The sequence below is a fragment of the Sphingobium scionense genome (assembly GCF_014197035.1).
GTDB lineage: Bacteria > Pseudomonadota > Alphaproteobacteria > Sphingomonadales > Sphingomonadaceae > Sphingobium > Sphingobium scionense.
This window is the reverse complement of record NZ_JACIEU010000003.1, coordinates 114393-169845: the sequence shown is the minus strand read 5'-3', so window position 1 is coordinate 169845 and position 55453 is coordinate 114393. Positions and strand designations below refer to the sequence as shown.

Sequence of the window (55453 nt, the reverse complement as noted above, 5' to 3'; positions counted from 1 at the left end):
CGGCGACAAGATGCTGGTATCGACCGGCCTGCTCGCCGATTATCGCTGCACCTATGGCTATGTGCAGGAGGGCGAGGATGGCAGCATCTCGCTCGACGCGGCCAGCGCAGCGCTGCTGCAACTGGACGTGGGGCAGGCATTCACCATGGCGGGGCGGGCATGAGCGTGCGCGAGATCAATTTCGATGGGCTGATCGGCCCCAGCCATAATTATGCCGGCCTCAGCCTTGGCAATCTGGCGTCATCCCGCAATGCCGGCGCCGTGTCGCATCCTCGCGCCGCAGCGTTGCAGGGGATAGAGAAGATGCGCGGCAACCTGCGCCTCGGCCTTGCCCAGGGCATTTTCCTGCCGCAATGGCGCCCTGACGGCGCCTGGCTCGCGACCCTGGGCACCGACATCAGCAATGCCGATCCGCATATCCGCGCAGCCGCCATGTCGGCCTCGTCCATGTGGGCCGCCAATGCCGCGACCGTCTCGCCGGCCGCCGACACCGCCGATGGCCGCACCCACCTGACCGTCGCCAATCTCGTCACCATGGCGCATCGCAGCCATGAATGGCCCCAGACTTTGGCGCAACTGCGCCTCGCCTTTTCCGACACCCGCGCCTTCGCTGTGCATGGCCCGATCCCCGCCCCCTTTGGCGACGAAGGCGCGGCCAACCATATGCGCCTGTGCGACAGCCATGGCGCACCGGGCGTCGAAGTCTTCGTCTATGGCCAGTCGGGCGGCCCCTTCCCCGCCCGCCAGCATGTCGAGGCGAGCAAAGCGGTGGCTCGCATCCATGGCCTCGATCCCGCGCGCACCCTGTTCGTGCAGCAGTCGCAGGAGGCGATTGCCGCCGGCGCCTTCCACAATGACGTCGTCGCGGTTGCCAATGAGCGCGTCCTCTTCACCCATGAACAGGCCTTTGCCGACAAACAGGCTTTCTATGCGTCGCTGCGCACGCTCATGCCATCAGTCGAAATCGTCGAAGTGCCCGCCAGCGCCGTCAGCCTGGCCGACGCGATCAAAAGCTATTTGTTCAACGCGCAGCTCGTCACCCTGCCCGATGGCACCATGGCGCTGATCCTGCCAAGCGAAGCACAGGCGGTCCCGGCCGTGTGGACCTGGCTGGAACGGATGATCGCCGGCAATGGCCCGATCCGTCACCTTGTTCCCGTCGATGTGCGTCAGTCCATGGCCAATGGCGGCGGCCCCGCCTGCCTGCGCCTGCGCGTAGTCGCGGATCCAAACGACATCGATCCGCGTTTCCTGGTCGATGAGCCACGTTTGGATGAAATCGCCCGCATCGTTTCGGACTATTGGCCCGAAGCCATTGCGCCTGATGATCTGTCCGACACGCGCCTTATTGCCCGGATCGAACAATCATGGTTAAGCCTTGTTGACCATTTGCAACTTTCGGGCGACTTAATGCCTTAGAAGATGCACGAAAACCTCGGATGAGTCTGATGGAACGGATCAAACGCCTCTTCACGATCAAGACCAAGTTCGAGGCTTTCCTCGTGATCTACGCGCTTGCGCTGGGCGCCAGCGAGCGCGGGGTCGTCTATATGCACCAATATCCCGGTGTTGGCGGCCAGTTGCTTGCGCTAGCCTGTTCTGGCGCAGTCTTCATGGCGGGCGGAAAAATGCTCGACGCCTTGGAACTCCAGCGCAGTTATGGCTCTTGATACTGCCTGAACACCATTGCTCGCAAAGCAACACCGGTTCGCCGCACATAAGGGATATTGCGTAGCCGACGCCCGTTGGTCAGCGTCTGTTTCCCTGCAACCCAGATTTGGGAGAGGGTCAAACCATGCCGGATGACATAAGCGATCGAAGTGTCACAGCTGCGGAACTGGTCCGAAACTTTGCCCATTGGCGCGAGATCGGTGCACGCCATCCGCTTCTGATCACCCACCATGGCCGAGAGACCCATGTTTTCATGGGCTTGGATCGTTTTCGAGCGCTGGCTGGCCAGGACGAACCCGATCAGAATCCCGATCGGTTGCGTGAACTGGCGGTGCGCATGGCTCAGGGTCTTATCCTGTGCCGCGCAGACTTTCGCATCGACTTGATCAATCCGGTCGCCCTGGCCATGGCACGCCGCTGGGATCGCCGATTGGAAGGGCAAATGCTTTGGGACGCCCTGCCGGAACTGGTCGGCACCCTCACCGAAGCCCATGCCCGTCACAGCCAGATCTCCGGCGAAATCAGCGCCGCAGACATCCCTTCGCCCTTCCGCGACGATAGCTGGCTCCATGTCGAGGCCTTTCCTTTCGAGGACGGGATCGGCCTGCTGTTGCGCGACATCACCTCTGACGTGCAACGCCACCGGCTGGCAGACGTCAAATCAGCCATTCTCAAGGCGATGGGCATCCACGGCGGCGTCGGCTATGCGCGCCTCTCCAACCGCGGTTTCATCGAATATGTCGATGCCACCATCTGCACGTTGGTAGGCCTGCCGGAATCCCGCCTGATCAACGCCTATATGACCGACCTGATCGCCCTGCCGCAACGCCCGCATTTCCGCCAGGAACTGGAGGCGGTACTGCGCGGCGAGGGCGATCGCCGGGTCCAGGCCCACCTGCTCACCAATGGCGGCGCGTTGCTGCCGATGGAGGGCGCGCTCGTCCAGTTGCGGGGCACCTATGGGACGGAGGGCGTAGTGATGGTGATGACCCCACCCGCCTCCGCCGAAAATGGGGAATCAGCGCGCCAATGATGTAAAATCCTGCGGCCATGGTGGGTTTGCCCGCGCGGACCGTTTATTCTTGCCCGAAAATGTCCAAAAAGCCCCGAAAACGGTACTTTTGATTTACGCAATTCGCACATAATGTGCGCGCAGTTTGCGAACCGCTTTTTGAATGTTGCGCCTTTAATGGAGTGGTATGCGGAACCATCCCCTCCATGCGGCGCTCCGCCTCGCCCGACTGGGCCGGGCCATTTACCCTCATGAGCGTGGCAGCGTGCTTGTCGAAGCCGCTTTCGCTCTTCCTTTGATGATTATCCTTTTGCTTGGCATCCTGCTCTATGGCGGCTGGCTGATGACGGCCCACAGCCTGCAGCAGGCCGCCAATGATGCGGCCCGAGCCGCCGTGGCCGGCATGACGACGACCGAACGCCGCGCGCTGGTCGACGAAAGCGTCAACGCCAGCCGCCCATCCTTCCCGTTGCCCGGCGCGCAGACGATCGGCGTCGCGGTTAATGCCAACAGCGGCTATTATACGGTTACCCTGACCTATAATCTCAGCAACGCCCCCTTCTTTTCCGCTGCCATCTTCCCGCTGCCCGCCACCCAGATCCAGCGAAGCGCCGTCGTTCGGATCGCGTCATGACCCGGACGCGCAACCGCATGGGCGGCCTGCTTGCCGACAAGCGCGGCGGCATCAGTGTCCTGCTGGCGGGATCACTGTTCATGCTCGCCGGCGCCGCCACGGTCGCCGTCGACCTGGGTTCGGTCTATCTTGCCAAGCGCCAGTTGCAGGGCGTGGCCGATGCCGCCGCGCTGGCGGCGAGCAGCGGCGGGCGATCGGCCGCCGAAGCGCTGCTGACCAAGAGCGGCGTTTCCGGCGTGTCGCTGGTCGCCGTGCAGACCGGCTTTTACGACCAGAATACATCCGTCGCTGTCAGCAATCGCTTCGTATCGGGCGACCCCCGTGCCAGCGCGATCCAGGTCCAGGTTCAACGACGGGCGCCCCTGTTCTTTGGTCGACTGCTGGTCGGCCGCGATGGTGTCGACGTTCGCGCGCACGCCACCGCCGCGCGCTCCGACGCCGCGGCCTTCTCCATCGGCACCGGCCTTGCCTCACTCAGCGGCGGCCTTCCCAACATGCTGCTGTCGGCCCTTGCCGGGACGGAGCTTAATCTGTCGGTCATGGACTATCAGGGCCTGGCCAATCTGAACGTCGACCTGCTCCATTTCGCCGACGCCCTTAAGGTCCGCACCGGACGCAATGACGCTGCCTATGGCGAGTTGTTCGGTGCCAATATTCCATTGTCCGATGTCATCGGCGCGATCGCCGATACCGCGGACAATAGTGGCACGGCCGCCTTGCTCCGCAATATCGGCGCCAAGGTGCCGGGCAAGAGCGTGAAGCTGAGCGACGTCATCGACCTGGGACCAATGAAGGGAACCGGCAGCTCGACCGGCCAGCCCAGCCTGCTGCTCGACTCCTTCTCGATGCTGCGCATGGTGTTGAGCCCGCCATCGTCGACCGCCGTGCCGATCGACCTGACGCTGAACGTGCCCGGCCTAACCAGTACGCGGCTGAAAATGATCACCGGCACCGGCCAGGCGAGCACGCCCTTGATCAGCATTACCAACGACAAGAATTTCATTCTGCGCACGGCGCAGACGCGCATCTTCCTGGAAAGCCGTGTCGCCACCTTGCTGACCGGGATCGCGACGATCCGCATCCCCCTCTATGTCGAACTGGCGTCGGCGGAAGCGCAATTGTCCAATATCGTCTGCGATCAGGGGGCCATCAACAATGGCGTGACCTTGGGGGTAAAGCCGTCGATCGGCACGGCGGTGATCGGCGACGTCGATGAAGCGGCGCTCACCAATTTCTCGGCTCCTGCCAATCCGCGTACCGCGACCCTGGCCTCGGTCCTCGGATCGCTGACCCAGGTCCACGCCTATGCCAATATCGCGCTGGGCGGCGTGACCCAGCAGAATGTGCTGTTCACGCCCAGCGACATTTCCGGGCAGCAGAGCAAGACCGTCAGCACCCAGGACCTGACCCAGGGATTGGCCTCCAGCCTGGCAAACCAGACCAAGGTCACGGTGACGCTTGCGGGTCTGCAACTACCGCTCAGCCCGCTTCTCTCCCCCGTCTTAAGCCTCTTGGGTGACACGGCGCCCATTCTCGACGGCCTGCTGAGCAACCTCACCGCGATCCTGGGCGTGAAACTGGGTACCGCGACGGTCAAGGTCCACCAGATGCGATGCGGGATGCCGACGCTGGTCGCCTGATACGCTAAGAACCTGTTTGGAAAATGCGCGGAAGAGCGCATTTTCGATGCGGCATGCGCCAGAGGCGCATTTCCAAACAGACTCTAAGCGCTTGCCATCATTGCTTCCGACTTGCAGGAACATGCCATGGGCGCAATCATGCTGCAGGGAACCGGATCGGACGTCGGCAAATCGGTGCTGGTGGCGGGGCTATGCCGCGCTCTCCTCCGCCGGGGCTATCGCGTCCAGCCATTCAAGCCACAAAATATGTCGAACAATGCCGCCGTCACCGTGGACGGCGGCGAGATCGGACGCGCACAGGCGCTACAGGCGATCGCCTGCGGGGTCGAGGCGCATACGGACATGAACCCGGTGCTGATGAAGCCGCAGGCCGACCGGACATCCCAGTTGATCGTCCATGGCCAGGTGCGCGGCACATTGGGCAGCGGCAATTTCCGCAGTGCGCGCGGGCAGTTATTGGGCGCCGTGCTGGAAAGCTATGAACGACTGAAGGCGCGATGCGACATCGTCGTCGTCGAAGGCGCCGGCTCGCCAGCCGAAATCAACCTCCGCGCCGGCGACATCGCCAATATGGGCTTTGCCCGCGCGGCCGAGGTACCGGTGCTGCTGGTCGGCGATATCGACCGGGGCGGTGTGATAGCCGCCATCGTCGGCACCAGGGCGGTGATCGATCCGGATGATGCCGCGATGATCCGCGGCTTCCTGATCAACAAATTCCGGGGCGATCCGGCGCTGTTCGAGGATGGCTATCGCCAGATCGAGACGCTGTCGGGCTGGCGCGGCTTTGGCGTCGTGCCCTGGCTGGATGCTACGGCCCGTTTGCCCAGCGAGGATGCCGTCGTGCTGGAACGGACGGCGCAGACGGAAACCGAGCGAACGGTCATTGCCTGCCCGATCCTGCCGCGCATTTCCAATTTCGACGATCTCGACCCGTTCAAGCTCGATCCCGGCGTGGAATTGCGCATGGTGCCGCCCGGTCAGCCAATCCCGGCCGAGGCCGCGCTGATCGTCCTGCCCGGCTCCAAGGCGACGATCGCCGACATGGTGGCCATGCGCGCGCAGGGCTGGGACATCGACATATTGGCGCACCATCGGCGCGGCGGCGCGATCATGGGCATTTGCGGCGGCTACCAGATGCTCGGGCGCCACATCGCCGATCCTGACGGAATCGAAGGGCAGATTGGCACGATCCAAGGCCTTGGCCTGCTCAATGTCGAGACGCGGCTATCGGCCGGCAAACGGCTGGAGCGAGTAGAGGGCGTGGCGCTGGATGCCGCTTTTGGCGGCTATGAGATGCATATCGGCGAAACGGCTGGCCCCGACTGCGACCGCCCATTTGCCAGCCTTGCCGGCTATCGTGATGGCGCGATCAGCGCCGACGGCCGGGTGATGGGCACTTATGTCCATGGACTGCTTGCCAGCAGCCCACTGCGCGCAGCCCTGCTTGCCCGACTGGGCGTCAATGGCGGCGTGGCGGATTATGATCGGTCAGTCGACATGGCGTTGGATGCGATCGCCGCCCGGCTCGAAGAGCATCTGGATATCGACGCGATCGTCGCCTTGGCGCTCGGCTGAGCGCCCCGCTCCAGAACGCCAAATGGGCCGAAAACCCTACGGTTTTCGGCCCATTTTATTCCTGAGAAGGAATGGTGCACCCGGAACGATTCGAACGTCCGACCCTCAGATTCGTAGTCTGATGCTCTATCCAGCTGAGCTACGGGTGCGTTGTGGAGGCGCAGATATAAGGGCCGGACTGATCTGGCAAGCCCTTAAAAGCATGGATGTGAAATTTATGCGAAAATAGCCGATAAAAGACCGTATTTCCAGAGCTTGCACTCTAAGCCCTATCGCGTCCGCCGCGGCCAGGGATGAAGAATAGGGATGTAGATGGCGGCAATGATACCCAGTGCCAGAAATGTGAGGCCGATCGCCAGGGCAATCAGCCAATAGCGCGGATCTTCCTGCGACACGAACCATCCCGCAATCAGCGACGGGATGAACAGAAGGAGGCGTGCGATCCAGACCATGGATATTCCCCGCATGTCGAACGATGCGGTGATCCTAGCATGCTGACTTCGGCAGGGAAATATTCTGGAAGCCTTTCTGTTTCCTGCCGGTCATTCCCGATAGGGTGCCCGCAGTCGCATGCCCTTGGTCCGACTGGTCAGATGATAGTGGCGACAAAGGGCGCAGCGATAAGGGCGCAGGACGATATCGGCCCGATGGACGACAGCCCAGGCTTCATCCTCCGTGACATAGCGTGCCTTGCGGTTGCAGATGCCCAATGTGGTGCGCATGACAGGATTTTTCTTCAGATCGCGATCATCGTCAATGTCGATGAATGCAACAAAATCCCACGCAACTACAGCATGTTGCGTTCGATCGTTCAGCGATGAAGGAAAATGGTGCACCCGGAACGATTCGAACGTCCGACCCTCAGATTCGTAGTCTGATGCTCTATCCAGCTGAGCTACGGGTGCGTTGGAGTGGCGCTGTTAGAAGCGTCCGGTGGCACTGGCAAGCACTTTCTTTCACTTTTTTCGACAATGCCCGAACCATGGGCGTTTTCGGCAACTTCCGGGCGGGCCGATCGTTTCGACACTGGAAAGGATGCCGATATGATCTTCACACCCAATGAGATTGCGCTGCTGCTGGTGGCGCTGCTGGCCGGGTTGGTACTGGGCCTGATGATGAGCGGCAGGGGCAAATATAAGCGCCTGTGGCGCGAGGAACAGAGCGCCCACCACCATGCCATCCGAGATCGCGATGCGCGGCTGAAGGCCGCCAATGAGCGCATTGGCGAACTGGAGCGGCAATCCGCGCCGATCGCCCCCGGCACCGCAACGGCAGTAGCGGGCGGCGTGCATGGCCGTGATGACCTCAGCCGGATCAACGGCATTAGTCAGACACAGGAGATCGCGCTCAACGAGGCAGGCTATCACCGCTATGGCCAGATCGCGGCGCTGAATGGCGAGCAGGAGGCGACGCTGGAGGCGCGGCTCGGCCTCAAACCCGGCACGATCGCGCATGAAGACTGGCGTGGCCAGGCCAGCGCACTGGAACGGGGCGAGAAGCCCGGCCTGCTGAGCCGCCTGACTGGTCAGGCCTGAAATGAAGAAGGGCGGGAGTTTGCCTCCCGCCCGTTCCTCTTACTTGTTCGCCAGAGCCGCCTGCGCGGCGGCCAGGCGGGCGATCGGCACGCGATAGGGCGAGGCCGAGACATAATCGAGGCCGGTAGCCTCGCAGAAGGCGATCGACGCCGGATCGCCGCCATGTTCCCCGCAGATGCCCAGCTTGATGCCAGGGCGGGCAGCCCGGCCGCGTTCGGCCGCCAGTTCGATGAGCTGGCCCACGCCCTCCACATCGATGCTGACGAACGGATCGCGAGCGAAGATGCCCTTGTCGACATATTGCGTCAGGAAGCGACCGGCATCGTCACGGCTGATACCGATCGTGGTCTGCGTCAGGTCGTTGGTGCCGAAGGAGAAGAATTCGCCGACTTCGGCGATCTCGCCGGCCTTGAGCGCCGCGCGGGGCAGTTCGATCATCGTGCCGACCAGATAGTCGACCGACGCGCCCTGCTCGGCGAAGACATCCTTGGCGACCTGATCGACGATCGCCTTCATCAGTTCCAGTTCCTTGCGGGTCGCAACGAGCGGGATCATGACTTCGGGGATCGGCGCTTCGCCGCTGCGCTGCTTCACGATCAGCGCGGCTTCGAAGATGGCGCGGGCCTGCATCTCGTAGATTTCGGGATAGGTCACGCCCAGACGGCAACCGCGATGGCCCAGCATCGGGTTGAATTCATGCAGTTCGGCCGCGCGGCGCTTGAGCGTTTCGACGCTGACGCCAGCACCCTTGGCCACTTCCTCGAATTCCGCTTCGCCATGCGGCAGGAATTCGTGCAGCGGCGGGTCGAGCAGGCGGATGGTCACGGGCAGGCCGGCCATCACCATGAAAATCTGGGCGAAATCGTCGCGCTGTTCGGGCAACAGCTTGTCGAGTGCAGCGCGGCGACCCTTCTCGCTGTCGGCCAGGATCATCTCGCGCACGGCGGTGATGCGGGCTGCGTCGAAGAACATATGCTCTGTCCGGCACAGGCCCACGCCCTCGGCACCGAAATCGCGCGCGGTCTGGCAGTCGAGCGGCGTTTCGGCATTGGCGCGCACCTTGAGGCGACGGACCTTGTCGGCCCATTCCATCAGGATGCCGAAGTCACCGGCCAGTTCGGGCTGCACGGTCGGCACTTCGCCCGCCATGACTTCGCCGGTGGCGCCGTCGATGGTCAGGATGTCGCCTTCCTTCAGCTCCCGGTTGCCGATCCGCAGGATCTTGGCCTTGCTGTCAATCGACAGGCTGCCCGCGCCCGAGACGCAGGGACGGCCCATACCGCGCGCCACCACGGCGGCGTGGCTGGTCATGCCCCCGCGCGCGGTCAGGATGCCCTTGGCCGCGTGCATGCCATGGATGTCTTCAGGACTGGTTTCGACGCGGACCAGGATGACCGCATCGCCCAGTTCGTTGCGACGCTCGGCGGTGTCGGCATCGAAGACGATAAGGCCGCTGGCCGCGCCCGGCGAAGCCGGCAGCCCCTTGGTCAGCACATCGCGCGGCGCCTTGGGATCAAGCGTGGGGTGCAGAAGCTGGTCGAGCGCGGCGGGATCGACGCGGGCGACGGCTTCTTCCTCGGTGATCAGGCCCTCATTAGCCATATCGACGGCGATCTTGAGCGCGGCCTTGGCCGTGCGCTTGCCCGAGCGTGTCTGGAGCATCCAGAGCTTGCCCTGCTGCACCGTGAATTCGATGTCCTGCATGTCGCGATAATGGGTTTCGAGGATGTCGAACACCCGTGCCAGTTCGGCATAGGTTTCCGGCATCGCCTCTTCCATCGACAGCGGCTTGGCCCCTGCCCGCTCGCGCGCCTGAAGGGTCAGATATTGCGGGGTGCGGATGCCGGCGACGACATCCTCGCCCTGGGCGTTGATCAGATATTCGCCATAATAGGCATTCTCGCCGGTGGCCGGGTCGCGGGTGAAGGCAACGCCGGTGGCCGAGGTGTCGCCCATATTGCCGAACACCATCGCCTGCACATTGACGGCGGTGCCCCAGTCGCCCGGAATCGAGTTCAGGCGGCGATAGACCTTGGCACGGTCGGCCTGCCACGATCCGAACACAGCCGAGATCGCGCCCCAGAGCTGGTCATGCACGCCCTGCGGGAAAGGCTTGTTCCAGAGCTTTTGGACGAGTGCCTTATATTCGGCAACCAGCGCCTTCCAGTCGTCGGCAGTCAGTTCGGTGTCGAGCGTGTAGCCCTGATCTTCCTTGGCGATTTCAAGGGCTTCCTCGAACGCGCCATGATCGAGTTCGAGCACCACGTCCGAATACATCTGGATGAAGCGGCGATAGCTGTCCCAGGCGAAACGCTCGTCGCCCGATGCCGCGGCCAGGCCCAGAACGGTCTCGTCATTGAGGCCGAGGTTGAGGACGGTGTCCATCATGCCCGGCATCGAGATGCGCGCGCCCGAGCGGACCGAGACCAACAGCGGATCGGCGGCGTCGCCGAATTTCTTGCCGGTGACAGCCTCGATATGGGCGATGCCATTGGCGACTTCCGCCTTCAGGCTTTCGGGATAGACGCCACAGTCGGTATAATAGCGGGTGCACATTTCGGTGGTGATGGTGAAGCCCGGGGGCACCGGCAGGCCGATCGCGGCCATGCCGTCAAGGTTGGCGCCCTTGCCGCCCAGCAGATTCTTGTCGCCCTTACCACCGTCGTTCACGCCGCCGCCAAAACGATAGACATAGCGCGTCGAAGTGATGCTCATCTGGGCCTCTTCCGTCATAACCATAGTTCCGGCTCTCCCTGCACTGATTGCCGAGTTGTGCGATGCAATAATAATGCCGCAATTAGCGGCTTAGACCATTAGGGGATAGGACTTATCCCGCTTAACTTCGCATATTTCCCGCAGATTTTGGAATTTCGTTTCCTTATCCTGTAATCTTCGAAAAGTCGGCGACATTGTGCACTGCATCACGGACCCGCGCCAGCAGCGCGAGGCGAGTCGTGCGCTTCGCCGGATCAGCATCATTCACCGTCACGGTCTCAAAGAAGGCGTCGATCGGCGCACGGAGCGTCGCGAGCGCAGCCATGGCGCCTTCAAACTCCTCGGCCGCGACAGCCTGTGCCGCCTGCGGTTCCGCCGCGTCGAGCGCAGCGATCAGATCAGCTTCCGCCTTTTCGGGTTGATAGGAAAGTCCCAAATTCGTCATGCCAGCGGAAGCTGGCATCTCAGGCGTCGGCGCACCATCGCCCGAGACCCCAGCCTTCGCTGGGGTGACGGTCAGATCGGGCGCTTCCTTCTTGAGGATATTGGCAGCGCGCTTGTAACCCGCGAGCAGATTGGCACCGTCATCGGTCGCGACGAAGGATTGAAGCGCCTTCACGCGAGCGAGCAGGCGAACAAGGTCGTCCTCGCCGCCCAGCGCGAACACCGCGTCGATCAGGTCGTGACGAACGCCGGCTTCCTTCTGCTGGACCTTGAGGCGATCAGCGAAGAAGTCGAGGAAGGGCACGTCCGATGCAGCGAAAGCGCCGACAAAGGACTTGATTTCCGGTCGTGCAAGATTGGCCGCCTGCCATTCGACATCGGTCACCTTCCCGGGATCGAAACCGAACTTGGCCAACGTCTGTGCATCGACATCCGCCAACGCCTTGGTGTTCAGGAACACGTGGCGATAGACATGATCGCTCAGCGCCTCGGCATGGACCTTCTTCAAGTTCAGGCGCAGGTTGCTCTGTTCCAGCAGGCGCAGGATCGACAACGCCGCACGGCGGAGAGCGAAAGGATCCTTCGACCCAGTCGGCCCCTGTTCGATGCCGAAGAATCCGACCAACGTATCCAGCTTGTCCGCCAGGCTGACCGCCACCGTGACCGGCGCGGTGGGGACGTCATCGCCCTGCCCGACCGGCTTATAATGATCGCGGATCGCGTCGGCGACAACATCCGGCAGACCTTCGGCACGGGCATAATAGCCACCCATCACGCCCTGCAGTTCGGGGAATTCGCCGACCATTTCGGTGACGAGGTCCGCCTTGCACAGTTCCGCCGCCTGACGCGCCAGCGCCGGGTCGCAGTTCGGCACGATGCCTTCGCTCGCCAGCCATTCGGCCAGCTTGGCGACGCGCTCGACCTTGTCGGCGACGGTGCCCAGCTTCTCATGGAAGGTGATGCGGCCAAGCTTCTTCGCCTGATCGGCGAGCGGGGTCTTGCGGTCCTGTTGCCAGAAGAAACGGGCGTCGCTGAGGCGCGCGGCCAGCACCTTGCGGTTGCCGGCGACAATCGCCACGCCGCCATCCTTCGCCTCGATATTGGCGGTGCAGATGAAGGCCGGGGCCAGCTTCCCAGCAGCGTCACGCAGGACGAAATATTTCTGGTTGATCCGCAGGGTTAGCTGAATGACTTCAGGCGGAACCTCAAGAAATTCCGGATCGAAATCGCCCAGCAAGGGCACCGGCCATTCGGTCAGGCCGGCATTTTCCGCGACCAGGCCCTTGTCCTCGATCACGCTATAGCCCTTGGCCGCGGCAGCTTCGCCGGCCTTCGCCTCGATGATCGCCTGACGCTCCTGATGCGAGACGATGACATGGGCCGCTCGCAGCTTGTCGGCATAGTCATCGGCGCCGTCGATGCGGATCGCGCCGGTCGAATGGAAGCGATGCCCCACCGTCTCGCGGCCAGCCTCGATCCCTTCGATCGACAACGGCACCATTTCGCCACCCAGCAGCGCGATGATGCCCTGCAGCGGGCGGACCCAGCGCAGGCTTTCGGTGGTGGCGCTGGCCGCGCCCCAGCGCATCGACTTGGGCCAGGGGAAGGCGCGGATCACCGCCGGTACGGCTTCGGCCAGCACGTCGGTGGTGGCGCGGCCGGGCTTGTTCACCACGGCGAACCAGACGCCGTCGCGATCCTCAAGCTGATCCTGGGCCAGGCCGGTCTTGCGCAGAAAGCCTTCAAGCGCCTGCGCCGGAGCACTGGTGCGGGGGCCTTTGAACTCCTCGCTGACCGCCGCGGTTTCCAGCGGCAGGTCGCGGGCGATCAGCGCCAGGCGGCGCGGCGTGACGAAACTGTCGATCGACGCGGGCTTGAGCCCGGCCTTGGCCAGTTCCTCGGTGAAGAGGCGGGCCAGATCGTCGGACGCCTTCAATTGCATGCGCGCGGGAATTTCCTCGCAGCGCAGTTCGAGGAGGAAATCGGTCATGCGATTTCCTCCGAAGCCCCAGCGCAGGCTGGGGCCGCGAGCGAATGCAGTGCCACATGGCCCGAGATCCCAGCCTTCGCTGGGATGACGATATTATTCATGGTCATCAGGCGGTCCATCCGTTGGTCTTCATCCACGCTTCGCAGCTACCCTTCGCCATGTCGCGGACCTGGCCCATATAGCTGGCGCGTTCCTGCACGGAGATCACGCCGCGCGCCTGCAGCAGATTGAAGGTGTGACTGGCCTTGATCGCCTGCTCGAAGGCCGCGAGCGGCACATCATTGGCGATGCACTGGTCATATTCGGCCTTGCAGTCCTTGAACCAGCGGAACAGCTTTTCGGTGTCGGCGACCTCGAAATTCCACTTCGACATCTGCCGCTCATTTTCCAGGAACACGTCGCCATAGGTGACGCCCTGGTCGTTGAACTTCAGGTCATAGACGCTGTCCACGCCCTGAATATACATGGCAAGGCGTTCCAGGCCGTAGGTCAGCTCGCCCGCGACCGGCTTGCAGTCATAGCCGCCCATCTGCTGGAAATAGGTGAACTGGGTGACTTCCATGCCGTCGCACCAGACTTCCCAGCCCAGGCCCCAGGCGCCGAGCGTCGGACTTTCCCAGTCATCCTCGACAAAGCGGATGTCATGGACCAGCGGATCAATGCCGATTTCCCTGAGGCTGCCCAGATACAGCTCCTGCAGGTTCGCAGGGCTGGGCTTCATGATCACCTGATATTGGTAATAATGCTGCAGCCGGTTCGGGTTCTCGCCATAACGGCCGTCGGTCGGACGGCGGCTGGGCTGGACATAGGCCGCGTTCCAGGGCTTTGGCCCCAGGCTGCGCAGCGTGGTTGCCGGGTGGAAGGTGCCCGCGCCCACTTCCATGTCATAGGGTTGCAGGATGACGCAGCCCTGCTTGCCCCAATAAGCGTGCAGGGTCAGGATCAGGTCCTGGAAGGAAAGCGCCTTGCCTTCAGCCACGGATGGTCCTCGTAAAATAGCGTTCTTCAGATGTCGCGCGCCTTGGCGCAGGCCGGGCCAAGGGTCAAGGAAAAGCGGCGTCGAACAGGGTTAAGCCGCTTGCCCTGCGCGCCCGGCGCCCGCATGGAAGGGATATGAGACTGACCGCTTTCCCGTCCCGCTGGCTTTCCGCGGGACTTTTGCTGCTCGGCGCCTGGGGCCAGACCCAGCCCGTCGCCGCCCGCGAACCCGTCAACATCGCCGTCAACGTCGCCCCTGCCCTGTGGCAGGTGAAGGATGACGACACGACCATCTATCTGTTCGGCACGGTCCATGTGCTGAAACCGGGGATCGACTGGTTCAAGGGCGGGGTTAAGCAGGCGTTCGACGCGTCGGACGAACTGGTGCTGGAAATCATCGAACCCGACAATCCCGGCGAGATGGCGCAGATGATGGCGGGCAAGGCGATGGCGACCGATCGGGTCGCCCTGTCCACCCGCCTCTCCCCCGAGGCCGCGCAGAAATATCGCGCGGCGATGGTAGGTGCCGGCGTGCCCTGGCAGTCGTTCGAGGCGTTCAATCCGTGGATGGCGGGCATGATCCTGTCCGTCGCGCCGCTGCAGAAGCTGGGCTATCAGTCCGACATCGGTGCGGAGAAGATATTGCGCGCCGCCGCACAGAAGGCCAGCAAGAAGGTCGGCGCGCTGGAAACGGTGGAGCAGCAGCTCAATTTCTTCGCCGACCTGCCGATGGCGCAGCAGGTCCAGTTTCTAAATGCCACGGTCGAGGGCATGGACGGGATGGAAGGCGAGTTCGCCGCCCTGCTCAACCACTGGCAGACCGGCCAGCCGGAAAAGCTGGCGGACGAGATGAATGATTCGCTCAAAGCCACGCCGGAACTGGCGCAGGTGCTGCTGATCAACCGCAACGCCAATTGGGCCAAGTGGATCAAGGCGCGGCTGGACCAGCCGGGCACCATATTCGTCGCCGTCGGCGCGGGCCATCTGGCCGGCAAGGGCAGCGTGCAGGATCAGTTGAAGGCGCTCGGCATCGCCAGCACCCGCGTAAAGCAAGGAAAGTAAGTTGATGAACCGCTGGATGATCCGCTTCCTGGCGCTCTGCGGCCTGACCCTGCTGGCCGCCTGTGGCAGCGAGCAGCAGAAGGCCCCTGCCCCCAAGGTCGAGGCAGGACAGGGACCGGCGCTATGGCGGGTCGAACGAGCGGGCCTGGACGGCTGGATCTTCGGCACCATCCATGTCCTGCCCGAAGGGGTCGACTGGCAGACGCCGACGATCAAGCAGGCGTGGAAGGATGCCGACCAACTGGTGCTGGAGGCCGCCGACCTGCAGGACCAGCAGAAGACGCTTGGCCTGTTCGAAAGCATGGGCCGCAGCCCCAACCTGCCCGCGCTCGACGCGCGCGTGCCGGCGGGAGAGCGCCCCGAACTCGACCGGATCGTCAAGGAAGGCGGCACCAGCGCGCAGGCGCTGTCGGGCTATGAAAGCTGGGCGGCGGCGATGCTGCTGTCGGCCGCGTCCCAGCAAAGCCTGAATGTCAGCCAGGAAAATGGTGTCGAACCCGCCCTGATCGCCGCCTTCAAGGGCCGGCCGATCGGCGGCCTGGAAACCATAGAGCGCCAGTTCGGCGCCTTTGACGGCCTGCCCGAAGCGGCGCAGCGCAAGCTGCTGATCCAGACCGTTCATGAAGCCAAGGACATGAAGGCGCTCTATAATCGCATCCTGACCGCCTGGGCCAAGGGCGACATGGAGGCGATCGCGAAAGAGGACCAGAATGGCGAGCAGCCCGACCCGGTGGTCGAGGATGCGATCCTGACCGCGCGCAACCGCGACTGGGTCGGCGCGGTCGACAAGTTGAAGGGCCGCCCCTTCATCGCGGTGGGTGCCGGGCACCTGACCGGCAAGGACAATCTGATCGATCTGCTCAAGGCCAAGGGCTACAAGGTCACGCGCGTGCAATAGACCAACGCTAAACTTGCTTTATCGCCGCTTTCTGCTAAAGGGCCGCCTTCCCGCGATGGTCATCCCTGGAGGCGTGGCGGGAAAATGTATCAAATTTGCTTTTGGAGACACGCAATGAGCGAGCAGCTTACGCTGTCGGCCGAGGCACGCGATCGGGCAGGCAAGGGAGCCTCCCGCGCCCTCCGCCGTGAGGGCCGCGTACCCGCCGTCATCTATGGAATGAACGAAGAACCCCTGTCGATCCACGTCGAGGAAAAGCTCCTCAACAAGCAGCTCGGCACCGGTCACTTCTTCAATTCGGTCATCATGGTCGAAGTCGGCGGCAAGACCGTCCGCACCCTCGCCAAGGATGTGGCCTTCCACCCCGTGACCGATCGTCCGCTGCACGCCGACTTCCTGCGCGTTTCGGAACATGCCACCGTGACCGTCGCTGTCCCGGTGCGCTTCGAGAATGAAGACGCCTCGCCCGGCCTCAAGAAGGGTGGCGTGCTCAACGTCGTCCGTCACGACGTCGAACTGGTCGTCGATGCCGCCGAGATCCCCGATGACGTCGTCGTCGACCTCAAGGGCTTCGAAATCGGCGATTCGATCCACATCAGCGCCGTGACCCTGCCCAAGGGCGCGAAGGCTGCGATCGAAGACCGCGACTTCACCATCGCCACCATCGTCGCTCCCTCGGCTCTCAAGAGCGCCGAAGGCGAAGCCGCCGAGGGCGAAGGCGAGTAATCGCCTTACAGCTTGCTTGCAGGCTGGAAATTCCGATCCCGTCCGCCTATCGGCGGGCGGGATTTTTCTTTGGAGCCGTGAAAAATGCAGATCTGGGCCGGCCTCGGCAATCCGGGGCAGCAATATGCGATGCACCGGCACAATGTCGGCTTCATGGCCGCGGACCTGATCGCCGACATGTATCGCTTCTCGCCGCCCAGGAAGCAGTTCCAGGGCTGGGTGCAGGAAGGGCGGATCGGCCCGGAGAAGATCATCCTGCTGAAACCCGCCACCTTCATGAACGAAAGCGGCCGCGCGATCGGCGAGGCGATGCGCTTCTACAAGCTGACGCCGCAGGACGTGACCGTCTTCCACGACGAACTCGACCTTGCACCGATGAAGGTCAAGGTGAAGCGCGGCGGCGGCAATGCCGGCCATAATGGCCTGCGTTCGACAGACGCCCATATCGGAAATGATTTCCGCCGCGTGCGCCTGGGCATCGGCCATCCCGGCCACAAGGACAAGGTCCATGGCTATGTGCTGGGCAATTACCACAAGAGCGAGATGGACGCGCTGGCCGCCATGCTGGGCGCGGTCGGCGCCGAGGCGGAATGGCTGGCCAAGAATGACGACGCCCGCTTCATGAACGAAGTGGCGCTGCGACTGGCCGACTGAACCGGTTCAGAGGCCCAGAAACTTGAAGGCCGGCGCATCCTGGAACTGGCCGCTGACCTCGCCCGAATAGGTTTTCGTCTGGTTCGGGCCAAGATCGAGCTTCCTCACCTTAGCAGAAGGCGTAAAGTCTATCGCCTTCAGGTCGACCCAGAAGCTGTTGGGCGTCATCGCGGATTCGAAGAAATAGAGCTTGCGCTTGTGGTCCGCGACCGTGCGCCAGCGGGTCGAGGAGATGTTAGGTTGGTCCGGGGTCGAGATGCCGAGCGGCACCGAGACATTGCGGATCACGCTGAACACGCTGGCCAGCGCCGTCACCGGGTCTTCGCTCTTGGGAATGGCGTTCACATAGAAGGAGGCGCGGGCGAAGCGATCGGCCGAGCGGTTGGTGCCCGGCAACATGGTCGTTCCGCCAATATCCTTCCAATAGGCGTTGAGCGCCAGTTGCTCGTCGAAGATCGGCGAATTGGTCATCACCGGATATTGCGGGCCGTGATGGATCACCAGCTTGCCCTTGATATATTCGAAGATGGCGCTGTCGCCCGACGCATCCGAGATTGCGAGGTGGAGCGTGCCGAGCCGCTCCTCGCCGGGAATATTGTCGGTGACCACGACGAAGCTTTCCTTGCCCAGTTCATCGACCGCAGCCTTCACGGTGGCAAAATTGTCGAGCACATATTGGGTCCAGATGGCGATGCTCATGCCCGGCTGCTTGCCATCATAATGGGGATATTCGGACTCGACCAGCCACAGGAGATTGGCGGCCAGCCCCGCTTCGTTCATGCCGTCGGTGGTGGAAATGTCGTAGCCGGTGGCGATCACGCTGCCATAGCGCGACGTCCATTTGACCGAATTGGGTCCGGCCTCCCCACTGCGCGCCATGCCGCGCGGGAATATCCAGAGATGCGTGCCGACATCGACCTTCCAGTCCATCGACCGGGCGGTGATCACATCGTCATTGGCACCATGATAGACAAGGCGGGTACACGCATCAGCCGACATCGAAGGCAGTTGCCCCGCCAGCAGCGCAAGACCGGACAGGACAGCGGGCAGACGAGACATGAAACCTCCCGTTATGGTCGAAATACTGCCCCTAAAAATGCCGATTTTCTGGATGCTTGCCATGGGTGATAACCCGCATGACGGCTTTGACCAACCCGTCTCTTGCATAGTAATTGCCCCCGATCACGGCCGCCCGCACCTACGGCACGACAAAGCGCATTGCGCAGTGCAGCATGAACAAGCCATAGAGGCGTAACGACTTATTAGGCAAAGCAGGGGACAGAGGTGATCCAGACCATCGCGACCACGCCTTTCGACGACCAGAAGCCCGGCACATCGGGCCTGCGCAAGAAGGTCCGGGTCTTCCAGCAGCCCCATTATGCGGAAAATTTCATCCAGTCGGTGTTCGACAGCCTGGATGGCTATGCCGGCCAGACGCTGGTGATCGGCGGCGATGGCCGCTATCTCAACCGTGAGGTGATCCAGATCGCGCTCCGGATGGCCGCCGCTAACGGCTTTGGCCGGGTCCTTGTCGGCCAGGGTGGCATATTGTCGACCCCGGCCGCCTCGCACCTGATCCGATCATCCGGTGCCTTTGGCGGGCTGGTGCTGTCAGCCAGCCATAATCCGGGCGGACCGGACGAGGATTTCGGCATCAAATATAATGTGTCGAACGGCGGTCCGGCGCCCGAGAAGGTGACCGATGCCATTCATGCGCGCAGCCTGACCATCGACCAGTATCGTATCCTCGACGCCGCCGATGTCGATATCGACACGCTGGGCACCAGCCAGCTCGGCGCCATGGCGGTCGAAGTGGTCGATCCGGTCGCCGGCTATGCCGCGCTGATGGAAAGCCTGTTCGATTTCCCCGCGATCAAGGCGATGATTGCGGGCGGCTTCACCCTCGCCTTCGACTCGATGAGCGCGGTGACCGGCCCCTACGCGACCGAGATTTTCGAAAGGCGACTGGGCGCGCCGGCGGGCACGGTGATGAACGGCACCCCCCTGCCCGATTTCGGCCATCACCATCCCGACCCCAACCTCGTCCATGCCAAGGCGCTCTATGACCGGATGATGGCCGCTGATGCGCCCGATTTCGGCGCGGCATCGGACGGCGACGGCGATCGCAACCTCATCATCGGCCGCCATTGCTATGTGACACCCTCGGACTCGCTCGCGGTGCTGGCCGCCAACGCCCATCTGGCGCCAGGCTACGCCGCCGGCCTCAAGGGCATTGCCCGCTCCATGCCGACCAGCGGCGCGGCCGATCGGGTGGCTCAGAAGCTCGGCATCCCGCTCTACGAGACGCCGACCGGCTGGAAATTCTTCGGCAACCTGCTCGACGCCGGCATGGCGACGATCTGCGGCGAGGAAAGCGCCGGCACCGGATCCGACCATGTGCGCGAGAAGGACGGTATCTGGGCGGTGCTACTATGGTTCAACATCCTGGCCGCGCGCCAGCAGAGCGTGGCGGACATCATGGCCGATCATTGGGCGACCTATGGCCGCAATTATTATGCCCGCCATGACTATGAAGCGATCGCCAAGGACAAGGCCGATGCGCTGATGGCGGCCCTGCGCGACACGCTCGCCAGCCTGCCCGGCACCGGCAACAGCGGCGGCACGGTGAAGGCGGCGGACGATTTCGCCTATACCGACCCGACCGACCAGTCGATGAGCAAGAACCAGGGCGTGCGCATATTGTTCGAGGATGGATCGCGCGTCGTCTTCCGCCTGTCGGGCACCGGCACCGAGGGCGCGACCTTGCGCGTCTATATCGAACGCTATGTCGAGCCGGACGGCGATCTGGCGCTTGCAACCGGCGATGCGCTGGCGCCGCTGGTTGCGGCAGCGCAGGAACTGGCCGACATCACCGGCTATACCGGGATGGACCAGCCCAGCGTCATCACCTGAGCCAGTTCACCATCGCTTACCCCGCAGCAACGGGGCAGCAATGACAGCAACCTAAAGGCGGAGGGAATGTCGCTTTCCACCGCCAGAGGTTTCATGCGTTTCCCGTCGCTTGCTGTCGCCCTGTCCCTTGCCGCCATGTCCCTCGCTGCCTCATCCCTGCCGGCCCAGGCCGCAACAAGCCAGGACGAGCAGCTATGGGTCAATCTGACGGCGATGGGGTCGATCAAGGACGAACTGGTCTATTTCGCCGAAATCCAGCCGCGCGTCGGCGACGGCGTGTCGCGCATCGACCAGGCGCTGTTCCGTGGCGCGCTGGGCATCAAATTGTCGCGCGACATCACCCTCTATCAGGGATACGCCCATGTCGTCGTGCCGATCGAAGGCGGCAAGGACGCCAATGAGGAACGCAGTTTCCAGCAACTGAGCTGGACGCTGGCGCGGCCAAAGGATGCCGAGATTTCCTCGCGCACCCGGCTTGAGCAGCGCTGGCGCTCCAACGGCAACGACATGGGCTGGCGCCTGCGCGAGATGCTGCGGGTGGAACATGCGCTCAAGCCCGGCAGCGACGTGGTCAATGCGCTCGTCTATGGCGAGGTCTTCTTTGCCCTCAACGACACCGACTGGGGCGCCCGCAAGGGCTTCGACCAGTTGCGCAGCTTCGCCGGCGTCGAAATCGGCCTGCCCGGCGCATCGACCATGGAGGTCGGCTATCTCAACCAGTTTATCGACCAGGGCGGCAGCCGCCAGCGGGTCAACCATGTCGCATCGGTGACGCTGTTCTTCCGCCACTGATCCTCCAGATCAGACAAATTCGTTGGTGGCGGCGGCGTAACGTTTCCGTCCCAATCGTCCATCTGCAATGGCCGCATCCACAGCCTTGCGCAGTCGGTTATTGCGGCCGCTCCAGGCGGCGTCATTGACCTTGAGCAACGCCTGGACGGGATCGGGGCGCCCCAATAAATCCTTCACGACGGCGAAGGTCGACCGACCCTGGTGGAAAATATCGGCAACGATCGCGCAGATCGTGTCAGACTTGCCGTCGATCGGCAGTTTGCGCGCGTAACGAGCAGTCATCTTCTTCTGCAATATTTCCGCTGCGGTGCGGACCTGCGCCAGGCGCATGGCCGGATCATGCTCGTTCCAATGGATCAGGCGGGCGGCCTGCAACACCTCCTGCTGGTCGATCGGCACCCGCTGGGGGTTGAGATAGTTCATGAACAGCATGATCTGCTGCTCACCATTGCTGGCGGTGAATTCCTGCTCCAAGTCGGTGGCCGCCCCGGCCGTATCGACCCGGAACAGGCGTCCACCACGCATCTCCAGTTCGGGGAAATAATCCTTGAAGGCCGGCAAGCTTGCCAGCCGATGGAAGAACAGGATCAGATTGTCGCGCGGCGTGTGCGCCGCCAACTGGTAGAAGCCAAAGGTGAATTTCGCGCGATCATAGGTATTGATCAGGTTGAAGTGATTTTCGCTCTCACAAGCGCCCGTCACCTCCAGCAGCGTCGCCCAGCTGCCAATGCTGGGCAGATAATCCGCCGCGCGGAATTGCTGGCCCCAATATTGGCTGCCCGGCATGAAGATGCCGTGATATTTCTTCCGCGCATCATCCACTTCCTTGCCGACGCGGAAAAAATCGCTGTCGCCAACCAGTCGCGCCTTCCACCAGCCATCATCGGCCCGTTGCAGTTCGAACTTCTTGGCCGCACTGACACCCGCTCCATCGGGCTGGACGTGCAGCCGCAGATCCTCTCCGGGTATCCAGCCGAAGAACAAGCCCTGATTGCCGGCATAAAGCGCCTGGAACTTGGCAAAGAAGCTGTCGGGCGATTCCGATGTCACCTGATCGGCGGTATTGCTGTAATGATAGACCTTCCCACCATGATAGACGCCGATATGCTTTTGCGGGATGTTGACCATCTCCTTGCGGGCCAGATCGACATTGCTGGCCAGTGTCACGAAAATCAGCTGGGTCTTGGCGAGATCGGCATCGGCCCAGCGCCCCACGCGCGGGCATTGCGCGAACACCTCATGCACACGGACATTGGCGCCAGGCTTGTTTCCGCCGGCGAACTGTTTGCAGTTAAAGGAAAATGCCAGATCACATATATGCGAAACAAAATGCGCACAGTGATTCGCGGCCGGATCGTGAAATTTATTTTCACATATCTTGTTGATATTCTTGCCAAGAGCAGCATCAAGCCTTGTCGCGATGGTCATAATCGTCTCCCGATTGCCAGCGCGACCCGCTTATTTTTCGGCCATATTAGAAAAAGGCCAGCTCCCCACAATAGGGGGCAACCCGGAGGAACCCTCGAAACAGCGGCTACAACCACTGTTTTCGCCCCCCGTATCGCGGAAATGCTGGCCTTGCAGGCGGGAAGGCGCTAGCGGGCAGAGCATCAATTCGCGTCTTCAAAGGTTTCGGAAATGGGTTTTCGTTGCGGTATCGTCGGGCTTCCCAATGTGGGCAAGTCCACCCTGTTCAATGCGCTGACCGAGACGCAGGCAGCGCAGGCGGCGAATTATCCCTTCTGCACGATCGAGCCCAATGAGGGCCGCGTCGCCGTGCCCGATGACCGGCTGCAGAGCATCGCCAGGATCGGCGGCAGCGCCAAGATCATCGAGACGCAGCTCGCCTTCGTCGACATTGCCGGCCTGGTGCGCGGTGCGTCCAAGGGCGAAGGGCTGGGCAACCAGTTCCTGGCGAACATCCGCGAGACAGACGCCATCGTCCACGTGCTGCGCTGCTTCGAGGATGACGACATCACCCATGTCGAGGGCAAGGTCGATCCGATCGCCGACGCCGAGACGGTCGAGACCGAACTGATGCTCGCCGACCTCGAAAGCCTGGAAAAGCGCGTTCCCAACCTGCTCAAGAAGGGCGCGCAGGGCGACAAGGAAGCCAAGGCCGCCGCGTCGGTGCTGGGCCAGACGCTGGAACTGCTGCGTGACGGCAAGCCCGCTCGCCTGACCCAGCCGCGCGACGAGGAAGAAGCCCGCCTGTTCGCCCAGGCGCAGCTGCTGACCGCCAAGCCGGTCCTCTATGTCTGCAATGTCGAGGAAGGCGCAGCGGCCGAAGGCAATGCATTTTCCGCCCGCGTGTTCGAGAAGGCGGCGGCCGAAAATGCCAGCGCGGTCATCGTGTCGGCGGCGATCGAGGCCGAACTCATCACCATGCCGGTCGAGGAACGCGGCGAATATCTCGAAGCGCTGGGCCTGACCGAAGCCGGCCTCGCCCGCATCATCCGCGCCGGCTATGAACTGCTGGGCCTCATCACCTTCTTCACCGTCGGCCCCAAGGAAGCCCGCGCCTGGACCGTGGCCAAGGGCAGCAAGGCCCCCCAGGCCGCCGGCGCGATCCACTCGGATTTCGAGAAGGGCTTCATCCGCGCCGAAACCATGGCCTATGCCGACTATGTCCAGTTCAATGGCGAAGCCGGCGCCAAGGAAGCGGGCAAGTGGCGTTCGGAAGGCAAGGATTATGTGACGCAGGACGGCGACATCATGCTGTTCCGCTTCAACGTCTGATCCGATGGCGCTGCGCATCGGCCAGATGCCCGCGCAGCGCAAGGCCGCCTTCCCGCCCAGCGTGGACGCGGGAACGCGGCTGCTGATCCTGGGCAGCCTGCCCGGTGACGCATCGATCCGCCAAGGCGAATATTATGCCCATCGCGGCAACGCCTTCTGGGCGCTGGTCGGCGATGTGCTGGGTGAGGATCTGCGCAGCGCCCCCTATGCGATGAAGCTCAAGCGGCTGCGCGCACGGGGCATCGGCCTGTGGGACGTGATCGAAAGCGCGGATCGCGACGGCAGCCTGGACAGCAGCATCCGGGGTGCGGAACTGCGCGACCTCAGCGCCTTCATATCCCGCCTGCCCAATCTCCGCGCGATCGCCTTCAACGGCAAGACCGCCGCCCTACATGGCCGTCGCCAATTGGGAGAAAGGTCCGATCTGGTGATGATCGACCTCCCCTCCTCCAGCGGCGCCTATGCCAGCCTTTCGCGCGACGCCAAGCGACAGGCGTGGAGCGCGCTGGCGCCCTATATCGATCCGACATGAACCATTCGTCACTTTACCGACTTGGTTGGACTGCTAAGCAGCGGTCAAATCTTCCTTTTTAGAGAGGCAATCATGTCCGCCCGTCGCCTGTCGCTTGCGCTTGCCCTGTCCGTTTCCACCCTGCTCGTCGGCGCCTGCGCACCGGTGCAGCAGCATCCAGCGAGCGTCGCCGCCGCCCCGGCCGAACAGCGCGCACCGGTGACGATCCTGGTGTCGATCGACGGCTTCCGCCCTGATTATCTGACACGTGGCGTCTCGCCCAATCTCAATGCATTGGCGACCGGCGGCACCGAAGCGTCGATGCGCCCGTCCTTCCCCACCAAGACCTTCCCCAATCATTGGGCGATCGTGACCGGCGACCGGCCGGACCGCAGCGGCATCGTCGCCAATAATATGGAAGATGACAGCCGGCCCAAGGACAAGTTCACCATGGCCAGCGACGATCCCTATTGGTGGAACGAGGCCGAACCGATCTGGATCACCGCCGAAAGGCAGGGCGTGCGCACCGCGACCATGTTCTGGCCCGGCTCCAACGTCGCCTGGGGCGGCAACAAGGCGGCCGAATGGCCCTACAGGATCAGCGGCGGATCGCGCCCGAGCGACTGGGCGCAGTTCAACGAGGCGATCAGCCCGACCCAGCGCGTCAACGGCGTGCTGGACGTGCTGCGCCGTCCGGCCGACATCCGCCCCCGCTTCGTCACCCTCTATTTCGATGAGGTCGATACCGCTGGCCATGTAAACGGCCCGGCCGCACCAGAGACCACCCAGGCGGTGGCCGATGTCGACGCCCATATCGGCGAACTGCTCGCCGGCCTCAAGGCACTGGGCCAGCCGGCCAATATCGTGATCGTCTCCGACCACGGCATGGCCGCCAAGGCGAATGACCGCGTGCTGCCGATCGACAAGATCGCCGACCCGGCCGACTATCGCGTGGTGGAGGCCGGCCCCTATGCCAGCCTGGTCGCCAATCCCGGCCGCGAGACGGCGCTGGAGGCCGCACTGTTCAAGCCGCGCGACCATATGCAATGCTGGCGCAAGAGCGAAATCCCGGCGCGCTTCCATTATGGCACGCATCGCCGCATCCCGCCCTATTTCTGCCTGGCCGAAACCGGCTGGGTGTTCCAGAACACGACCCCGACCAAGCCGGTGACCGGCGGCGACCATGGCTGGGACGATCGCGCGCCCGACATGCAGGCTTTGTTCATTGCCAACGGCCCGGCCTTCGTCAGCGGCTTCCGCCCTTCGGCCGATTTCACCAATGTCGATGTCTATCCGCTGCTCGCCCGCCTGCTGGGCGTGACGCCCGTGGCGAGCGACGGCAATCCGGCGGTGCTGCAGGGGCTGGTGAAGCCCTGATCGGGCGACATGCGCTTGTCATAAAGCGGTTCTAGGCGGCGCGTCATGTTCACGCGCCGCTCGCTCCTCTCCGCCGCCGCCATCGCCCCGATCGCCGGTGCCCCCGCCATCCTCCACGCCCAGAGCTGGTTCGCGGGCTATCCCTTCGCCCTGGGCGTGACCTCGGGCGATCCGGCCTCCGATGGCTTCGTCATCTGGACCAAGCTGGCACCGCGCCCGTTCGAGCCGCATGGCGGCATGCCGATGACGCCGATCCCGGTGAAATGGGAGGTCGCGGCCGATGATCGCTTCAAGACCATCGTTGCCGGTGGCGAGGCGATCGCCCGGCCGGAACTGGGCCACAGCGTCCATGTCGAGGTGAGCGGCCTTCAGCCCGACCGGCCCTATTGGTATCGCTTTGTGCTGGGCAATGACCAGTCGACGCGTGGCCGCGCCCGCACCCTGCCGCTGGCGTCGGCGAGTCCCAAGCTGCTGAAATTCGGCGTCGCCGGCTGCCAGAATTATCAGGACGGCCTGTTCACTGCCTTCCGCCATCTGGCGCGCGAGGACGATCTCGCCTTCGTCTATCATTATGGCGACTTCATCTATGAATATAGCCAGCGTGGCCCGGACTATGACAAGGACGGCCTGCCCGGACCGCAGGTGCGCGACCATATCGGCCAGGATTGCTACGACCTTGCCGACTATCGGCTGCGCTACGCCCAATATCTGAGCGATTATGACCTGCAGGCGGCGCGTTGCCGCCACACATGGTTCCCGACCTTCGACGATCATGAGGTCGCCAACAACTGGGTCGGCGACATCGATGCCAGGGGGGCGCCGGCCGACGCCTTCCGCATGCGCCGCGCCGCCGGCATGCAGGCCTGGTATGAATATATGCCGGTGCGCGCGGCGATGGCACCACGCAGTGAGATGATCGGCACCATGTATCGTCAGGCGCGCTTCGGCGACCTGCTGTCGATCGACTTCCTGGACACCCGCACCTTCCGAACCGACCAGCCCTGTGGCGACAATTTCAAGCCGGCCTGCGCCGAAATGGCAGCCACCCAGGCACAGGTCATTTCCGCCGAGGAGGAAAGCTGGCTGACCCGCAACCTTGCCCGCCGTGACGCCAAATGGAACTGTCTGGCGCAGCAAGTGATGATGATGGCGCTCGACCGCCGCAACAGCGTGGGAACGGCGGAGCCGATCTACAATATGGACACCTGGGCCGGCTACAAGGTGCAGCGCCAGCGGCTGCTCGGCCGGATGAAGGGGCTGGACAATGTCGTGGTCCTGACCGGCGACGAGCATCAGAATTTCGCCGGCCTGCTGGATGACGGCACCAAGCCCGTGGCGGTCGAGTTCGTGTCCACATCCATCTCCTCGGGCGGCGACGGATCGGACCTGCGGCCGGGCAGCGACATCATCCTTAAGAACAACCCGCAGCTCAAATTCATCAACGACCAGCGCGGCTATCTGACCTGCGAGGTGACGCCGGACGCCTGGACGACGCGGGCGATGGTGATGGATCAGGTATCGGCGCCCGGCGGCCAGATCCGCGCCCGTGCTACCATGACCGTGCCACGCGGCACGCCGGGGCTGAGCATCGCCTGACAGTTGACGTAAACGGAAAGCGCCCATACACCGTCTCCGTTGCAATAGGAGACGGACAACATGGACGAGATTCTCTATTTCGAGGATATCGAGATAGGCGACAGCGTGGCGTTCGGGCCGCTGACCCTGTCGCGCGAGGAAACGATCGCCTTTGCCGCGGAATTCGATCCCCAGCCCTTCCATCTGTCGGACGAGGCGGCGGCCACGACCCATTTCCGCACCATCTCGGCCAGCGGCTGGCACACCACAGCCCTGTTCATGAAGATGTTCGTCGCCGAGATGCAGAAGCAACCGGGTCATCAGGCGGCCAGCCTGGGCGCGATGGGCGTCGATGAACTGCGCTGGCTGCGCCCGGTCCGCCCCGGCGACACGCTGCGCGGCACCAACGAGGTGATCAACAAGAAAATTTCGCAGAGCCGCCCGGAAATGGGCATCGTCCGCAACAAGGTGACGCTCTACAACCAGAAGGACGAACCCGTGCTGACCATGTGCCCGATCGCCATGTGGCGCACCCGCCCGGCCTGACCTGCGTCCATATCCGGGGGTGGCCAATTGCTGTCCCCCGGACCTGTCGGCGCTGATCGTGCATCCCTAGACGAAGCCGAACGCTCATCCGGGGAACCCAGCCATGCCCAGCGCCGCGCATCTTGCCGCCTTCGCCCTCATCTCGCTCGGCATGGTGCTGACGCCGGGGCCGAACATGATCTACCTGATCTCGCGATCGATCAGCCAGGGGCGCGCCGCCGGCATGGTCTCGCTGCTCGGCGTCGCCTGCGGCTTCCTCTTCTACATGGTGGCCGCCGCCTTCGGCATCACCGCGCTGCTGATGGCGGTCCCGTTCGCCTATGACGTGCTGCGACTGGGCGGCGCGCTCTATCTGCTGTGGCTCGCCTGGAATGCCGTGCGCCCCGGCGGCCGTTCGCCCTTTCAAGTGAAGCAATTGCCACTTGATGGCCCGCGCAAGCTGTTTGCCATGGGGCTGCTCACCAACCTGCTCAATCCCAAGGTGGCGATGATCTATCTCTCGCTGCTGCCCCAGTTCGTCGATCCGGCGCGCGGCCATGTGCTGGGTCAGTCGCTGATCCTGGGCGCGACCCAGATCGTCATCAGCCTGTCGGTTAACGCCATCATCGCCTGCCTTGCCGGATCGATCGTCGGTTTCCTCGGCACCCGGCCGCGCTGGTTGACGATCCAGCGCTGGTTCATGGGCACGGTGCTGGGTGGCCTCGCCGTGCGGATGGCGGTGGAACGCTAGAGGTCCGCATCCTTATAGGCGGGCAGGCCCAGCCCGCGCCGGATCGCCAGCGCCCGCAGGCCAAAGCCCAGCAGCGCCGCGATCACGCCGGCGACCGGCACATCCAGCCCGGCCAGCCGCAAAAGCACGAACAGGCCGGAGGCGAACGCCGCCGCCGTAACGTATAGTTCGGGGCGCAGCAGGATCGACGGCTCGCCTGCCAGCGTGTCACGCATGATCCCGCCGACGCAGCCGGTGACCACGCCCATCATGCCGGCAACGAAGGGCGGCACGCCAAAGCTCATCGCCTTGGCCGCGCCGAAGACCGCGAAGGCAGCCAGACCAATCGCATCGAGCCAGTCGAGCGCATGATCGCTCCACCAGCGCCGCGGCGTGATCCAGACCGTGACCGCCGCCGCCATGCAGACGATGGAGGGCGCCGGATCGTGGATCCAGAAGACCGGCGCGTCGATCAGCAGGTCGCGGACCGTGCCCCCACCCACCCCTGTCAACAGGGCGAAGAAGGCGAAGGTCACCAATGTCTGCCGCAGTCGCGCCGCGGCAAGCGCCCCCGACGCACCGAAGACGAAGGTGCCGATCAGGCTCAACGCCTCCAGCACGGGTCCGATATGGGTGGCGAGGGCGGGCGCGGGCGGCAGCATGGCTTCCTCTAGCCGCTATCGGGCGCCGGCGAAAGCGGGCGCCCCAAGGTCGATCATTTCCGGCCCTTCTCGGCCGACAGCCGGGTCATCAGCATCGCCGCCCGCTTGGCCTGGCGCGGCATGGTGGACAGGTCCGCCTTTTCCGCCGGACTATGGTCGCCGGTCGAAGCGAGGCCCAGCCCCACCAGTCCGTCGACATCCTGCGCGACGAAGCTGATATCGCCCGCGCCGCGCTTGAGCGGATCAAGCTCGGGCATGTCGGGCAGGCCCAGATCCTTGTTGATGCCATTCAATTTGGCGAGCAGCGCGCGGTTGCCCGCCGTTGGCGCCATGGAGGGATAGCCGAGGTCAAAGGCGATGCCGGCGCCGGTGCCGGGCAGATGGCCGCTATCGACGATCGCCTGCATCTTCGCCCGCACCCGCTCGGTCTGATCCTGGCTGAGGGTGCGGAAATCGCCCTTGGCCACCGCGATCGGCGGGATGATGTTGGTCTTGCCGGTCACCGCAATGCGCACGCCATCCTTGTCGACATCGGCGCTCTGGCCGCCACCGATCAGGCCGACATTGAAGGTCAGGTTCGGCTCCGGCAATTCCTTGCGGAAAGCGGTGATGATCCGCGCCATTTCATAGACGGCGCCGTCGCCGGCGGCCGCCGAGAAGATGCCCGAGCTGTGCGCCGACTTGCCGCTGGTGGTCAGCGTCCAGCTGTTGGAGGAACGGCGCGCGATCGAGCCCATATCCTTGCCGTCCTCGCGGCTCAGCCCCTCGAAATCGAGCGCCACGTCGGCACGCTTGCCGGCCGCGATCAGATCGGCGCGCGAGATCGAGACCGGATCGCCCGAATCCTCCTCGTCACCGGTCAGCACCACTTCGATATTGGCGTTCTTGAGCGTGTCGGCCGCCTGCATCGCCTTCAGGGCCAGCAGCATCGTCACCACCCCACCCTTGTCGTCGCCGACACCCGGTCCGGCGGCCCAGTCGCCATCGCGCTTGAAGGTCTGGAACGGCGAGTCCGGCTCGAACACGGTGTCGAGATGGCCGATCAGCAGCATCTTCGTCGTGCCGGCCTTGCCCTTATGCACGGCGATGAAATGGCCAGCCCGCTTCACTTGATCCATCGGTTTCCAGGTGACGGCAAAGCCCAGCGCCTCGAACTCGGGACGCAGCATGTCGGCCACCGCCTTGACGCCGGCGATGTTCATCGACCCGCTATTCTGGTTCACGATCTTTTCGAGGAGAGCGATCGCCGGCTCATGGCCCGCATCGACGCTGGCGCCGATCTTCTGCTCGGCCGGGCTCAGCGCCGCCTGTGCCGTGGTCGCCAGCAGCATCGCGCCGCACAGCGCCGCCTTCACGATAGTCTGTCGCATGGGTTCGTAACTTCACCGAATCAAAGGGAAAACGCGCCACCTTGCGGGCGGCTACCGGATAAAACGGGTGGCGCACGCAGACACGCCACCCGTCGCACGCTTATTTCGCCAGTTCGGCTTCGATCGCGGCCACCAGCGCCGGATCGTCGGGCGCCGTCGTCGGCGCGAAACGGGCCGCGACGCTGCCATCCTTGGCAATCACGAACTTCTCGAAATTCCACAGTATCTCCGGCACCGGATTGGGCGTCATGCCATAGCCCTTGAGCCGCTCGCGGAAGCTGTCACCATCGCCCTGCGCCTCGGGCAGTGCGCTCGTCAGCGCGGCGTAGAGCGGATGCTTGTCCGGCCCGCTGACCACGATCTTCTCGAACATCGGGAAATCGACGCCGAAATTGGTGGTGCAGAAGGTGGCGATCTCGTCATTGCTGCCCGGCTCCTGTGCACCGAAATCATTGGCCGGGAAGCCCGCAACCACCAGCCCCTTGTCCCGATAATCGGCATAGAGCTTTTCCAGCCCCTCATATTGCGGCGTCAGCCCACATTTGGAGGCGACATTGACCGCGAGCACCACCTTGCCGGCATAATCGGCGAGGGTCGCGTCGGCGCCCTTGATGGTCTTGAGCTGTATCTGCTGAATGTCGGTCATGCATCATCTCCCTTGGATATCAGGCGGCGGACCTTGCCATCATATCGCAGCGCCGAAAAGATGGCCTGCCGCGGCCGTCACTGCCATCGCCAGCGCGCCCCAGAAGACAGTGCGCAGCATCGACCGGCCCGGCCGTGCCCCGCCCAGCCGCGCCCCGACATAGCCCAGCAGCAACAGGCAGAGCAGCGAGACCGGCACGACGCTGATCCCGGCGAGCGACGGCGCAATCGCGGCCGCCAGCACCGGCGGCGCGGCGCCGCAGGCAAAGCTTGCCGCCGAGGCCAGCCCCGCCTGCACGGGGCGCGGCGTGCTCAGGTCGGAAATGCCAAGCTCGTCGCGGGCATGGGCACCCAAGGGATCAGCCTCCATCAACTGGTGCGCGACCTGCGCGGCCAGATCAACGGTCAGGCCACGCTCGACATAGATGTCGCGCAACTCCTCCCATTCGGCATGAGGTTGCGTCGCCAGCGCCTTCTTTTCCTTGGCAAGATCGGCACGTTCAGTATCCGACTGCGCGCTCACCGACACATATTCGCCCGCTGCCATCGACATCGCGCCCGCCACCAGCGCGGCAATCCCCGACAATAATATGGACTCACCCGTCGCGCCCGATGCGGCGATGCCGGTCATCAGGCTGGCGGTCGACACGATGCCGTCATTGGCCCCCAATACGGCGGCGCGCAACCAGCCGACCCGGTTGACATAATGAACGGCATGATGCGGCCGGGGTGGCTCGACGCGCGGCGTGGTCATGGCAGAATCTCCGTCGGGCTGATCCGTCGCGCCGCGATATGCATGGTCAGGAAACGGCCATGCCGCTCCACATCGACCAGCGCCTGGCCAAAGCCGCGCAGGTGCATCATCGCGAAGATGGCGGACACCGGATATTCGTTCATCTGCATCATCGGCTCGCTCGGCTTCTTGCCGCGCAGCCGATGGACCAGCCGCTGCAGCCCGGGAATATGGGTGCGCGCTCGATAGAAGGCGGCACGAACCGGCGTATCACCGCGCCGGATCGCCACATGGATACTGGCCATTCCGCCGATCGCCACATGATCGAGCAGGCGCCCGATCAGCGGCAGGCCGCGCTCGACCGCGATATGCTGGAACACGATATAGCTATGGACGAAGTCGAACTCGCCGACTGCCGTGCTCAGCCGGTCGTCGGACTGGCGAAAATGGGCATTGCCGATGCCGCGCTCCAGCCGCAGCCGCTCGGCCTCCTTGAGCATGCCCGGCGCGACATCCAGCCCGACCACCTCGTCGAACAATCCCGCCAGCGGCAGCGCGACGCGGCCAACGCCGCACCCGAAATCCAGTGCCCGACGACGCGGGAGCGTCCCCAGTTGCCGTTCCAGCCGGCCAAGCCGTTCCTGGATATAGGCGTCGCCGGTCTGGAAAAATGCGTCGAGATCGACCTGTTCGCGTCGGAACTGAGGCGCGGAGACCACGCCATAATAGGGGTCGGTCTCACCCCATATCCGCCAGTCCCTGTCGGTATCGATCATGCAACCATCCTGAAGTCTCGACGCCGTCTGGCTATCAGATGCAGGGGGCAGCGCAAGGGGCTCAGCCTAGCCCCTCGGCCTTCTCCGCCAGTTCCAGCCAGCGTTCCTCGGCCGCGTCCTTCTCCGCCCGCGCCTTCTCGATCGCAGCGGTCAGCGCGGCGAATTTCTTGGGATCGCGGGTATAGAGTGCCGGGTCGGCCAGAGCCTCTTCGTCGCGGGCGATCGCCGCTTCCAGTTCCTCGATCTTCTGGGGTAGCAGGTCGAGGTCGCGCTGGTCCTTGTAGGTCAGCTTGGTCGAGGCGGGCTTGGGCGGCGTCGGGGCCGCAGCCTCCTTCTTCTCCGCCTTTGGCGCACGGCGCGGATCGCGCTTGGCGATCCAGTCGGCATAGCCGCCGACGATCACGTCAACCTTGCCCGATCCGTCGAGGCCCAGGGTCACGGTAACGGTGCGATCGAGGAAATCGCGGTCATGGCTGACGATCAGCACCGTGCCGTCATAATCCGCGATGACTTCCTGCAACAGGTCTAGCGTTTCGAGGTCAAGGTCGTTGGTCGGTTCGTCCAGCACCAGAAGGTTGGATTCGCGGGCAAATTCGCGCGCGAACAACAGGCGCGATCGCTCGCCGCCCGACAGGGTGCCGACCTTCGCCTCGGCCAGAGAGGGATCGAACAGAAAGTCCTTGAGATAGCCATGGACATGCTTGCGGATGCCGCGCACGTCGATCCAGTCGCCGCCTTCGGCCAGCACGTCGCGCACGCTCTTGTCGCCCTGCATCAGGCTGCGCTGCTGGTCGATGAAGATCATGTCCAGCGTCTTGGCCAGCGTCACCGCGCCGCTGTCGGGCGCCAATTCACCGGTCAGCAGCTTGAGCAGGGTCGACTTGCCCGCGCCATTACCGCCGACGATGCCGATCCGGTCGCCGCGCTGCACCCGCAGGGAAAAGTCGTTGATGATGGTGCGGTCACCGAAGGTCTTGGTGACATGCTCGGCCTTGATGACGCTCTTGGTCTTGCTGTCGTCGCTCGCCACCGCGATCTTGGCGGTCCCCTGCGGCCCCTGCATCGCGGCGCGCTGGGCGCGCATCTCCCACAGCTTGGCCAGCCGCCCCTGGTTGCGCTTGCGCCGGGCGGTAACACCGCGCTCCAGCCAGTGCGCCTCGATCTTGAGCTTGGCGTCCAGCTTCTCGGCAGCACGCGCCTCCTCGGCATAGACCGCTTCCATCCAGTCCTCGAAGCCGCCGAAGCCGATCTCGTTGCGGCGCATCTGGCCACGATCGAGCCACAGCGTCTGGCGGGTCAGGCGGGTGAGGAAAGCGCGGTCATGGCTGATGACGATGAAGGCACCATTGTAACGCGCCAGCCAGCTTTCCAGCCAGTCGATCGCGGCGATGTCCAGATGGTTGGTCGGCTCGTCCAGCAGCAGCAGGTCGGGTTCGCTCGCCAGCGCGCGGGCAATGGCGGCGCGGCGACGCTCACCACCGCTGGCGGTTGCAGCCTCGCGCGACAGGTCGATGCCGAGCTGGTCGGCGATCGCCTCCACCTCATGGGCGGGTGGCGCAAAATCCCCCGCCAGCGCGAAATCATGCAGCGTCTTGAAGGCGCTGACGTCCGGATCCTGTTCCAGCGTTATAACCCGCGCGCCCGGCTGCACCGACCTTATGCCCTCGTCCGCCTCGATCTGGCCACCGATCAGCTTCAGCAGCGTCGTCTTGCCCGCGCCGTTGCGCCCGATCAATGCCAGCCGGTCGCGCTGGCCGACATGAATGTCGATATGGCGGAACAGCCAATGGCTGCCCTGCGAGAGGCCGAGATTTTCGAACGAGAGAATGGGTGCTGCCATGGCGGTGCAGCTAGGGCCTATCGAGCGCCGGGGCAAGAGTGGAACCGGAAAGCTGTCGGACGGCTTTCAACGCATGTCAGCGTCCATTCATCGCACCCGGGCCAAAACGGGTGCAGGACTTACAGAGGAGACAATGTCCATGAAATCCGCCCTCGCCCTGATGGCGCTCGGCGCCGCCGCGCTTCCGATTGCGGCTGTTGCCCAAACCAGCGTCACCATCGCCGAGACCGCGCCGGTGGTGACGTTGAACGTCAGCGAAAGCGTCGAGGCCGCGCCCGATGTCGCGACCATCGGCACCGGCGTCCAGACCAAGGCACAGACCGCGGCCCAGGCGATGAAGGACAATGCCGTCAAGATGGACGGGCTGATCATCGCACTGGCCAAGGCGGGCATTGCCAAGGCCGACATCCAGACCAGCGGCATCAACCTCAACGCCCAATATGATTACAGCAACCGCGACGGCCAGCCGTCCGGTCCGCGCTTCCTGGGCTATGAGGCGTCGAACCAGTTGAGCGTCAAGGTCCGCGACGTGAAGAAGGTCGGCGCGCTGCTCGACACGCTGGTGCAAGCCGGTGCGACCAACATCAACGGACCGAGCTTCTCGATCGAGGATTCGAGCCCGCTTCAGGCCCAGGCCCGCGCCACCGCGCTCAAGACCGCCAAGGCCCAGGCCGATTTCTATGCCCAGGCGGCCGGCTATCGATCGGCCCGGCTGGTCTCGATCTCGGAAAGCAGCAGCGGCGGCAATGCGCCGATGCCGATGATGGCCGCCCGCTTCAAGGCCGACGCTGCACCCACCCCGGTCGAACCGGGCCAGGTCAGCGCCTCGATCAGCCTGACGGTCCAGTACGCGCTGGAACGCTGATCTTGGCGCAGGGGATGTCGGCCGGGCTATGCCGGCCGACATCCCATCGATAATCCTGCCGTCATTCACCACCTGTTCAATGCGCCTCACCTATGCCATGCCCATGACAATGATCGCCAAGAGCCTGACTGCCGGACTGGGCGCCCTACTGGCCCTGTCCCTGATGACACCGGTCGCAGAGGCCGGTGGCCGCCGTGATGAACAGGACGCCGCACGCCGCGCGATGCTGGATGGTCAGGTGATGCCCTTTTCGATGATCAAGCGCCGGGTCGACGCTCAGGTCGGCGGCGCCACCTATGTCGGCAGCGAGTTCAATCCCTCCACCAATCGCTATCGTCTGAAATATGTGAAGGACGGCAAGGTGATGTGGGTTGATGCGGACGGCCGGACAGGCGATATCATCGGCTGGGCGCGCTGACCGCGTGCCGGCCACAGTCTTTGCATCGATAACAAGAAACGGAACCCTATGCGCCTGCTGATCGTCGAGGATGAACCGAGCCTGGGCCAGCAGCTCAGGAACACGCTGGAAGGGGCCGGCTATGCCGTCGACCTCGCCACCGATGGTGAGGATGGCCATTTCCTGGGCTCGACCGAAAATTATGACGCGGTGGTCCTGGACCTGGGCCTGCCGACGATTGACGGCCTGACCGTGCTCGACCGCTGGCGCAAGGAAGGCCGCAGCTTCCCCGTGCTGGTACTGACCGCGCGTGATAGCTGGTCGGACAAGGTCGCGGGCCTCGATGCCGGCGCCGACGATTATCTGGCCAAGCCCTTCCAGAGCGAGGAACTGATCGCCCGCCTGCGTGCGCTCATCCGTCGTGCGAGCGGCAATGCGTCGAGCGAACTGATCGCCGGCGACGTCCGCCTCGACACCCGGTCGGGCAAGGTGACGCTGAAGGGCGATCCGGTGAAGCTGACCGCGCAGGAATATAAGCTCCTGTCCTACCTGCTCCACCACAAGGGCAAGGTGGTCAGCCGCACCGAGTTGATCGAACATATCTACGATCAGGATTTCGATCGCGATTCCAACACGATCGAAGTGTTCGTGACGCGCATCCGCAAGAAGCTGGGTGCCGACGTCATCACCACCATCCGGGGCCTTGGCTACAGCCTGGACGAGCCGGGGCGGTAATCCGCAAGGCATCAACCTTCGTTCGCTTCGAGCGATGGCGAGAAGCGAATTGGCCCTTATCGTGATTGGCCGCGCTCTGTTTCTCGCCCGCGTTCGGAACGAAGCGGTGTAAGCTCGATTCGCATGGCCAGCCAGCCCCCTCCCCCCGTCCGCTCCACCGGATCGATCAGCCGCCGCATGATCGGCATCGCGGCGCTGTGGATCAGCGTGCTGCTGTTGGGTGGCGGGCTGGCGCTCGACCGGGTGTTGTCGGATGCGGTGACGCGCAACTTCGACGATGGCATGAACTATGTGCTGACGGCGATGATCGCGGCTGCCGAAATCGGCCCGGACGGCGAAGTGCTGTTCAACCGCCCGCTCGCCGACCAGCGCTTTCTGGAGCCAAATAGCGGCCTCTATTATCAGATCAGTGCCAAAGGGCATGAGGACTGGCGATCGCGATCGCTGTGGGACCGGGCGCTCAAGGTGCCAGGCGACCATGCCGACCGCAATTTCCATGTCTATGACAGCAAGCAATTTCCCGGCGAGGATTTGCGCGTCATGGAACGGACCGTGATCCTGCCGGGGGCCGACGTGCGCTGGATGTTCATGGTAGCGCAGGCCCGTCAGGGGCTCGATGCGCAAATCAAGACATTGCGCTCCACCCTGTTCAAGAGCTTCGCCCTGCTGGCGCTGGGCCTGATCGTGCTGGCCACCTTGCAGACCATCTATGGCCTGCGGCCGCTCCGCAAGGTGCGGCTGGAAATCATCAAGATGCGCGATGGCGACAAGAGCCGCGTGACCGAGCCGATGCCCGCCGAAGTGCTGCCTATGGTCGAGGAACTCAATGCCCTGCTCGCCCATAATGAGCGGCAGGCGGAGGAGGCGCGCACCCATGCCGGCAACCTGGCCCACGCGCTCAAGACCCCGCTGACCGTGATCATGAACGCCGCAACCGCCCATGCCCCCGACCTGGGCGATACGGTGGTGCGCGAGGCGACGACGATGCGGCGCCAAGTCGATCATCATCTGGCACGCGCCCGCGCCGTCGGGCGGCGCGGCGCGGCGCAGAGCCGGGCCGAAGTCTGGGCCAGCCTGGAGGCGGTCGAGCGCGCAGTGCGCCACCTTTATCAGGATGCGCGGGTCGATATGGACGGCGACAAGACCGCCGCCGTCCGGGTCGAACGGCAGGATCTGGACGAGATGCTGGGCAATCTGGTCGAAAACGCCGCCAAATATGGTGGCGGCAGCGTGTTCGCAACGGTTCAGCGTGCTGGCGATACGGTCGAAATCATGGTCGAGGACGACGGCATGGGTATTCCCGAAGCCGACCGGGTACGCATCTTCGACCGGGGCGTTCGGCTCGATTCGGGCAAGCCCGGCACCGGGCTTGGCCTCGCCATCGTCCGCGACGTCGCTGAGATCTACGGCGGGTCGGTGGCGCTGGAGGAGAGCGAGGATCTGGGGGGCCTGCTGGTACGGCTGCGCCTGCCCGCCGCGTGACGAAAGAACCTGGCGAAAGACAATTGCGTTCCTGCAAATCAATAGCATAGACAGGATGAAACGGGCTGCACTGGCCCATTGCAGACGGGATCGACGGGTGCGGCGCCATCTCTATCTCATTGCCGGCTTCCTCTCGATCGGGCTCGGCGGGCTGGGCGCTTTCCTGCCGCTGCTGCCGACCGTGCCGTTCATGATCCTGGCCGCCTACTGCTTCGCCCGGTCCAGCCCGGAACTGGAAGCCAGGCTGCTCGACCACAAGCATTTCGGCCCGCATATCCGCCGCTGGCGCGAACGTGGCGCGATCAGCCGCAAGGGCAAGAAGGCCGCGCTCTGCGCCTTCGCCTTCAGCGCGATCCTGGCGCTGATCTTCTCCCCCTTCCCCTGGTACCTGATCCCGCTGACCGCCGCGCTGATCGGCGGCAGCTGGATATGGACCCGGCCGGAAACCTGAGTTGATTGCCCTGTATCTACTATCGGCACATCTCTTGTGGCATTGAACCGGCCATGACCCATTTGCGTCCCTCGTCCACCCCTCGTCCGCTCGGCCAGAGCCAGATTGCCGTTTCGCCCATTGCCTGGGGCATGTGGCGGCTTGCGGGCGAGGATATCGCCGATGCACGGGCCAGGGTGGAAGCCGCACTGGAGGCGGGCATCACCCTGTTCGATACGGCGGATATCTATGGCTGCGACACCCCCGCTGGCTTCGGATCGGCAGAGACGCTGTTCGGCCAGGTACTGGCCGAGGCGCCGGCCTTGCGCCAGCAGATGATCCTCGCCACCAAGGGCGGCATCCATCCAGGCATTCCCTATAATAGCAGCGCCACCTATCTGACCCAGGCAATCGATGCCTCGCTGAGGCGCATGGGGACCGCGCAGATCGATCTCTATCAGATCCATCGCCGCGATTTCCTGACCCATCCACAGGAGATGGCCGCCAGCCTGACCCGGATGGTCGAAGCCGGCAAGGCCCGCGCCATCGGTGTGTCCAATTATGGCATCCACGAACTCGACGCCTTGCAGGCCTTTCTCGACCTGCCGATCGTCAGCACCCAGCCCGAATTGTCGGCCCTGCGCACCACGCCGCTCCATGACGGCACACTGGACCAGGCCATGGCCCGCGACATCGCGGTACTGGCATGGTCGCCGTTGGGCGGCGGACGCCTGGCGAAAGCGCTCCATCCCGCCGCCGTCATGATCGCCGACCATGGCGCACGATATGGTGTCGACATCACGGCCGCAGCCCTGTCCTGGATCATGGTCCACCCAGCCCGGCCGATCCCGATCATCGGCAGCCAGTCGCCCGGTCGCATCGCGCGCAGCATCGATGCCTACAAGGTCGAATGGAGCCGCGCCGAATGGTATGCGGTGCTGGAAGCATCGATGGGCGAAAGATTGCCGTAACGCCCGAACATTGGTTCGACCGTCGATCAGTCCTGCGACGCCAGCGCCAATTCCTTGAGCGGCACCATGGCATCCGTAATCCGGCCGATGTCGGGGGTGATGCCCAATTCCACCAGCTTTCGGCCCTGGACATAGTCCTTCACGCTGTTCACGCAGTCGAGCGCGATGACCTTGCCGTCCCGGAGATAGACGACCGAGAAGGCGCCGTCGGCGGGCGTGCCGCGCATCACCGTCTGGTCGAACCCCGTATTGATACCGGCGGTCTGGAGCTTGAGATCATATTGGTTCGACCAGAACCAGGGAAAGGCGCGATAGGGCCGTTCGTCGCCGCAGATCGCCTTCGCCACGCAGGTCGCCATGTCATTGGCATTCTGGACCGATTCCACCCGCATCACCTGCCCGCCGGCAAAGTCGCAGGCAAAGGCGGCGCAGTCGCCGATCGCGTATATGTCAGGCAATGAGGTGCGGCATCCGGCGTCCACATCGATGCCGTTGGTGCCCTTCGCCCCGGCACGGATCAGCGGCTCGACCGCCGGGATGATGCCGATGCCCACGATCACCGCCTGTGCGGGGATGCGTTCACCATCCTCCAGCCGCACCGCGCTCACCTGGCCATCGGCGCCCTCAAGACAATCGACCCTGGCATCAAGGCGCAGATCGACGCCATGATCGCGATGGACCTGTTGATAGAAGGCGGACAATTCTTCGCCCGCCACCCGCGCCAGTACCCGTGGCAGCGCTTCGAGCAGGGTGACCTTGAGGCCCATCTTGCTCAGCACCGCGGCCGCTTCGAGTCCGATATAACCGCCGCCGATGACCACTATCTCGCGCTTGCCGGCATCGATTTCCGCCATCAGCGCGTCGCAGTCGGCGCGGGTCCGCACCGCATGGACGCCGGCCAGATCGGCGCCAGCGCAGCTCAACCGGCGCGGTTCCCCGCCGGTCGCCCAAATGAGCTTGCCATAGCCAAGGCTGCGTCCGTCGGAGAGCGTCAGTTGCCTGCTCGCCGGTTCGACCGCCGTCACTTCGGTGCCGAGCAGGAAGTTCACATCCTTTTCGGCCCAGAAGGCCGGGGGCCGGATCAGCAGCCGCTCGAACGCCTTTTCGCGCGCGAAATAATCCTTGGACAGCGGCGGCCGCTCATAGGGATATTCCGGCTCGCGACCGACCACCATGATGGTCCCGGCAAAGCCGTTCTGGCGCAGCGCGATCGCGCATTGCGCGCCGCCATGGCCGGCCCCGACGATGACGATATCTGCGCGCTCCATGTCCATCACACCCGCTCCAGCAGCACGGCGAGGCCCTGGCCGACGCCGATGCACATGAAGGCCAGCGCATGGCGCCCGCCGGCCCGATGCAATTCCTCGACTGCCGACAGCGCAATGCGCGCGCCCGACATGCCGAGCGGATGACCGAGCGCGATCGCCCCGCCATTGGGATTGACGCGCGGGTCGAACGGATCAACCGCCAGGTCGCGCAGCGTCGCGATCGCCTGGCTGGCAAAGGCCTCGTTGAGTTCGATCACGTCGAGCTGATCGACGCTCATACCGTGGCGGGCGAGCAGCTTGCGCGCCGCCTCGATCGGGCCGGCGCCCATGATGCGGGGTGCGATGCCCGCCGCCGCCATGCCGATCACCCGAGCACGCGGGGTCAGTCCGTGCGCTTTCGCAGCCGCTTCCGACGCGACCAGCATCGCCGCCGCCCCGTCGTTGAGGCCCGACGCATTGCCCGCCGTCACCGTGCCGTCAGCCTTCACCACCGGCTTCAGCTTCGCCAGCGCCTCCAGACTGGTAGCGCGCAGATGCTCGTCCGCCTCGAACAGGATAGGATCGCCCTTCTTCTGCGGGATCGAGACCGGCACGATCTCGGCAGCGAAGCGACCGCTTGCCTGCGCGCGCGCAGCCTTCTCCTGGCTGGCGAGCGCGAAGCGATCCTGCTCCTCGCGGCTGACGCCCCATTGTTCTGCGACATTCTCGCCGGTCTGGGGCATGGTATCGACGCCATAGGTGGCCTTCATCGCCGGGTTGATGAAGCGCCAGCCGAGCGTCGTGTCCTCTATTCTTTGGTCGCGGCCGAAGGCGCTGCCGGCCTTGCCCAGCACATAGGGCGCGCGGGTCATGCTCTCGGCGCCACCGGCGATCAGGAAATCCGCGTCGCCGCTGCGGATCGCCTGCGCCGCCATGCCCAGCGCATTGAGGCCGGAACTGCACAGCCGATTGACAGTCACGCCCGGCACGGCCTCGCCCATGCCCGCCAGCAGCACCGCCATGCGGGCGACGTTGCGATTATCCTCGCCCGCCTGGTTGGCGCAGCCCAGGATGACATCGTCCAGCGCCGACCAGTCGGCCTGTTCATTGCGCGTCATCAGCGCCTTGAGCGGCAGCGCCGCCAGATCGTCGGCGCGGATGGTCGCCAGCGATCCGTTGAGCTTGCCGATCGGGGTGCGGACGGCATCGCAGATGAAGGCCTGTGCCATATGTCTCAGCTTTCCAGGAAAGAGGTGATAGCGCCCGCCAGCGCCTCGGGCGCTTCGAGCGGAGCAAGATGCGCGGCTTCCAGCGCCACATGCGCCGCGCCGGGGATGCGGGCGATCAGATGCTCGCCATGCCCCTCAAAGGGCGTCGATGTGTCGCGGGTGCCGATGATAAGCAGGGTCGGACAGGCGATGCTGCCGATCCGGTCGGCCAGGTCCATGTCGCGGATCGCCGCGCCGCAGCCGGCATAGCCCTGCGCATCCATCGCCAGCAACTGGCGCCGGACCGCCTCATAAAGGGCCGGCTCGGCGGCATCGGACAGGAAGCGCCCCATGGCAAGGTCGGCGATGGCGGCCATACCTTCGCCCCGGACCTTGGCGATACGGTCGTTCCAGGACGCGCTGTCCATCGTCGCGGAGGTGCAGATCGGCAGAAGCTTGTCGATCCGCCCCGGCGCCCGCAGCGCCAGTTCCATGCCGATCATGCCGCCCAGCGAGACGCCCGCCACAGAGAAACGATCGAAGCCGGCCGCATCGGCCACCGCCAGCACATCGTCCGCCAGCATGGCGAGCGCATAATCACCCGGCTCGGCGATCGACGCGCCATGGCCGCGCGTGTCGATCCGCAGCACAGCGAAGCGATCGCGCAGATAGGGCAGCACGCCGTCCCACAAATCCATGTCGGTGCCGATGCTGTTCAGCAGCACCAGCGCGGGCGCGTCATCCCGCCCGTCGCGTTTCCAGTAGAGGTTCGCGCCGGCGCGCTGGATGAAGGCCATGCTCAATCCTCCGGCGCGATGGCGACGCGCAGCCCGTCGAGCGCGGCCGCCATCATGATCTGGCAGGACAGGCGCGACCGATCGCCGCGATGGTCGGAAGAATCGAGCAGATCATCCTCGTCGCCGCTGGCCGCGCCGACCGCGCCGGCCCATGCCTCATCGACGAAGACGTGGCAGGTGGCGCAGGAACAGCAGCCGCCGCACAAGGCCAGCAGTTCGTCAAAGCCATTGTCGCGAATGGCTTGCATCACGGACACGCCCTCACGGGCATCGATAGTCGTTTCGTCCCCCGCACGGTTGACGACGATCAGATTGGGCACGGTAAATTCCAGTCTTATGCGTTTTCGAGGATCGCCAGCGGCGCGCCGGTCTTCTCGGCGACTTCGGCTTCGGTCACGCCCGGCGCAAGTTCGACCAGGGTGAGGCCGCCTTTTGCACGATCGACGGCGATCACGGCGAGGTCCGTGATGATGAGGTCGACGACCGCCTTGCCGGTGAGCGGCAGGGTGCAAGCGTCGAGAATCTTGGGGCTGCCATTTTTCGACACATGGTCCATCACCACGACCACGCGCTTGACACCCGCGACCAGGTCCATCGCCCCGCCCATGCCCTTCACCATCTTGCCGGGGATGGTCCAGTTGGCGAGGTCGCCATTGGCGGCCACCTCCATCGCGCCCAGCACCGCCATGTCGATATGGCCGCCCCGGATCATCGCGAAACTGTCCGCCGAGGAGAAGAAGCTGCTGGTCGGCAGTGCGGTGATCGTCTGCTTGCCGGCATTGATGAGGTCCGGGTCCGCCTCACCCTCATAGGGAAAGGGACCGATGCCGAGCATGCCATTCTCGCTTTGCAGCGTGACATTGACGCCTTCGGGCACATGGTTCGCCACCAGGGTCGGAATGCCGATGCCGAGGTTCACATAATAGCCGTCGCGCAGTTCCTTCGCGGCGCGCGCCGCCATCTCGTCGCGGGTCCAGCTCATTATGCGGTCTCCCTTTCGCGGCCATCGCGCTCACGAACAGTCAGCTTCTCGATCCGCTTCTCGTTGATGGTGGAGAGGACGATGCGGTCGACATAGATGCCGGGCGTGTGGATGCCGTCGGGGTCGAAGCTGCCCTCGGCCACGATTTCCTCGACTTCCACCACCGTCACCTTGCCGGCGGTCGCCATGTTCGGGTTGAAGTTGCGCGCGGTCTTACGGAACATCAGGTTCCCCGCCGGATCGGCCCGCCACGCCTTGATGATCGACAGATCAGCGCGCAGCCAGGTTTCGCGGACATAATCCTCGCCCTCGAAATTCTCGACCGGCTTGCCCTCGGCCACCACCGTGCCGACGCCGGTCTTGGTGTAGAAGGCCGGGATGCCGGCGCCACCGGCGCGGATACGCTCGGCCAGCGTGCCCTGCGGGTTCAGCTCCAATTCCAGCTCGCCCGACAGATACTGGCTTTCGAACAGCTTGTTCTCCCCGACATAGGACGAGATCATCTTGCGGACCTGCCGGCTTTCCAGCAGCATCCACAGGCCAAAACCGTCGGCGCCGGCATTGTTGGAAATGACGGTCAGATCCTTCACGCCGCTCGCCCGGATTTCCGGGATCAGGCTTTCGGGATTGCCCGACAGGCCGAAGCCGCCCGACATGATCGTCATCCCGTCGAACAACAGGCCATCCAGTGCGACCCGAGGGCTGTCGAATATTTTCTGCATTTCTGGCTCCTTCAGCCGATATCGCCACCGGCGAGCGTCAACCTATGTCGCCTCCGGCGACGGGCAGGACCGATCCGGTCACATAGCTGGCCTCGTCGGAGGCGAGGAAAAGGATGGGGGCGATCTGCTCGTCCAGCGTGCCGTAGCGCTTCATGAAAGCCGACGACGTCACCTGTTCCACCGCCTCAGCCATCCAGGCCTGCTCTTGGCGGTTGTCGCCCTCGGCATTGCGCGGCACGCGGCGCGGCGGCGCGCTGGTGCCGCCGGGCGCGGTCGCGACGACACGAATGCCAGCCTCCGCATATTCCATCGCCAGTGCCTGGGTCAGGCCATTGATCCCACCCTTCGCCGCCGAATAGGGCACGCGGCGGATGCCGCGCGTGGCGTTGGACGACAGGTTGACGATCGTCCCCGCCCCCTGCTCCAGCATCGCGGGCAGAACCGCATGGCAGCAATAGAGGGTCGGCATCAGCGAGCGGCGGATTTCCGCGTCAATCTGATCCGGCTCGAACTGCACATAGGGCCGCATGCGGATCGCGCCGCCGACTTTGTTGATGAGGATGTCGATGCGCCCGAACGCCACGATCGCCGCCGCCATCGCCTGCGCCGCGCCCTCATAGGTTTCAAGGTCGCCGGTGACGGAAATCGCCTTGCCACCCGCCGCCACGATCGCCTGCTCGACATCGGTCACGAAGTCCGCCCGGTCGACCAGCACAAGGCTGGCACCCTCGGCCGCGGCACGGGTGGCGACACCGGCACCGATGCCCTGCGCCGCGCCGGTCACGACCATCACCTTGCCGGCGAAGCGTCCCTGGAAGATCATCGCTCGCCCCTCAGATATGATAAACGTCGATGACCTGATGAATATAGTCGTCCTTGAGGACGATTGTCTTCTTCAGGATCTTCGGCGCCGTGCCGCTGATGTCCAGCGTGACGAAGCTGGTTCCGAAAAACTGCTGCGTCTTCTGGTAGCGATGGCTCATCGTATGCCAGTTGTAGCGCAGGTCGATCGCATCGCTCCGCGTCTCGATCACCTCGATATTCGCCAGGAAATGCGAAGTGCGCGCCTCGGGCGTGCTCGCCGACGACCGTTCGGTCTTCAAGCGATAGACCCGATCCTCCAGCCCCTTTCGGTTGCCATAATAGATGAGCGAGATTTCGCTGTGCGGATCGGTGGTCAGCGCATCATCGTCGGTCCAGGCCGGCATCCAATATTCGCACTGTTCCGCATAGCATTCCAGCCATGCGTCCAGTTCGCGATCATCGAGCAGCCGTGCCTCGCGATAGAGAAAGGCGCAGATATCCTGATAGGAGAGCGCCGCGCGCTCCGTGTCGAGCACCAGTGTCATTCTGCGGCCTCCATCATCGGCGCACCGGCGTCGCGGGCCATGCCGTCGAGCATGATCTGCGCCCAGAATTCATGCTGGCGCACGAACAGCCCTTCATCCTCGCTCCGCTCGCTCGACAGCAGCGGGTTCATGCCCATGGCGGTGGCATTGCTGTCCGGCCCGGCAATCCAGCGCGTCGCGCCACGGCTGAGATCATTCCACAATTCGCCCGCGCCCTCATAGGCCGACTGGCAGCTGCGGAATTCCTCCAGATCGTCGGGCGTGCCCATGCCGGTGACGTTGAAGAAATCCTCATACTGGCGGATGCGATGCGCCCGGTCTTCCGCGCTCTCGCCCTTGGGGGCGTAGCAATAGATGGTGACTTCGGTCGTATGTACGTCGATCGGGCGGACGACACGGATCTGGGTCGAAAACTGGTCCATCAGGAAGACATTGGGATAGAGCGCCAGATTGCGCGTCTGCTCCAGGATGAAGCGAGCCTTGTCCTCGCCCAGCCGCTCGACCAGCTGGTCCTTATAGTTCCAGACTGGCCGGACCTCGGGGTTCAGCACCTGCGTCCACAGCAGGATATGGCCATGCTCGAAGCCATAGACGCCGCTTGCCGGTGCCTTCGACCAGCCATTGGCGTCGACCGCCTTGGTCCCGCCTTCGGCGCGGCGGCCCATGGTCGACTGGTAATTTTCATGAACCGAGCTGACATGATAGCCGTCGCAGCCATTTTCCATCTGCATCTTCCAGTTGCCATGGAAGGTGTAGGTGGAATTGCCGGTCAGCACTTCCAGACCCTCGGGCGCCTGGTCGACCATCTGGTCGATGATGACCCTGGCCTCGCCCAGATGATCCTCCAGCGGCAGGACATCATGATTGAGCGACCCGAAGATGAAGCCGCGATAGCTTTCGACGCGAACCTTGGTCAGGTCGTGCGACCCTTCATGATCGAAACTGTCGGGATAGGCGCCGGTGCTGGCATCCTTGGCGCGCAGCAGCTTGCCGTCGGTCTTGAAGCTCCAGCCGTGGAAGGGGCAGACGAACAGCGGCTGGTTGCCGCGCTTGCGGCGGCACAGCTTGGCGCCGCGATGAGCGCAGGCATTGACCACGCAGTTGAGGCCGCCATCCTTGGCCCGCGTCAGGATCACCGGCGTATGGCCGATCCAGGTGGTGAAATAGTCGTTCTTGCTGGAGACCTGGCTTTCATGGGCCAGATAGACCCAGTTGCTCTCGAAGATATATTTCATCTCCAGATCGAACAGGGCGGGGTCGGTGAAGACGTCGCGGCGGCAACGGAAGATGCCGGTTTCCGGATCGTCCACGACCGCGGTTTCAACACGGTCGCGCAGGAAAGCCATGGGGCTGGTCATGATCCTCTCTCCTCTCAGGCCGGTTCCGTGACCGGTTCGTCGGCATCCACCACCAGGCGCTTGCGGGTCGAGAAGGCCTCGTCGCCTTCATCGTCCGCGCGCTGCAGATGGAAATCGAAGGCGATATGCGCGCTGTCGCCCTGGCGGTTCGGCACCGGCAGCAGCCCTTCGCGGGTGCCGAAGGCGAAATCGTCGGCGGCGAACGGATCGTCGCCGAAATTGATCTGCGTGGTCAGGCGGCGATAGCCGGGCGCCTCGATGAAGAAATGCACATGGGCCGGGCGATTGCCGTGCCGGCCGAGCGCCTTCATCAGCGTGTCGGACGCGCCGCCCGGCGGCACGGAATAGCCGTTGGGCATCTTCGACGAGAAGGCATAGGTGCCGTCCGCCGCGATCTTGAGGCGACGGCGATTATTGAACGGCGTCTGTGCGTGGGTCGGGTCGAAATGCGAATAGAAGCCGTGCGAATCCGCATGCCAGACATGGACCAGCCCGTCGGTCACCGCCTCGCCATCCGGGCCAATGATGCGGCCGGTCATGTAGAGCGTATCGGTGTCGTCGGCATCATTGGTCAGATAGGCGCCGCTCTCGACAATGGGCGCGCCCTCGACATAGAGCGGGCCTTCGATCGTGCGCGGCGTGCCGCCCGACTTGCCGGCCTCGGCATCCTTGGCGTCCATGTAGAGATCGATGAAATGTTCCAGGCCGACGCCCGGCATCAACAGGCCCAGTTCGCCGGCACCGGCCGCGCCCTGCAGGAAGTTGACGGCGTTCCAAACCTCGTCCTCGCTGACATCATAGCGGGCGATGACGGTCATGCAGGATTGGATCAGGTCGCGAACGATGCCCTTCATGCGGGCGTTGCCACCGTCGCAATCCAGACCCGCGACACGGTCGAGCAGGTTCTGGATTTCCGGTGTTTCTACGAAGCTGGTACCCATATTTTTCTCTCCTAAGCTTTGCGGTCTGTGCCGGACGATCAGCGATCATCCTCATGGATCGAGGAAGGATGGCGGCAGAGCGGCGTGATCTTCATCGTCATGAAGGGGTAGAGCGGCAACGCCATCAGCGTGTCGTGCAAGGCTGCGTTGCTTTCGACGTCGAAGATCGAGACGTTGGAATAGAGACCGACCTTGCGCCAGATATGGCGCCAGGTGCCGGCGGCCTGCAGCGTCTGGAAATAGGCCTTTTCCGCGGCCTTGATCCGGGCGGCTTCCGCCGCATCGAAATCCAGCGGGATGTTGACGTCCATTTCGACCATGAACAGCATGGGTTTCAGGCTCCTGCGGTAACGGCGTGAAGAACGGGCGACGCGCGATCGCGCCGGAAGAAGGCGAGCTTGTCCTCGTCAAAGGCGATGCCCAGGCCCGATCCGGTCGGCACGGCGAGCGAAAAGTCGGCATAGCCGAGCGGATCGCGCAATATGTCCTCGGTCTGGAGCAGCGGACCGAATAATTCGGTGCCCCAGGCGAGGTCCGGCAGGGTAGCGAAGACATGGGCCGACGCGACCGTGCCGACACCGCCCTCCAGCATCGTGCCGCCATAAAGGCCGATGCCGGCCGCCGCGCCAATCGCCGCCACATCGGCCGCTGCGAACAGGCCGCCAGACTGGGCGATCTTGAGCGCGAAGACGCTGGCGGCATGGGCCGAGGCGATCCGCATTGCGCTGCGCGGACCATTCAATGCCTCGTCCGCCATCAGCGGCACCGGTTGGTTCTTCGACAGGCGTGCCATCGCGGCAATCGCGTCGCCGGCGATCGGCTGCTCGACCAGGTCGCAACCGACATCATGCAGCATGGCCATGCCGATCTTGGCCTGCGCCTCCGACCAGTTCTGGTTGACGTCGACGCGCACGCTGGCGCGGTCGCCCAGCGCCTTGCATATGGCGCCGACATGGGCGACGTCGTCGCGCACGTCGCGCTTGCCGATCTTCAGCTTGAAGATGCGATGGCGCCGCAGGCCCAGCATTTCCTCGCCCTCGGCAATGTCGCGGGCGGTGTCGCCGCTGGCCAGCGTCCAGGCGACGGGCAGGCTGTCGCGCACCCGGCCACCGCCGATCAGTTCGGACACAGGAATGCCCAGCCGCTTGCCCGCCATGTCGAGCAGCGCCGTTTCGACCGCGCATTTCGCGAAATGATTGCCACGCACGCAGCGGGCGACCTTGGCCATGGTCGCGCCGACCTGCGCCAGGTCGCAGGTTTCCAGGACGGGGACGATATAGGTGTCGATCGCCGACTTGATGCTTTCTGGGCTTTCCTCGCCGTAGCTGAGGCCCCCGATCGTGGTGCCCTCGCCAATCCCCTCGATACCGTCGGCATCGGTCAGGCGGACGATCACCATCGATTGGGCGTGCATGGTCGCCATCGCCAGCACATGCGGGCGGATCGTCGGCACATCGACGATGAAGGTATCGGCGTGGCTCAATCCAGCCATTGCGGCGACTCTCCCAAATGCTTACGTTTCATCGGATAGCTATGCCTCGTCCGCGCCGGTTTCAAAGATCAATGCGGTCAAGGGGCGATACTTTGGAGGTATAAGTCAGTGATGGACCTGCGCCTCTTGCGCTATTTCGTGGCCGTCGCGGATGAGGGCAATTTCAACCGCGCCGCCGACCGGCTGCATATCGCCCAGCCGCCTTTGTCCCGCGCGATCCAGCAATTGGAGGCGCATGTCGGCGCACCGTTGCTCGACCGTGCCAGTCGTCCGCTGCGGTTGACCGATGTCGGCCGCCTGCTCCATGCTCAGGCGCTGCAATTGCTGGCGCGGATGGAGGATGTCGAGGCGATGGTGAAGACCGCCGCCACCAGCCAGCGCCGCCGGCTGGTGATCGGCTTCGTCGCCTCCACCATCTATGCCCGCCTGCCCGAGTTGATCCGCGAATTTCGCAAGGCGGCCGACAATGTCGAACTGGTGATGGTCGAAAGCACCACGCTGGAACAGATTGCCGCGCTGAAGGACGGACGCATCGATGTCGGCTTCGGCCGCATCCGGTTCGAGGATCCTGCCGTCCGTCGCATCATCCTGCGCAACGAGAAGATGGTCGCGGCCTTCCCGATGGACCATCCGCTGGCCCGTGGCGAAGGACCGATCTCGATCCGCGACCTGGCCGATGAGCCACAGATCATCTACCCGCGCGCGCCGCGGCCCAGCTATGCCGACCAGGTCATATCGCTGTTCCGCGACCATGCGATCGAGCCGCGCATCGTCCATGAGGCGCGCGAACTGCAGATCGCCATCGGCCTGGTCGCGGCGCAGGAGGGGATGGCGATCGTCCCCGAATCGGTCCATCGCGCCCGCAGCCACGATGTCGCCTTCCGCGACCTGATCGAGCCGGCCACCTCCCCCATCATCATGAGCCACCGCCCCGGCGACCGTTCCCCCGAACTGGCGCTGATGGCGTCGGTGATCGCGCGCCAATATGCGCAATGGGGCTATGAGGTTCCGGCCGCCCTTACAGAGGAGCTTTGAGGGTCGCGACACCCGCCATCATACCCGCAGCGTATTTCAACGGGACTTAATTGGTATTTGGCGGCGCCCTGCATGTCATTCACTTTCCCGGGAAATCATACCCAACAACACGGGAGAGGAATCGATATGCAGGGTATCGATATAAATCGTCACATCGACGAAGCCAGGTTCGGAAACCTACATCTCAAGATCATCATTGCTTGTGCCATCCTGCTTATAGTCGATGGCTATGACGTCTTCATTTACGGCGTCGTCCTACCGCAGTTGATGGACCAATGGGGACTGAGTGCCCCGCAGGCCGGATCGCTTGCAAGCTGGGCCTTGTTCGGGATGATGTCCGGCGCGCTCTTCTTCGGTCCTCTGGGCGACCGGATCGGGCGCAAGACCTGCATCACCATCTGCTTCGCACTGTTCAGCGCCGCCACCTTCGTCAACGGCTTCGCCACGACGCCGACCATGTTCGGCGTACTACGCTTTCTTGCCGGCCTCGGCTGTGGCGGACTGATGCCCAATGCGGTCGCACTGACCAATGAATATGCGCCCAAGCGGATGCGCAGTACACTCGTCGCGCTGATGTTCAGCGGCTATGCGGTGGGCGGCATGGCGGCGGCGGGCCTGGGCATCTGGCTGCTGCCGCTGTTCGGCTGGCAGGCGATGTTCTTCGCGGCCGCCATACCGCTCATCCTGCTGCCCCTCGTTCTGCGGGGCCTGCCGGAATCGGCCGGCTTCCTCGTCCGCCAAGGGCGCCAGGAACAAGCCCGTGCCATCCTCCAGCGGCTGTCGCCCGGCCAGCGCCTCGACGGCCCGCTGCTCCAGCCGCAAGGTATCGCCGCCAAGACCAGCATCGCCGAACTGTTCCGCCACAATCGCACGCTTGGCACGCTGTCGATGTGGCTCTGCTTCTTCTGCTGCCTGCTGATGGTCTATGCGCTCGGTTCGTGGCTGCCGCAGTTGATGCGCAGCGCCGGCTATAGTCTTGGTTCCAGCCTGTCCTTCCTGCTGGCACTCAATTTCGGTGGCATGCTCGGCGCGATCGGCGGCGGACGCCTCGCCGACCGCTTCGGCCTGCCCCAGGTGGTCATCGCCTATTTCCTGCTCGGCGCGGTCTGCATCAGCCTGCTCGGTCTCAACGGACCGATGCCGATCCTCTATCTGCTGATCTTCGTCGCCGGCGCCGGCACCACCGGCACGCAGATATTGCTCTATGCCAGCGTCGCCGATTTCTATGACCTGTCGGTCCGCTCGACCGGCCTTGGCTGGGCATCGGGCATGGGCCGGGTCGGCGCGATCGTCGGGCCGATGCTGGGCGGCGTGCTGCTTGCGGCGCAATTGCCGATGGCGCTCAACTTCGTCGCCTTCGCCCTACCCGGCCTCGTCGCGGTGCTGGCCACCACGATCTTCATGCTGAGCCGTCGCCAGCAGGCCGCCCGGAAAAGCTACGCCCTGGCGGCGTGATCGGACCATCATGACTGCAAGCCAGACGGGCTGGATCCCGGCGATCATCGCCGGGATCATCGCCACCACCATATCCTATGCCGGTCCGCTGGTGATCATCTTCCAGGCGGCACAGGGCCTCGAACCCGCGCTTGTCGCCTCGTGGATCTGGGCGATCTCGATCGGCAGCGGCATCCTGGGGATCATGCTCAGCTGGCACTGGCGCGTGCCGATCGTCATCGCCTGGTCGGCGCCGGGATCGGCGCTGCTGGTGACGATGCTGCCGCAAAGTGATTTCGCGACCGCGATCGGCGCCTATATCGTCGCCAATCTCGCGGTGCTGCTGGTCGGCCTGTCCGGTGCCTTCGACAAGTTGATGCAGCGGCTGCCCGCCGCGATCACCGCCGCGATGCTGGCCGGCATCCTTTTTCGTTTCGTCGTCGACATGATTGGCGCCGTGCCGTCCGCGCCGGTCATGCTGATCGCCATGATTGCCGCCTTCTTCGCCGGCCGCGTGCTGGCGCCGCGCTATGCCGTGGTCGCGGTGCTCGTGACCGGCGTCGCCATCACCGCGCTCAGCGGCGGCCTGTCTGGATCGATCGGCACGCCGCACCTCACCATGCCGGTCTGGACGACGCCCCGCTTCGACTGGGCCGCCACCGCCAGCATTGCCGTCCCGCTGGCGGTGGTGGCGCTGACCGGCCAGTTCCTGCCCGGCATCGCCGTGCTGCGCGCCGCCGGCTACGACCAGCCCGCCGCCCGGCCGATCGTCTCGACCAGCGCCATCGCCTCGATCGCGCTTGCCCCGTTCGGCTGCCATGGCCTCAACCTTGCTGCCTTCACCGCCGCCATCTGCCTTGGCCCCGACGCCCATCCCGATCCCGCCCGCCGCTTCATGGCCGGCATCGCGGGCGGCGTCACCTATCTCGTCTTCGGCGCCTTTGCCGCCACCGTCCTGGCGCTGTTCGCCACTCTGCCCAAGACGCTGATCGCCGCGCTGGCGGGCCTCGCTTTGTTCCCGGTCGTCGCCAATTCGCTCAGCACCGCGCTGCGCGCCGAGCGGGGACGCGACGCCGCCCTTGTCACTTTCGCTGTCAGCGCATCGGGCATGACGCTGGCCGGGCTCGGCTCCGCCTTCTGGGGCCTGATCTTCGGCCTCGCCGTTCACCTGCTCCAGAACGCCATCACGAAACAGCCCGACCAAGCCACCGCATAACCAGAAAAACCCAAATCCCGGAGAGTATGCATGTTCGATCTTCTGGCGCCCGTACTGGCCGTTTCGGCAGCGCAAGCCACCCCGGCCCCGCCGCCCGCTTCTGTCGAAGTCGCGCAGAAGGAGGAGGCGCCGGCCGAGGCGCAACCGCCCCCCTCGCAGACCAGCGAGCGGCCCAAGGCGCCCAAGCCGGCGTTCCGCCCGATCAACCATGACGAGGATTATTCCGGCTTCCGCGACGTGCGCGACGCCAACCTTTGGACCCGCCTCAAATATCTGCCGATCGTTGGCAATACCTATGCGACGCTGGGCGGTGAACTGCGCCTGCGCCCCGAACTGCGGCTGGGCGAACGCTGGGGCCGCGGCCCGCAGGATGATGACGGCAATTTCCAGCAGCGCAGCCGCATCTGGGGCGACCTCCAGGTCGAAGGGCTGTTCCGCGCCTTCGTCGATCTTGAACATGCAACCAGCACCGGCCTCGATTCCGTCGTCGCCCCGATCGAGGAAGGCAGGCTCGATTTCAACCAGGCCTTTGTCGAGGCGCATGTCCCGGTCGGAAAGGCCCGTGTCACCGCGCGCCTCGGCCGGCAGGAAATCGGGATCGGCAACCAGACCGTGTTCGACATGCGCGAAGGCGCCAATACCCGCCGCTCGCTCGACCTGCTGCGCGTCATGGCCACCCAGGGGCCATGGGATGGCGGCTTCCTCACCGGTCATGCCGTGCTGGAGAAGCTCGGCACCTTCGATGACAAAACCAACCATGATTATGACCTGACCGGCTTTCATGCCGGCCGCAGCTTCGGCACCGGCGCCCGTACCGGTCGCGCCGAAGCGCTGTTCGTCTCGTCCGACCGCGCCAGCCTCGCCTTCGACAGCGAAGCCGCCGCCCGCGACCAGCGCCGCACCTTGTCGCTGCGTTATGCCGGTAAGCGCGACGCCTGGAGCATCGATGTCGAGGGCATCCGCCAATGGGGATCGTTCGGCGATCTCGACATCGATGCCTATTATGTCACCGGCACGGCCGCCTATGCCTGGCAGGGCGGATGGAAGCCCAGGCTCGCCCTGCGCGTCGATGTCGGCTCGGGCGACAAGAACCCCAATGACGGCAAGATCGGCACCTATGCCCCGCTCTTCCCCAAGCCGCTCACCTATAATGGCGACCTTGGCCCGCATAACCTGACGATCATCCAGCCGATGCTGTCGATCCAGCCGACCGCCAAGCTGAAGCTCGATGTCTCGGCGGCCGGCCTGTGGCGCACCTCCACCAAAGATGGCGTCTATTCGCTCGGGGGCCAGGTGCTTCGGCGCGGCGACGAAAGCGACAGCCGCTTCTTCGGCAAGCGTGCAACGGCGGCCGGCCAATATGCGCTCAACCCGTTCATGACGCTGGGCTTCTACACCATCTATGGCGACGTCTCGGAAAAGTTCAAACCCGGCCGCGACCTCTATTATGCCGCCACCTACCTGACCTTCCGCTTCTGACCTGTCGTCCGGCCATCCACCTCAGCAGCAAGGCAGGGGAAGCCGGACGACAAAGACGCTGCCGGACGCGGGATCGCTGGAAGCAAGCCGGATGTCGCCGTCATGCAGTTCAACGAGCTGCTTGACGAGCGCCAGGCCGATCCCCAGCCCCTCCTGCCCGCCATTCTTGCCGGATCGCACCTGCGCGAATATGTCGAAAATCTTCGCCTGCATCTCGGCCGGAATGCCGATCCCATTATCGGCCACCGCAATCTCGATCCGGTCGTCGACAATCTGCGCCGTCAGGCGGATCGCGCCACCGGGCGGCGTATATTTGGCGGCGTTGTTGAGCAGGTTGCTCGCAATCTGGGCGATCCGGGTATAGTCCGCCTCGATCCAGACCGGCGCATCGGGCATGTCGACGGCCAGCGCATGGCCCGCCGCGTCGATCGACGGCTGGCTAGCCTCGATCGCGAACGTCAGCGCGTCCTGCAGAATGATCCGCTCCTTGTTGAGCGAAATCTTTCCCTGATCGATCCGGGCTATGTCGAGCAGATCCTCCACCAGCCGTGACACATGGCGGACATGACGATCCATCTGGCCGCGAATATT

At 64.2% G+C, this 55453-nt stretch carries 58 protein-coding genes and 2 tRNA genes (2 of these 60 only partly in view); 31 read left to right on the top strand and 29 right to left on the bottom strand.

Going from position 1 to position 55453, the window contains the following annotated elements:
* The 3 genes in view from GGQ90_RS04455 to GGQ90_RS04445 are tightly spaced (at most 29 nt apart) and all read left to right on the top strand, a layout consistent with a single transcriptional unit that may run on beyond the window.
* Window positions 1-163: the 3' portion of an arginine N-succinyltransferase gene (locus GGQ90_RS04455; RefSeq protein ID WP_188081017.1), read on the top strand. 857 nt of this gene lie to the left of the window's left edge; the window shows 163 of its 1020 coding nt (coding positions 858-1020); its start codon lies beyond the left edge, outside the window; it ends in the stop codon at window positions 161-163.
* Window positions 160-1419, top strand: a complete 1260-nt coding sequence (locus GGQ90_RS04450; protein WP_188081016.1) for an N-succinylarginine dihydrolase — start codon at window positions 160-162, stop codon at window positions 1417-1419. The genes GGQ90_RS04455 and GGQ90_RS04450 overlap by 4 nt, the downstream gene beginning before the upstream one ends.
* A gap of 29 nt (window positions 1420-1448) precedes the next feature.
* Complete coding sequence (locus GGQ90_RS04445) at window positions 1449-1670, top strand: hypothetical protein (RefSeq protein ID WP_029547748.1); 222 nt, start codon at window positions 1449-1451, stop codon at window positions 1668-1670.
* On the opposite strand, the gene GGQ90_RS29250 is transcribed toward GGQ90_RS04445, so the two are convergent.
* The gene (locus tag GGQ90_RS29250; RefSeq protein ID WP_246428121.1) at window positions 1658-2113 is read right to left on the bottom strand and encodes a hypothetical protein; all 456 of its coding nucleotides are present in this window, start codon (window positions 2111-2113) and stop codon (window positions 1658-1660) included. The genes GGQ90_RS04445 and GGQ90_RS29250 overlap by 13 nt on opposite strands.
* Between GGQ90_RS29250 and GGQ90_RS04440 the strand changes: the two genes are divergently transcribed.
* The 4 genes from GGQ90_RS04440 (at window position 2114) to GGQ90_RS04425 (ending at window position 6532) form a co-directional block, all read left to right on the top strand.
* The gene (locus GGQ90_RS04440) at window positions 2114-2704 is read left to right on the top strand and encodes a PAS domain-containing protein (RefSeq protein WP_246428120.1); all 591 of its coding nucleotides are present in this window, start codon (window positions 2114-2116) and stop codon (window positions 2702-2704) included.
* A gap of 166 nt (window positions 2705-2870) precedes the next feature.
* On the top strand, window positions 2871-3317 hold the full coding sequence (locus GGQ90_RS04435) for a TadE/TadG family type IV pilus assembly protein (RefSeq protein WP_188081014.1): 447 nt from the start codon (window positions 2871-2873) through the stop codon (window positions 3315-3317).
* Entirely contained in the window at window positions 3314-4957 is a 1644-nt protein-coding gene (locus GGQ90_RS04430) for a pilus assembly protein TadG-related protein (RefSeq protein ID WP_188081013.1), read from the top strand. The genes GGQ90_RS04435 and GGQ90_RS04430 overlap by 4 nt, the downstream gene beginning before the upstream one ends.
* 126 nt (window positions 4958-5083) lie before the next feature.
* A complete protein-coding gene (locus GGQ90_RS04425; RefSeq protein WP_188081012.1) occupies window positions 5084-6532 on the top strand; it encodes a cobyric acid synthase in 1449 nt (482 codons plus the stop codon).
* A gap of 72 nt (window positions 6533-6604) precedes the next feature.
* Here the strand turns inward: GGQ90_RS04425 and GGQ90_RS04420 are convergent.
* The 4 genes from GGQ90_RS04420 to GGQ90_RS04405 all read right to left on the bottom strand — a co-directional run bounded on the left by GGQ90_RS04420 (window position 6605) and on the right by GGQ90_RS04405 (window position 7437).
* Window positions 6605-6681, bottom strand: a tRNA-Arg gene (locus GGQ90_RS04420).
* Between the two features lie 120 nt (window positions 6682-6801).
* A complete protein-coding gene (locus GGQ90_RS04415) occupies window positions 6802-6984 on the bottom strand; it encodes a hypothetical protein (RefSeq protein ID WP_188081011.1) in 183 nt (60 codons plus the stop codon).
* Window positions 6985-7074: 90 nt separating this feature from the next.
* Window positions 7075-7254 carry a hypothetical protein gene (locus GGQ90_RS04410; protein WP_188081010.1) on the bottom strand — a complete coding sequence of 60 codons (180 nt, stop codon included), beginning with the start codon at window positions 7252-7254 and terminating at the stop codon, window positions 7075-7077.
* Between the two features lie 106 nt (window positions 7255-7360).
* Window positions 7361-7437: transfer RNA gene (locus GGQ90_RS04405), tRNA-Arg, on the bottom strand.
* 138 nt (window positions 7438-7575) lie between these two features.
* On the opposite strand from GGQ90_RS04405, the gene GGQ90_RS04400 reads away from it, so the two are divergent.
* On the top strand, window positions 7576-8067 hold the full coding sequence (locus GGQ90_RS04400; protein WP_188081009.1) for a hypothetical protein: 492 nt from the start codon (window positions 7576-7578) through the stop codon (window positions 8065-8067).
* A gap of 39 nt (window positions 8068-8106) precedes the next feature.
* Here GGQ90_RS04400 and ppdK read toward each other — a convergent pair whose 3' ends face one another.
* The 3 genes from ppdK to GGQ90_RS04385 all read right to left on the bottom strand — a co-directional run bounded on the left by ppdK (window position 8107) and on the right by GGQ90_RS04385 (window position 14195).
* The gene (ppdK, locus tag GGQ90_RS04395; RefSeq protein ID WP_188081008.1) at window positions 8107-10806 is read right to left on the bottom strand and encodes a pyruvate, phosphate dikinase; all 2700 of its coding nucleotides are present in this window, start codon (window positions 10804-10806) and stop codon (window positions 8107-8109) included.
* 139 nt (window positions 10807-10945) lie between these two features.
* Entirely contained in the window at window positions 10946-13216 is a 2271-nt protein-coding gene (gene glyS, locus GGQ90_RS04390) for a glycine--tRNA ligase subunit beta (RefSeq protein WP_188081007.1), read from the bottom strand.
* A 106-nt stretch (window positions 13217-13322) separates the two neighbouring features.
* On the bottom strand, window positions 13323-14195 hold the full coding sequence (locus tag GGQ90_RS04385; RefSeq protein WP_004207307.1) for a glycine--tRNA ligase subunit alpha: 873 nt from the start codon (window positions 14193-14195) through the stop codon (window positions 13323-13325).
* Between the two features lie 134 nt (window positions 14196-14329).
* Between GGQ90_RS04385 and GGQ90_RS04380 the strand changes: the two genes are divergently transcribed.
* The 4 genes from GGQ90_RS04380 (at window position 14330) to pth (ending at window position 17534) form a co-directional block, all read left to right on the top strand.
* Entirely contained in the window at window positions 14330-15256 is a 927-nt protein-coding gene (locus GGQ90_RS04380; RefSeq protein WP_188081006.1) for a TraB/GumN family protein, read from the top strand.
* A 4-nt stretch (window positions 15257-15260) separates the two neighbouring features.
* A complete protein-coding gene (locus GGQ90_RS04375; protein ID WP_188081005.1) occupies window positions 15261-16154 on the top strand; it encodes a TraB/GumN family protein in 894 nt (297 codons plus the stop codon).
* A 114-nt stretch (window positions 16155-16268) separates the two neighbouring features.
* On the top strand, window positions 16269-16880 hold the full coding sequence (locus tag GGQ90_RS04370) for a 50S ribosomal protein L25/general stress protein Ctc (protein ID WP_188081004.1): 612 nt from the start codon (window positions 16269-16271) through the stop codon (window positions 16878-16880).
* Between the two features lie 84 nt (window positions 16881-16964).
* Complete coding sequence (gene pth / locus GGQ90_RS04365; protein WP_188081003.1) at window positions 16965-17534, top strand: aminoacyl-tRNA hydrolase; 570 nt, start codon at window positions 16965-16967, stop codon at window positions 17532-17534.
* 6 nt (window positions 17535-17540) lie between these two features.
* Here the strand turns inward: pth and GGQ90_RS04360 are convergent, their stop codons facing one another.
* Window positions 17541-18593: a linear amide C-N hydrolase gene (locus GGQ90_RS04360; RefSeq protein ID WP_188081002.1), complete on the bottom strand. Its 1053-nt coding sequence runs from the start codon at window positions 18591-18593 to the stop codon at window positions 17541-17543.
* Between the two features lie 225 nt (window positions 18594-18818).
* Between GGQ90_RS04360 and GGQ90_RS04355 the strand changes: the two genes are divergently transcribed.
* Window positions 18819-20447, top strand: coding sequence for an alpha-D-glucose phosphate-specific phosphoglucomutase (locus GGQ90_RS04355; protein ID WP_188081001.1), 1629 nt, complete (start codon window positions 18819-18821; stop codon window positions 20445-20447).
* Window positions 20448-20540: 93 nt separating this feature from the next.
* Window positions 20541-21239 carry a DUF2490 domain-containing protein gene (locus GGQ90_RS04350; protein WP_188081152.1) on the top strand — a complete coding sequence of 233 codons (699 nt, stop codon included), beginning with the start codon at window positions 20541-20543 and terminating at the stop codon, window positions 21237-21239.
* Window positions 21240-21248: 9 nt separating this feature from the next.
* Here GGQ90_RS04350 and GGQ90_RS04345 read toward each other — a convergent pair whose 3' ends face one another.
* The gene (locus GGQ90_RS04345; protein ID WP_343053529.1) at window positions 21249-22484 is read right to left on the bottom strand and encodes a hypothetical protein; all 1236 of its coding nucleotides are present in this window, start codon (window positions 22482-22484) and stop codon (window positions 21249-21251) included.
* Between GGQ90_RS04345 and GGQ90_RS29245 the strand changes: the two genes are divergently transcribed.
* From GGQ90_RS29245 to GGQ90_RS04315, 7 genes are all read left to right on the top strand, one after another.
* Window positions 22479-22838, top strand: coding sequence for a hypothetical protein (locus tag GGQ90_RS29245; RefSeq protein ID WP_246428137.1), 360 nt, complete (start codon window positions 22479-22481; stop codon window positions 22836-22838). The two genes, GGQ90_RS04345 and GGQ90_RS29245, sit on opposite strands and share 6 nt — an antisense overlap.
* 39 nt (window positions 22839-22877) lie before the next feature.
* Entirely contained in the window at window positions 22878-23978 is a 1101-nt protein-coding gene (gene ychF / locus GGQ90_RS04340) for a redox-regulated ATPase YchF (protein ID WP_188080999.1), read from the top strand.
* 4 nt (window positions 23979-23982) lie between these two features.
* On the top strand, window positions 23983-24510 hold the full coding sequence (locus GGQ90_RS04335) for a DNA-deoxyinosine glycosylase (RefSeq protein ID WP_188080998.1): 528 nt from the start codon (window positions 23983-23985) through the stop codon (window positions 24508-24510).
* Between the two features lie 72 nt (window positions 24511-24582).
* Complete coding sequence (locus GGQ90_RS04330; RefSeq protein ID WP_188080997.1) at window positions 24583-25866, top strand: alkaline phosphatase family protein; 1284 nt, start codon at window positions 24583-24585, stop codon at window positions 25864-25866.
* Between the two features lie 45 nt (window positions 25867-25911).
* Window positions 25912-27462 carry an alkaline phosphatase D family protein gene (locus GGQ90_RS04325; protein WP_188080996.1) on the top strand — a complete coding sequence of 517 codons (1551 nt, stop codon included), beginning with the start codon at window positions 25912-25914 and terminating at the stop codon, window positions 27460-27462.
* Between the two features lie 60 nt (window positions 27463-27522).
* Window positions 27523-27987 carry a MaoC family dehydratase gene (locus GGQ90_RS04320; protein ID WP_188080995.1) on the top strand — a complete coding sequence of 155 codons (465 nt, stop codon included), beginning with the start codon at window positions 27523-27525 and terminating at the stop codon, window positions 27985-27987.
* A gap of 103 nt (window positions 27988-28090) precedes the next feature.
* Window positions 28091-28717 (top strand): LysE family translocator, encoded by a 627-nt coding sequence (locus GGQ90_RS04315; protein ID WP_188080994.1) that lies wholly within the window; start codon window positions 28091-28093, stop codon window positions 28715-28717.
* On the opposite strand, the gene GGQ90_RS04310 is transcribed toward GGQ90_RS04315, so the two are convergent.
* The 6 genes from GGQ90_RS04310 to GGQ90_RS04285 all read right to left on the bottom strand — a co-directional run bounded on the left by GGQ90_RS04310 (window position 28714) and on the right by GGQ90_RS04285 (window position 34722).
* Window positions 28714-29358, bottom strand: coding sequence for a trimeric intracellular cation channel family protein (locus tag GGQ90_RS04310; protein ID WP_188080993.1), 645 nt, complete (start codon window positions 29356-29358; stop codon window positions 28714-28716). The genes GGQ90_RS04315 and GGQ90_RS04310 overlap by 4 nt on opposite strands.
* 53 nt (window positions 29359-29411) lie before the next feature.
* Window positions 29412-30728 carry a M20/M25/M40 family metallo-hydrolase gene (locus GGQ90_RS04305; protein WP_188080992.1) on the bottom strand — a complete coding sequence of 439 codons (1317 nt, stop codon included), beginning with the start codon at window positions 30726-30728 and terminating at the stop codon, window positions 29412-29414.
* Window positions 30729-30828: 100 nt separating this feature from the next.
* Window positions 30829-31374 (bottom strand): glutathione peroxidase, encoded by a 546-nt coding sequence (locus GGQ90_RS04300; RefSeq protein ID WP_188080991.1) that lies wholly within the window; start codon window positions 31372-31374, stop codon window positions 30829-30831.
* A 39-nt stretch (window positions 31375-31413) separates the two neighbouring features.
* On the bottom strand, window positions 31414-32127 hold the full coding sequence (locus GGQ90_RS04295) for a VIT1/CCC1 transporter family protein (RefSeq protein ID WP_188080990.1): 714 nt from the start codon (window positions 32125-32127) through the stop codon (window positions 31414-31416).
* Entirely contained in the window at window positions 32124-32882 is a 759-nt protein-coding gene (locus tag GGQ90_RS04290) for a class I SAM-dependent methyltransferase (RefSeq protein WP_188080989.1), read from the bottom strand. The genes GGQ90_RS04295 and GGQ90_RS04290 overlap by 4 nt, the downstream gene beginning before the upstream one ends.
* Before the next feature lie 61 nt (window positions 32883-32943).
* Window positions 32944-34722 carry an ABC-F family ATP-binding cassette domain-containing protein gene (locus tag GGQ90_RS04285; RefSeq protein ID WP_188080988.1) on the bottom strand — a complete coding sequence of 593 codons (1779 nt, stop codon included), beginning with the start codon at window positions 34720-34722 and terminating at the stop codon, window positions 32944-32946.
* 139 nt (window positions 34723-34861) lie between these two features.
* Here GGQ90_RS04285 and GGQ90_RS04280 point away from each other — a divergent pair, with 139 nt between their 5' ends.
* The 6 genes from GGQ90_RS04280 (at window position 34862) to GGQ90_RS04255 (ending at window position 39602) form a co-directional block, all read left to right on the top strand.
* Window positions 34862-35587: an SIMPL domain-containing protein gene (locus GGQ90_RS04280; protein ID WP_188080987.1), complete on the top strand. Its 726-nt coding sequence runs from the start codon at window positions 34862-34864 to the stop codon at window positions 35585-35587.
* A gap of 79 nt (window positions 35588-35666) precedes the next feature.
* The gene (locus tag GGQ90_RS04275; RefSeq protein WP_188081151.1) at window positions 35667-36005 is read left to right on the top strand and encodes a hypothetical protein; all 339 of its coding nucleotides are present in this window, start codon (window positions 35667-35669) and stop codon (window positions 36003-36005) included.
* Window positions 36006-36053: 48 nt separating this feature from the next.
* Window positions 36054-36719 carry a response regulator transcription factor gene (locus tag GGQ90_RS04270; protein WP_004207541.1) on the top strand — a complete coding sequence of 222 codons (666 nt, stop codon included), beginning with the start codon at window positions 36054-36056 and terminating at the stop codon, window positions 36717-36719.
* Window positions 36720-36896: 177 nt separating this feature from the next.
* Window positions 36897-38201, top strand: coding sequence for an ATP-binding protein (locus GGQ90_RS04265; RefSeq protein ID WP_188081150.1), 1305 nt, complete (start codon window positions 36897-36899; stop codon window positions 38199-38201).
* A gap of 97 nt (window positions 38202-38298) precedes the next feature.
* Window positions 38299-38652: a DUF454 family protein gene (locus tag GGQ90_RS04260; RefSeq protein WP_188081149.1), complete on the top strand. Its 354-nt coding sequence runs from the start codon at window positions 38299-38301 to the stop codon at window positions 38650-38652.
* Window positions 38653-38705: 53 nt separating this feature from the next.
* On the top strand, window positions 38706-39602 hold the full coding sequence (locus GGQ90_RS04255; protein WP_188080986.1) for an aldo/keto reductase: 897 nt from the start codon (window positions 38706-38708) through the stop codon (window positions 39600-39602).
* A gap of 26 nt (window positions 39603-39628) precedes the next feature.
* Here the strand turns inward: GGQ90_RS04255 and GGQ90_RS04250 are convergent, their stop codons facing one another.
* From GGQ90_RS04250 to GGQ90_RS04195, 12 genes are read right to left on the bottom strand one after another with little or no spacing between them, the layout of a single operon-like run.
* Window positions 39629-40870 carry an NAD(P)/FAD-dependent oxidoreductase gene (locus GGQ90_RS04250; RefSeq protein WP_188081148.1) on the bottom strand — a complete coding sequence of 414 codons (1242 nt, stop codon included), beginning with the start codon at window positions 40868-40870 and terminating at the stop codon, window positions 39629-39631.
* A 5-nt stretch (window positions 40871-40875) separates the two neighbouring features.
* Window positions 40876-42078, bottom strand: coding sequence for a 3-oxoadipyl-CoA thiolase (gene pcaF, locus GGQ90_RS04245; RefSeq protein WP_188080985.1), 1203 nt, complete (start codon window positions 42076-42078; stop codon window positions 40876-40878).
* 5 nt (window positions 42079-42083) lie between these two features.
* Entirely contained in the window at window positions 42084-42854 is a 771-nt protein-coding gene (gene pcaD / locus GGQ90_RS04240; protein WP_188080984.1) for a 3-oxoadipate enol-lactonase, read from the bottom strand.
* A 2-nt stretch (window positions 42855-42856) separates the two neighbouring features.
* Window positions 42857-43174, bottom strand: a complete 318-nt coding sequence (locus GGQ90_RS04235) for a 2Fe-2S iron-sulfur cluster-binding protein (protein ID WP_188080983.1) — start codon at window positions 43172-43174, stop codon at window positions 42857-42859.
* A gap of 14 nt (window positions 43175-43188) precedes the next feature.
* On the bottom strand, window positions 43189-43836 hold the full coding sequence (locus GGQ90_RS04230) for a 3-oxoacid CoA-transferase subunit B (RefSeq protein ID WP_188080982.1): 648 nt from the start codon (window positions 43834-43836) through the stop codon (window positions 43189-43191).
* Window positions 43836-44558: a CoA transferase subunit A gene (locus GGQ90_RS04225; RefSeq protein ID WP_188080981.1), complete on the bottom strand. Its 723-nt coding sequence runs from the start codon at window positions 44556-44558 to the stop codon at window positions 43836-43838. The genes GGQ90_RS04230 and GGQ90_RS04225 overlap by 1 nt, the downstream gene beginning before the upstream one ends.
* Window positions 44559-44595: 37 nt before the next feature.
* Complete coding sequence (benD, locus tag GGQ90_RS04220; protein ID WP_188080980.1) at window positions 44596-45381, bottom strand: benzoate diol dehydrogenase BenD; 786 nt, start codon at window positions 45379-45381, stop codon at window positions 44596-44598.
* Window positions 45382-45391: 10 nt separating this feature from the next.
* Window positions 45392-45907 carry a benzoate 1,2-dioxygenase small subunit gene (benB, locus tag GGQ90_RS04215; RefSeq protein ID WP_188080979.1) on the bottom strand — a complete coding sequence of 172 codons (516 nt, stop codon included), beginning with the start codon at window positions 45905-45907 and terminating at the stop codon, window positions 45392-45394.
* Window positions 45904-47265 (bottom strand): SRPBCC family protein, encoded by a 1362-nt coding sequence (locus GGQ90_RS04210; RefSeq protein WP_246428117.1) that lies wholly within the window; start codon window positions 47263-47265, stop codon window positions 45904-45906. The genes benB and GGQ90_RS04210 overlap by 4 nt, the downstream gene beginning before the upstream one ends.
* Window positions 47266-47279: 14 nt before the next feature.
* Window positions 47280-48206: a dioxygenase family protein gene (locus tag GGQ90_RS04205; protein WP_188080978.1), complete on the bottom strand. Its 927-nt coding sequence runs from the start codon at window positions 48204-48206 to the stop codon at window positions 47280-47282.
* Between the two features lie 38 nt (window positions 48207-48244).
* On the bottom strand, window positions 48245-48535 hold the full coding sequence (gene catC / locus GGQ90_RS04200) for a muconolactone Delta-isomerase (protein ID WP_037511893.1): 291 nt from the start codon (window positions 48533-48535) through the stop codon (window positions 48245-48247).
* Between the two features lie 5 nt (window positions 48536-48540).
* A complete protein-coding gene (locus GGQ90_RS04195) occupies window positions 48541-49698 on the bottom strand; it encodes a muconate/chloromuconate family cycloisomerase (RefSeq protein WP_188080977.1) in 1158 nt (385 codons plus the stop codon).
* A gap of 111 nt (window positions 49699-49809) precedes the next feature.
* Between GGQ90_RS04195 and GGQ90_RS04190 the strand changes: the two genes are divergently transcribed.
* From GGQ90_RS04190 to GGQ90_RS04175, 4 genes are all read left to right on the top strand, one after another.
* A complete protein-coding gene (locus tag GGQ90_RS04190) occupies window positions 49810-50733 on the top strand; it encodes a LysR family transcriptional regulator (protein WP_188080976.1) in 924 nt (307 codons plus the stop codon).
* Between the two features lie 126 nt (window positions 50734-50859).
* Complete coding sequence (locus GGQ90_RS04185; RefSeq protein WP_188080975.1) at window positions 50860-52188, top strand: MFS transporter; 1329 nt, start codon at window positions 50860-50862, stop codon at window positions 52186-52188.
* 10 nt (window positions 52189-52198) lie between these two features.
* Window positions 52199-53383 carry a benzoate/H(+) symporter BenE family transporter gene (locus GGQ90_RS04180; RefSeq protein ID WP_188080974.1) on the top strand — a complete coding sequence of 395 codons (1185 nt, stop codon included), beginning with the start codon at window positions 52199-52201 and terminating at the stop codon, window positions 53381-53383.
* Window positions 53384-53413: 30 nt separating this feature from the next.
* On the top strand, window positions 53414-54862 hold the full coding sequence (locus GGQ90_RS04175) for an alginate export family protein (RefSeq protein WP_188080973.1): 1449 nt from the start codon (window positions 53414-53416) through the stop codon (window positions 54860-54862).
* 21 nt (window positions 54863-54883) lie between these two features.
* Here the strand turns inward: GGQ90_RS04175 and GGQ90_RS04170 are convergent, their stop codons facing one another.
* Window positions 54884-55453, bottom strand: partial view of a hybrid sensor histidine kinase/response regulator gene (locus GGQ90_RS04170; protein ID WP_188080972.1) — the end only. The gene runs 573 nt beyond the window's last position; 570 of the gene's 1143 nt are visible here — the last part of the coding sequence; the start codon falls outside the window, past its right edge — the gene reads right to left on this strand; the stop codon is at window positions 54884-54886.

Excerpts from the sequence above, each read along its gene's own strand:
- GGQ90_RS04310 (WP_188080993.1), bottom strand. The coding sequence starts at position 29,358 with ATGCTGCCGCCCGCGCCCGCCCTCGCCACCCATATCGGACCCGTGCTG.
- GGQ90_RS04275 (WP_188081151.1), top strand. The coding sequence starts at position 35,667 with ATGCGCCTCACCTATGCCATGCCCATGACAATGATCGCCAAGAGCCTG.
- GGQ90_RS04410 (WP_188081010.1), bottom strand. The coding sequence starts at position 7,254 with ATGCGCACCACATTGGGCATCTGCAACCGCAAGGCACGCTATGTCACG.
- GGQ90_RS04425 (WP_188081012.1), top strand. The coding sequence starts at position 5,084 with ATGGGCGCAATCATGCTGCAGGGAACCGGATCGGACGTCGGCAAATCG.
- GGQ90_RS04195 (WP_188080977.1), bottom strand. The coding sequence starts at position 49,698 with ATGGCTGGATTGAGCCACGCCGATACCTTCATCGTCGATGTGCCGACG.
- GGQ90_RS04180 (WP_188080974.1), top strand. The coding sequence starts at position 52,199 with ATGACTGCAAGCCAGACGGGCTGGATCCCGGCGATCATCGCCGGGATC.
- pcaF (WP_188080985.1), bottom strand. The coding sequence starts at position 42,078 with ATGGCACAGGCCTTCATCTGCGATGCCGTCCGCACCCCGATCGGCAAG.
- catC (WP_037511893.1), bottom strand. The coding sequence starts at position 48,535 with ATGCTGTTCATGGTCGAAATGGACGTCAACATCCCGCTGGATTTCGAT.
- GGQ90_RS04265 (WP_188081150.1), top strand. The coding sequence starts at position 36,897 with ATGATCGGCATCGCGGCGCTGTGGATCAGCGTGCTGCTGTTGGGTGGC.
- GGQ90_RS04325 (WP_188080996.1), top strand. The coding sequence starts at position 25,912 with ATGTTCACGCGCCGCTCGCTCCTCTCCGCCGCCGCCATCGCCCCGATC.
- GGQ90_RS04210 (WP_246428117.1), bottom strand. The coding sequence starts at position 47,265 with ATGACCAGCCCCATGGCTTTCCTGCGCGACCGTGTTGAAACCGCGGTC.
- GGQ90_RS04300 (WP_188080991.1), bottom strand. The coding sequence starts at position 31,374 with ATGACCGACATTCAGCAGATACAGCTCAAGACCATCAAGGGCGCCGAC.
- GGQ90_RS04290 (WP_188080989.1), bottom strand. The coding sequence starts at position 32,882 with ATGATCGATACCGACAGGGACTGGCGGATATGGGGTGAGACCGACCCC.
- GGQ90_RS04190 (WP_188080976.1), top strand. The coding sequence starts at position 49,810 with ATGGACCTGCGCCTCTTGCGCTATTTCGTGGCCGTCGCGGATGAGGGC.
- GGQ90_RS04280 (WP_188080987.1), top strand. The coding sequence starts at position 34,862 with ATGAAATCCGCCCTCGCCCTGATGGCGCTCGGCGCCGCCGCGCTTCCG.
- GGQ90_RS04305 (WP_188080992.1), bottom strand. The coding sequence starts at position 30,728 with ATGCGACAGACTATCGTGAAGGCGGCGCTGTGCGGCGCGATGCTGCTG.
- GGQ90_RS04225 (WP_188080981.1), bottom strand. The coding sequence starts at position 44,558 with ATGCAGAAAATATTCGACAGCCCTCGGGTCGCACTGGATGGCCTGTTG.
- glyS (WP_188081007.1), bottom strand. The coding sequence starts at position 13,216 with ATGACCGATTTCCTCCTCGAACTGCGCTGCGAGGAAATTCCCGCGCGC.
- GGQ90_RS04360 (WP_188081002.1), bottom strand. The coding sequence starts at position 18,593 with ATGTCTCGTCTGCCCGCTGTCCTGTCCGGTCTTGCGCTGCTGGCGGGG.
- GGQ90_RS04380 (WP_188081006.1), top strand. The coding sequence starts at position 14,330 with ATGAGACTGACCGCTTTCCCGTCCCGCTGGCTTTCCGCGGGACTTTTG.
- GGQ90_RS04415 (WP_188081011.1), bottom strand. The coding sequence starts at position 6,984 with ATGGTCTGGATCGCACGCCTCCTTCTGTTCATCCCGTCGCTGATTGCG.
- GGQ90_RS04295 (WP_188080990.1), bottom strand. The coding sequence starts at position 32,127 with ATGACCACGCCGCGCGTCGAGCCACCCCGGCCGCATCATGCCGTTCAT.
- benD (WP_188080980.1), bottom strand. The coding sequence starts at position 45,381 with ATGATCTTCCAGGGACGCTTCGCCGGCAAGGTGATGGTCGTGACCGGC.
- GGQ90_RS04435 (WP_188081014.1), top strand. The coding sequence starts at position 2,871 with ATGCGGAACCATCCCCTCCATGCGGCGCTCCGCCTCGCCCGACTGGGC.
- GGQ90_RS29245 (WP_246428137.1), top strand. The coding sequence starts at position 22,479 with ATGCACACGGACATTGGCGCCAGGCTTGTTTCCGCCGGCGAACTGTTT.
- GGQ90_RS04370 (WP_188081004.1), top strand. The coding sequence starts at position 16,269 with ATGAGCGAGCAGCTTACGCTGTCGGCCGAGGCACGCGATCGGGCAGGC.
- GGQ90_RS04270 (WP_004207541.1), top strand. The coding sequence starts at position 36,054 with ATGCGCCTGCTGATCGTCGAGGATGAACCGAGCCTGGGCCAGCAGCTC.
- GGQ90_RS04250 (WP_188081148.1), bottom strand. The coding sequence starts at position 40,870 with ATGGAGCGCGCAGATATCGTCATCGTCGGGGCCGGCCATGGCGGCGCG.
- GGQ90_RS04400 (WP_188081009.1), top strand. The coding sequence starts at position 7,576 with ATGATCTTCACACCCAATGAGATTGCGCTGCTGCTGGTGGCGCTGCTG.
- benB (WP_188080979.1), bottom strand. The coding sequence starts at position 45,907 with ATGACACTGGTGCTCGACACGGAGCGCGCGGCGCTCTCCTATCAGGAT.
- GGQ90_RS04445 (WP_029547748.1), top strand. The coding sequence starts at position 1,449 with ATGGAACGGATCAAACGCCTCTTCACGATCAAGACCAAGTTCGAGGCT.
- pcaD (WP_188080984.1), bottom strand. The coding sequence starts at position 42,854 with ATGGCCTTCATCCAGCGCGCCGGCGCGAACCTCTACTGGAAACGCGAC.
- GGQ90_RS04285 (WP_188080988.1), bottom strand. The coding sequence starts at position 34,722 with ATGGCAGCACCCATTCTCTCGTTCGAAAATCTCGGCCTCTCGCAGGGC.
- ppdK (WP_188081008.1), bottom strand. The coding sequence starts at position 10,806 with ATGGTTATGACGGAAGAGGCCCAGATGAGCATCACTTCGACGCGCTAT.
- GGQ90_RS04185 (WP_188080975.1), top strand. The coding sequence starts at position 50,860 with ATGCAGGGTATCGATATAAATCGTCACATCGACGAAGCCAGGTTCGGA.
- GGQ90_RS04175 (WP_188080973.1), top strand. The coding sequence starts at position 53,414 with ATGTTCGATCTTCTGGCGCCCGTACTGGCCGTTTCGGCAGCGCAAGCC.
- pth (WP_188081003.1), top strand. The coding sequence starts at position 16,965 with ATGCAGATCTGGGCCGGCCTCGGCAATCCGGGGCAGCAATATGCGATG.
- GGQ90_RS04335 (WP_188080998.1), top strand. The coding sequence starts at position 23,983 with ATGGCGCTGCGCATCGGCCAGATGCCCGCGCAGCGCAAGGCCGCCTTC.
- GGQ90_RS04255 (WP_188080986.1), top strand. The coding sequence starts at position 38,706 with ATGACCCATTTGCGTCCCTCGTCCACCCCTCGTCCGCTCGGCCAGAGC.
- GGQ90_RS04230 (WP_188080982.1), bottom strand. The coding sequence starts at position 43,836 with ATGAGCTGGACCCGCGACGAGATGGCGGCGCGCGCCGCGAAGGAACTG.
- ychF (WP_188080999.1), top strand. The coding sequence starts at position 22,878 with ATGGGTTTTCGTTGCGGTATCGTCGGGCTTCCCAATGTGGGCAAGTCC.
- GGQ90_RS04440 (WP_246428120.1), top strand. The coding sequence starts at position 2,114 with ATGCTTTGGGACGCCCTGCCGGAACTGGTCGGCACCCTCACCGAAGCC.
- GGQ90_RS04320 (WP_188080995.1), top strand. The coding sequence starts at position 27,523 with ATGGACGAGATTCTCTATTTCGAGGATATCGAGATAGGCGACAGCGTG.
- GGQ90_RS04205 (WP_188080978.1), bottom strand. The coding sequence starts at position 48,206 with ATGGGTACCAGCTTCGTAGAAACACCGGAAATCCAGAACCTGCTCGAC.
- GGQ90_RS04450 (WP_188081016.1), top strand. The coding sequence starts at position 160 with ATGAGCGTGCGCGAGATCAATTTCGATGGGCTGATCGGCCCCAGCCAT.
- GGQ90_RS04375 (WP_188081005.1), top strand. The coding sequence starts at position 15,261 with ATGAACCGCTGGATGATCCGCTTCCTGGCGCTCTGCGGCCTGACCCTG.
- GGQ90_RS04430 (WP_188081013.1), top strand. The coding sequence starts at position 3,314 with ATGACCCGGACGCGCAACCGCATGGGCGGCCTGCTTGCCGACAAGCGC.
- GGQ90_RS04315 (WP_188080994.1), top strand. The coding sequence starts at position 28,091 with ATGCCCAGCGCCGCGCATCTTGCCGCCTTCGCCCTCATCTCGCTCGGC.
- GGQ90_RS04350 (WP_188081152.1), top strand. The coding sequence starts at position 20,541 with ATGCGTTTCCCGTCGCTTGCTGTCGCCCTGTCCCTTGCCGCCATGTCC.
- GGQ90_RS04330 (WP_188080997.1), top strand. The coding sequence starts at position 24,583 with ATGTCCGCCCGTCGCCTGTCGCTTGCGCTTGCCCTGTCCGTTTCCACC.